At 64.8% G+C, this 56675-nt stretch carries 48 protein-coding genes and 2 tRNA genes; 31 read left to right on the top strand and 19 right to left on the bottom strand.

The features are described 5' to 3' along the window. Window positions 1-285 precede the first annotated feature (285 nt). Together P0D68_RS34885 and P0D68_RS34880 are read left to right on the top strand one after the other, a co-directional pair. A complete protein-coding gene (locus tag P0D68_RS34885) occupies window positions 286-1062 on the top strand; it encodes an SDR family oxidoreductase (protein WP_091792678.1) in 777 nt (258 codons plus the stop codon). 185 nt (window positions 1063-1247) lie between these two features. Next, complete coding sequence (locus P0D68_RS34880) at window positions 1248-1679, top strand: acyl-CoA thioesterase (RefSeq protein WP_091792679.1); 432 nt, start codon at window positions 1248-1250, stop codon at window positions 1677-1679. 45 nt (window positions 1680-1724) lie between these two features. Here P0D68_RS34880 and P0D68_RS34875 read toward each other — a convergent pair whose 3' ends face one another. Beyond that, on the bottom strand, window positions 1725-2270 hold the full coding sequence (locus P0D68_RS34875) for a LuxR C-terminal-related transcriptional regulator (protein ID WP_408185789.1): 546 nt from the start codon (window positions 2268-2270) through the stop codon (window positions 1725-1727). 244 nt (window positions 2271-2514) lie between these two features. Between P0D68_RS34875 and P0D68_RS34870 the strand changes: the two genes are divergently transcribed. The 15 genes from P0D68_RS34870 (at window position 2515) to P0D68_RS34800 (ending at window position 16426) form a co-directional block, all read left to right on the top strand. Continuing rightward, complete coding sequence (locus P0D68_RS34870) at window positions 2515-3219, top strand: CoA transferase subunit A (protein WP_028200192.1); 705 nt, start codon at window positions 2515-2517, stop codon at window positions 3217-3219. A gap of 2 nt (window positions 3220-3221) precedes the next feature. Further along, entirely contained in the window at window positions 3222-3863 is a 642-nt protein-coding gene (locus P0D68_RS34865; protein WP_007181111.1) for a CoA transferase subunit B, read from the top strand. A gap of 279 nt (window positions 3864-4142) precedes the next feature. After that, complete coding sequence (locus tag P0D68_RS34860) at window positions 4143-5057, top strand: alpha/beta fold hydrolase (protein WP_408300442.1); 915 nt, start codon at window positions 4143-4145, stop codon at window positions 5055-5057. Window positions 5058-5141: 84 nt separating this feature from the next. Next, entirely contained in the window at window positions 5142-5495 is a 354-nt protein-coding gene (locus P0D68_RS34855) for a RidA family protein (RefSeq protein WP_091792683.1), read from the top strand. A 57-nt stretch (window positions 5496-5552) separates the two neighbouring features. After that, complete coding sequence (locus P0D68_RS34850) at window positions 5553-7796, top strand: RelA/SpoT family protein (RefSeq protein ID WP_408185791.1); 2244 nt, start codon at window positions 5553-5555, stop codon at window positions 7794-7796. 131 nt (window positions 7797-7927) lie between these two features. Further along, window positions 7928-8004: transfer RNA gene (locus P0D68_RS34845), tRNA-Val, on the top strand. A gap of 253 nt (window positions 8005-8257) precedes the next feature. Further along, complete coding sequence (gene thrS / locus P0D68_RS34840; protein WP_408468823.1) at window positions 8258-10165, top strand: threonine--tRNA ligase; 1908 nt, start codon at window positions 8258-8260, stop codon at window positions 10163-10165. Between the two features lie 49 nt (window positions 10166-10214). Then, window positions 10215-10739: a translation initiation factor IF-3 gene (gene infC / locus P0D68_RS34835; protein ID WP_074263967.1), complete on the top strand. Its 525-nt coding sequence runs from the start codon at window positions 10215-10217 to the stop codon at window positions 10737-10739. Between the two features lie 252 nt (window positions 10740-10991). Further along, complete coding sequence (gene rpmI / locus P0D68_RS34830) at window positions 10992-11189, top strand: 50S ribosomal protein L35 (protein WP_006052501.1); 198 nt, start codon at window positions 10992-10994, stop codon at window positions 11187-11189. A 29-nt stretch (window positions 11190-11218) separates the two neighbouring features. Then, window positions 11219-11578 carry a 50S ribosomal protein L20 gene (gene rplT / locus P0D68_RS34825; RefSeq protein WP_006052502.1) on the top strand — a complete coding sequence of 120 codons (360 nt, stop codon included), beginning with the start codon at window positions 11219-11221 and terminating at the stop codon, window positions 11576-11578. A 157-nt stretch (window positions 11579-11735) separates the two neighbouring features. Then, window positions 11736-12749, top strand: coding sequence for a phenylalanine--tRNA ligase subunit alpha (gene pheS, locus P0D68_RS34820; protein ID WP_007181117.1), 1014 nt, complete (start codon window positions 11736-11738; stop codon window positions 12747-12749). A 155-nt stretch (window positions 12750-12904) separates the two neighbouring features. After that, the gene (gene pheT, locus P0D68_RS34815; RefSeq protein ID WP_408185792.1) at window positions 12905-15340 is read left to right on the top strand and encodes a phenylalanine--tRNA ligase subunit beta; all 2436 of its coding nucleotides are present in this window, start codon (window positions 12905-12907) and stop codon (window positions 15338-15340) included. Window positions 15341-15409: 69 nt separating this feature from the next. After that, window positions 15410-15820, top strand: coding sequence for an integration host factor subunit alpha (locus tag P0D68_RS34810; RefSeq protein WP_091792687.1), 411 nt, complete (start codon window positions 15410-15412; stop codon window positions 15818-15820). 46 nt (window positions 15821-15866) lie between these two features. Further along, window positions 15867-16286: a MerR family transcriptional regulator gene (locus tag P0D68_RS34805; RefSeq protein ID WP_091792688.1), complete on the top strand. Its 420-nt coding sequence runs from the start codon at window positions 15867-15869 to the stop codon at window positions 16284-16286. Between the two features lie 63 nt (window positions 16287-16349). After that, window positions 16350-16426 (top strand) — tRNA-Pro (locus P0D68_RS34800). Window positions 16427-16566: 140 nt separating this feature from the next. Here the strand turns inward: P0D68_RS34800 and P0D68_RS34795 are convergent. The 3 genes from P0D68_RS34795 to P0D68_RS34785 all read right to left on the bottom strand — a co-directional run bounded on the left by P0D68_RS34795 (window position 16567) and on the right by P0D68_RS34785 (window position 23875). Further along, window positions 16567-19851: an autotransporter gene (locus P0D68_RS34795; protein ID WP_408300448.1), complete on the bottom strand. Its 3285-nt coding sequence runs from the start codon at window positions 19849-19851 to the stop codon at window positions 16567-16569. 81 nt (window positions 19852-19932) lie between these two features. Beyond that, window positions 19933-23214, bottom strand: a complete 3282-nt coding sequence (locus tag P0D68_RS34790; protein WP_408468822.1) for an ATP-binding protein — start codon at window positions 23212-23214, stop codon at window positions 19933-19935. Window positions 23215-23251: 37 nt separating this feature from the next. Continuing rightward, a complete protein-coding gene (locus P0D68_RS34785; protein ID WP_408300452.1) occupies window positions 23252-23875 on the bottom strand; it encodes a GNAT family N-acetyltransferase in 624 nt (207 codons plus the stop codon). A gap of 244 nt (window positions 23876-24119) precedes the next feature. Between P0D68_RS34785 and P0D68_RS34780 the strand changes: the two genes are divergently transcribed. Beyond that, window positions 24120-24602, top strand: coding sequence for a hypothetical protein (locus tag P0D68_RS34780; RefSeq protein ID WP_408300454.1), 483 nt, complete (start codon window positions 24120-24122; stop codon window positions 24600-24602). A gap of 7 nt (window positions 24603-24609) precedes the next feature. On the opposite strand, the gene P0D68_RS34775 is transcribed toward P0D68_RS34780, so the two are convergent. The 11 genes from P0D68_RS34775 to sctU form a co-directional block, all read right to left on the bottom strand. Continuing rightward, window positions 24610-25065, bottom strand: a complete 456-nt coding sequence (locus P0D68_RS34775; RefSeq protein ID WP_091792693.1) for a CesT family type III secretion system chaperone — start codon at window positions 25063-25065, stop codon at window positions 24610-24612. A gap of 174 nt (window positions 25066-25239) precedes the next feature. Then, complete coding sequence (locus P0D68_RS34770) at window positions 25240-25407, bottom strand: hypothetical protein (protein WP_177204927.1); 168 nt, start codon at window positions 25405-25407, stop codon at window positions 25240-25242. Window positions 25408-25568: 161 nt separating this feature from the next. Further along, window positions 25569-25817: a type III secretion protein gene (locus P0D68_RS34765; protein ID WP_408300456.1), complete on the bottom strand. Its 249-nt coding sequence runs from the start codon at window positions 25815-25817 to the stop codon at window positions 25569-25571. A gap of 41 nt (window positions 25818-25858) precedes the next feature. Beyond that, window positions 25859-27121: a type III secretion protein gene (locus P0D68_RS34760; protein WP_408300458.1), complete on the bottom strand. Its 1263-nt coding sequence runs from the start codon at window positions 27119-27121 to the stop codon at window positions 25859-25861. 153 nt (window positions 27122-27274) lie between these two features. Beyond that, on the bottom strand, window positions 27275-28378 hold the full coding sequence (locus P0D68_RS34755) for a hypothetical protein (protein WP_408300460.1): 1104 nt from the start codon (window positions 28376-28378) through the stop codon (window positions 27275-27277). Window positions 28379-28416: 38 nt separating this feature from the next. Further along, complete coding sequence (sctS, locus tag P0D68_RS34750) at window positions 28417-28680, bottom strand: type III secretion system export apparatus subunit SctS (protein ID WP_091792697.1); 264 nt, start codon at window positions 28678-28680, stop codon at window positions 28417-28419. A 59-nt stretch (window positions 28681-28739) separates the two neighbouring features. Continuing rightward, window positions 28740-29390, bottom strand: coding sequence for a type III secretion system export apparatus subunit SctR (gene sctR / locus P0D68_RS34745; RefSeq protein ID WP_091792698.1), 651 nt, complete (start codon window positions 29388-29390; stop codon window positions 28740-28742). Continuing rightward, complete coding sequence (sctQ, locus tag P0D68_RS34740) at window positions 29374-30615, bottom strand: type III secretion system cytoplasmic ring protein SctQ (RefSeq protein ID WP_408300463.1); 1242 nt, start codon at window positions 30613-30615, stop codon at window positions 29374-29376. The genes sctR and sctQ overlap by 17 nt, the downstream gene beginning before the upstream one ends. A gap of 260 nt (window positions 30616-30875) precedes the next feature. After that, window positions 30876-31604 (bottom strand): type III secretion system protein SctP, encoded by a 729-nt coding sequence (sctP, locus tag P0D68_RS34735; RefSeq protein WP_408300465.1) that lies wholly within the window; start codon window positions 31602-31604, stop codon window positions 30876-30878. A gap of 10 nt (window positions 31605-31614) precedes the next feature. Then, window positions 31615-33720 (bottom strand): type III secretion system export apparatus subunit SctV, encoded by a 2106-nt coding sequence (gene sctV / locus P0D68_RS34730; RefSeq protein ID WP_408300467.1) that lies wholly within the window; start codon window positions 33718-33720, stop codon window positions 31615-31617. 11 nt (window positions 33721-33731) lie between these two features. Beyond that, complete coding sequence (sctU, locus tag P0D68_RS34725; protein WP_091792702.1) at window positions 33732-34862, bottom strand: type III secretion system export apparatus subunit SctU; 1131 nt, start codon at window positions 34860-34862, stop codon at window positions 33732-33734. A 303-nt stretch (window positions 34863-35165) separates the two neighbouring features. On the opposite strand from sctU, the gene P0D68_RS34720 reads away from it, so the two are divergent. The 10 genes from P0D68_RS34720 (at window position 35166) to sctC (ending at window position 45064) form a co-directional block, all read left to right on the top strand. Then, on the top strand, window positions 35166-35768 hold the full coding sequence (locus P0D68_RS34720; RefSeq protein WP_408185806.1) for an HrpB1 family type III secretion system apparatus protein: 603 nt from the start codon (window positions 35166-35168) through the stop codon (window positions 35766-35768). Window positions 35769-35819: 51 nt separating this feature from the next. Further along, window positions 35820-36218, top strand: a complete 399-nt coding sequence (locus P0D68_RS34715) for a type III secretion protein HrpB2 (RefSeq protein WP_408185807.1) — start codon at window positions 35820-35822, stop codon at window positions 36216-36218. Between the two features lie 77 nt (window positions 36219-36295). Continuing rightward, window positions 36296-37162: a type III secretion system inner membrane ring lipoprotein SctJ gene (gene sctJ / locus P0D68_RS34710; protein WP_408185842.1), complete on the top strand. Its 867-nt coding sequence runs from the start codon at window positions 36296-36298 to the stop codon at window positions 37160-37162. Between the two features lie 18 nt (window positions 37163-37180). Then, a complete protein-coding gene (locus tag P0D68_RS34705) occupies window positions 37181-37966 on the top strand; it encodes a type III secretion protein HrpB4 (protein ID WP_408300470.1) in 786 nt (261 codons plus the stop codon). Beyond that, complete coding sequence (gene sctL, locus P0D68_RS34700) at window positions 37951-38772, top strand: type III secretion system stator protein SctL (RefSeq protein ID WP_091792706.1); 822 nt, start codon at window positions 37951-37953, stop codon at window positions 38770-38772. The genes P0D68_RS34705 and sctL overlap by 16 nt, the downstream gene beginning before the upstream one ends. Next, window positions 38769-40118: a type III secretion system ATPase SctN gene (gene sctN / locus P0D68_RS34695; protein WP_408185809.1), complete on the top strand. Its 1350-nt coding sequence runs from the start codon at window positions 38769-38771 to the stop codon at window positions 40116-40118. The genes sctL and sctN overlap by 4 nt, the downstream gene beginning before the upstream one ends. Then, window positions 40118-40645, top strand: a complete 528-nt coding sequence (locus tag P0D68_RS34690; protein ID WP_408468821.1) for a type III secretion protein HrpB7 — start codon at window positions 40118-40120, stop codon at window positions 40643-40645. The genes sctN and P0D68_RS34690 overlap by 1 nt, the downstream gene beginning before the upstream one ends. Then, entirely contained in the window at window positions 40642-41532 is an 891-nt protein-coding gene (sctT, locus tag P0D68_RS34685; RefSeq protein WP_408300475.1) for a type III secretion system export apparatus subunit SctT, read from the top strand. Before P0D68_RS34690 ends, sctT begins: the two co-directional genes overlap by 4 nt. A gap of 188 nt (window positions 41533-41720) precedes the next feature. Beyond that, window positions 41721-43196 (top strand): helix-turn-helix transcriptional regulator, encoded by a 1476-nt coding sequence (locus P0D68_RS34680; protein WP_408185811.1) that lies wholly within the window; start codon window positions 41721-41723, stop codon window positions 43194-43196. Window positions 43197-43282: 86 nt separating this feature from the next. After that, the gene (gene sctC, locus P0D68_RS34675) at window positions 43283-45064 is read left to right on the top strand and encodes a type III secretion system outer membrane ring subunit SctC (RefSeq protein WP_408300478.1); all 1782 of its coding nucleotides are present in this window, start codon (window positions 43283-43285) and stop codon (window positions 45062-45064) included. Window positions 45065-45186: 122 nt separating this feature from the next. Here sctC and P0D68_RS34670 read toward each other — a convergent pair whose 3' ends face one another. After that, a complete protein-coding gene (locus P0D68_RS34670) occupies window positions 45187-46245 on the bottom strand; it encodes a response regulator transcription factor (protein WP_408300480.1) in 1059 nt (352 codons plus the stop codon). Window positions 46246-46740: 495 nt separating this feature from the next. On the opposite strand from P0D68_RS34670, the gene P0D68_RS34665 reads away from it, so the two are divergent. From P0D68_RS34665 to P0D68_RS34655, 3 genes are read left to right on the top strand one after another with little or no spacing between them, the layout of a single operon-like run. After that, complete coding sequence (locus P0D68_RS34665) at window positions 46741-47838, top strand: aromatic ring-hydroxylating dioxygenase subunit alpha (RefSeq protein ID WP_408300482.1); 1098 nt, start codon at window positions 46741-46743, stop codon at window positions 47836-47838. Continuing rightward, window positions 47838-49850: a thiamine pyrophosphate-binding protein gene (locus P0D68_RS34660; RefSeq protein WP_408300484.1), complete on the top strand. Its 2013-nt coding sequence runs from the start codon at window positions 47838-47840 to the stop codon at window positions 49848-49850. Before P0D68_RS34665 ends, P0D68_RS34660 begins: the two co-directional genes overlap by 1 nt. Beyond that, window positions 49847-51268, top strand: a complete 1422-nt coding sequence (locus P0D68_RS34655) for a polysaccharide pyruvyl transferase family protein (RefSeq protein WP_408300486.1) — start codon at window positions 49847-49849, stop codon at window positions 51266-51268. Before P0D68_RS34660 ends, P0D68_RS34655 begins: the two co-directional genes overlap by 4 nt. Here the strand turns inward: P0D68_RS34655 and P0D68_RS34650 are convergent. The 3 genes from P0D68_RS34650 to P0D68_RS34640 form a co-directional block, all read right to left on the bottom strand. Beyond that, window positions 51259-54477, bottom strand: coding sequence for a hypothetical protein (locus tag P0D68_RS34650; protein ID WP_408300488.1), 3219 nt, complete (start codon window positions 54475-54477; stop codon window positions 51259-51261). The genes P0D68_RS34655 and P0D68_RS34650 overlap by 10 nt on opposite strands. Window positions 54478-54670: 193 nt before the next feature. Beyond that, window positions 54671-55762 carry an LLM class flavin-dependent oxidoreductase gene (locus P0D68_RS34645; protein WP_408300490.1) on the bottom strand — a complete coding sequence of 364 codons (1092 nt, stop codon included), beginning with the start codon at window positions 55760-55762 and terminating at the stop codon, window positions 54671-54673. A gap of 72 nt (window positions 55763-55834) precedes the next feature. Next, window positions 55835-56458, bottom strand: coding sequence for a DUF3455 domain-containing protein (locus tag P0D68_RS34640; protein ID WP_408300492.1), 624 nt, complete (start codon window positions 56456-56458; stop codon window positions 55835-55837). Between the last annotated feature and the right edge of the window lie 217 nt (window positions 56459-56675).

The following is a 56675-nucleotide window of genomic DNA, read 5'->3' as shown; positions in this document are numbered from 1 at the left end:
CGCGGACAGGCCGGCCGGGCCGCCGCCGACGATCACGACGTCGTATTCCATCGACTCGCGCGGGCCGTACTGCTCAATGAGACTTGCGGGGGTCATTGATGCTCCTCTTACCGTTAGAATGCTTTTTTCGGGTTCGTATTGTGGGCGATGCACTCCCGCACTGCAACCAGATGAGCAGACATTAGCACGATCGTTCTATTTACGTGATACGGTATCGGCCTGCTTTTGACGGTCTTACCGCACCTGTCAACCGCATCTGTAATAACAACCGAACAAGGAACGACAATGGGCCGTTCGATTAATCTGGAAGGCAAGGTTGCGCTGATCACCGGCGCCTCGAGCGGGTTGGGAAAGCGCTTTGCTCAAGTGTTGTCGCAAGCGGGCGCCAAGGTCGTGCTGGCGAGCCGGCGAACCGAGCGTCTGAAGGAATTGCGCGCCGAGATCGAGGCGTCCGGCGGCGCGGCCCACGTCGTGTCGCTCGACGTGACCGATTATCAGAGCATCAAGTCGGCCGTCGCGCATGCGGAAACCGAGGCTGGCACGATCGACATCCTGGTGAACAATTCGGGCGTGTCCACCACGCAAAAGCTCTCCGAGGTCACGCCCGCCGACTTCGAGTACGTGTTCGATACCAACACACGCGGCGCGTTTTTCGTCGCGCAGGAAGTCGCCAAACGCATGATCATGCGCGGCAACAGCGCGCAGAAGCCGTCGTACCGGATCATCAATATCGCGTCTATGGCGGGCTTGCGCGTATTGCCGCAGATCGGCCTGTACGCGATCAGCAAGGCGGCCGTCGTGCATATGACCAAAGCCATGGCGCTGGAGTGGGGCAAGCACGGCATCAACGTGAACGCGATCTGTCCCGGCTATATCGACACCGAGATCAACCACCATCACTGGTCGACGGAGCAAGGGCAAAAGCTCGTGTCGATGCTGCCGCGCCATCGCGTCGGCAAGCCGGACGACCTGGACGGGCTCCTGCTGCTGCTGGCGGCCGACGAATCGCAGTTCATCAATGGCTCGGTGATTGCGGCCGATGACGGATTCGGGCTCTCCTGAGCGCAAACCGGCGCTGCCGGCCCCCGTATGTCGAGCCGCGCGGGCCGGATTAGCGCCCGTTCGAAGAAACTGTTTTACGCGCTCTGGCCTTGGCGCCTCATGAGCGCGCACGCTATGTTGCTGTTTCTCTCTGTGCCGGCCTGCGTACCGGCTTCAACCTCGTTTCAACCCGATAAAGAAGTGCGATGAGCGATTTTCACGCTGTTTTTGAGATGTCGATGCCGATCCGCTGGGGCGACATGGACGCCTTCGGCCATGTGAACAACACGGTCTATTTCCGCTACATGGAGCAGGTGCGGATTTCCTGGTTCGAGCAGTTGGGTCTGGCCGGCAGCAATGCCGACGGACAGGGGCCGGTGATCGTCAATGCATCGATGGAGTTTCTCAAGCAACTGCATTATCCGGGCGACGTGATCGGCCGGATGACGGTGGCCACGCCCGGCCGCAGCAGTTTCGACACGGGGTTTGAACTCGTGCGAGCGGATGACCCGAACACCGTGTATGCCCGCGGCGCAGCGCGCTGCGTATGGATCGATTATGCGGCCGGCAAGTCGGTGCCCGTGCCTGATCTGCTGCGCGCGACCATCGAGCGCGCTGTTTTGGTCAAGGCGGCCTGAGCGGCGATAGCGCGAATCCCGGCGCGCATCCGTCAGCGCCTCTTTTCAATGTCCGAGCAGGCGCTGCAATAGCTCCGTCGCGTTACCCGTATCGTATTTACGCATCAGCCGCGCCCGGTAGACATCCACCGTGCGCGGGCTGATATCCAGCACGCGGCCGATCTGCTTGCTGGTTTTCCCCGTCACCAGCTGCGCGGCGATTTCGCGCTCGCGCGGTGTCAGTTCGACCGCCACGCGCCGCGTCGCGCTCAAGTCCTCGAAGGTCCAGACACCCGCGGCGTGCGCGTCGGCGCGTTCCTGCGCGCGGCCCGTCACGTGGCACCAGAACAGTTCGCCGTTGGCCCGCTTCATGATGCGGTCGTCCGCGTAACTGCCTTGTGCAGTCATGATCGGCGGAATCCGCGCGCCGATCCGCTCGAATTCATCTGTGGACGGATACAGCACCTGGAACGACTGGCCGAGCAGCGACTCGCGCGTGCAGCCGAAAATCGACGCGAGTTCGTCATTGCAGTCTTCGATAGTCCGTTCGCGCGACAGCACGAGTCCGATCGGAGCGAGGTGGAACGCGGTTTGGTAATCCAGTGCGGGCATGGGCTGGCGGCAAGTACTTATGTATTTTTGCGTATTGTGCCGCATGGCGCGCGCAGCGTACTCTTTCGACCACACGATAACGCGGCCAAGCCGTCCGCGGCGGGCGTTTGCGCGGCGCGCAGGGAAACCTGACCGCACAGGCCGCCGGGGATGACTAGAATGACGTGTCGGGCTCGAGCCCGCGGAACGTCATACGGGCTGTAAAGATCCGGATTCGGGTTTCCATAAAGGAAGGGACAAACTGATGAACAAAGTCTATCCAGGCGCCGCCGAGGCGCTGAAAGACATCGTCAAGGACGGGCAGACGTTTGCCGTCGGCGGCTTTGGGCTGTGCGGCATTCCTGAGGCGCTGATCGGCGCGCTGCGCGATTCGAAGGTGCAGGGCATCACCTGCATCAGCAACAACGCGGGCGTCGACGGTTTCGGCCTCGGTCTGCTGCTCGAAACGCGTCAGGTCAAGAAGATGATCTCGTCGTATGTCGGCGAGAACAAGGAGTTCGAACGCCAGTATCTGGCCGGCGAACTCGAGCTCGAATTCACGCCGCAAGGCACGCTCGCCGAGAAGCTGCGCGCGGGCGGTTCGGGCATTCCGGCGTTCTTCACCAATACCGGCTACGGCACGCTGATCGCCGAAGGCAAGGAAACCCGCCAGTTCGGCGAAAACCACTACGTGCTAGAACACTCGCTGACGGCCGACGTCGCGCTGGTCAAGGCGTGGAAAGCCGACAAGTCGGGCAACCTGATCTACCGCCGCACCGCGCGCAACTTCAACCCGATGTGCGCGATGGCCGGCAAGATCACCGTCGCGGAAGTCGAAGAAATCGTCGAAGTGGGCGAACTCGATCCGGACGCGATCCATACGCCAGGCATCTTCGTGCAGCGCATCGTGCTCAATGCGCATCCGGAAAAACGCATCGAACAACGCGTCGTCCGCGCGAAAGGAGACTGATCATGGCATGGACTCGTGACGAAATGGCCGCGCGCGCGGCGAAGGAATTGCAGGACGGCTTCTATGTGAACCTCGGCATCGGCTTGCCGACGCTGGTGGCCAATCACGTGCCGGCGGGCGTCGAAGTGTGGCTGCAGTCGGAAAACGGCCTGCTCGGCATCGGCCCGTCGCCGACCGAAGAGGAAGTGGACGCCGACCTCATCAACGCCGGCAAGCAGACGGTGACCACGCTGCCGGGCTCGTCGATTTTCTCGTCGGCGGATTCGTTCGCGATGATTCGCGGCGGCCACATCAACCTGGCGATTCTGGGCGCGATGCAGATCAGCAAGAAGGGCGATCTGGCCAACTGGATGATCCCGGGCAAGATGATCAAGGGCATGGGCGGCGCGATGGATCTGGTCGCGGGCGTCAAGCGCGTGGTCGTGCTGATGGAGCACGTCGCGAAGGGCGACCAGCACAAGATTCTCGAAGAATGCACGCTGCCGCTCACGGGCGTGGGTGTGGTCGATCAGATCATCACCGACCTCGGCGTGATCGAAATCACGGAAGACGGTCTGAAGGTGACGGAGCTGGCGCCGGGCGTGAGCGTCGAGGAAATCAAGGCGAAGACGGGTGCGCCGCTCGATGTAAGCGCGGTGAGCTGAAAGGCTGGCTGTTGTCAGGCCCTCTGAAGCGGTCTGCAGCTGTTGGATAGGCCGTTGGGCTTGCCCTCGCGGCAGGAGGCGGCAAGGTGGTTCCCAGGCGGGCGAGGCGTGAGTCTCGCCCGCTTTTGTTTGTCTGGCCCGTAGCCGCTCTGAGTTGTCCTATGCCGTCCGGCCGACTCTTGCCGCGCGGCAAAGCGGTTTACAATCGTTTGAAGATTGGATGCTTATCGATCCTGCTACGCCCAGGCCGAACCCGCAGCGCTTTTGCAAGGAACCCAGATGACCGCAACCACGTCCGTTTCCACCGCCGGGCGGCCCGCGCCGCGTCAACGCTATGTGCAGTGCGCGAGCGCCGGCGGCTTGCACCGCATCGCCTATACGGAGTGGGGCGACCCGGCCAATCCGCGGGTGCTGCTGTGCGTACACGGCCTGACCCGTTCAGGGCGCGATTTCGACCGCCTGGCCGAAGAGTTTGCCGGCACTTACCGCGTGGTTTGTCCGGATGTCGCCGGGCGGGGCTTGTCATCGTGGCTCGCCAACCCCAACTTCTATGTCGTGCCGCAATACGTCGCCGACATGGTCACGTTGATCGCGCGCCTGAATGTCGAAACGGTCGATTGGTTCGGCACCTCGATGGGCGGCCTGATCGGACTCGCGCTGGCCGGCCTGCCGGAAACGCCGATTCGCAAGATGCTGTTGAACGACGTCGGTCCGCATCTGGAGCCAGCTGCGGTGAAGCGCATCGGCGACTATCTCGGCAAGCCCGTGCTGTTCGAAACGCTGCAGCAAGGCATCGACTACGCCGCGTTGCTCGCGCAGACTTTCGGCCCGCTCACGCCGGAAGAATGGCGCGAGATCAACACGCCGCTTCTGCACGAACAGGACGGCAAGTGGCTGTTCCGTTACGACCCGCGTATCGCGCAGCCCTTCACCGCGACCACCGAGGAAGCCGCCAAACTCGGCGAGGCCGCGCTCTGGCATTCGCTGGCCGCTTTCCAGGGGCCCGTGCTGGTGGTGCGCGGCGAGCAATCTGATTTGCTCTCGCGTGAAACCGTCGCGAAGATGGTCGAGACCGGACGCGCCGTATCGAGCGCGGAGATTGCGGGCGTCGGGCATGCGCCGGCGTTCCTGTCGGCCGATCAGATCGACATTGCGAGGCAGTTCTTTATCGGACCGGCCGCTGACGCGTCATAATATGCAGTTCCGCCCGGCGCTCCCAGACGGGGCGCGATGCGGAACGCATCTCCGATCAACTTTCAACCAACTTCAGGATCCTACATGGCAGTCATTCGTCACCACGTCGGCAAGCGCCTCTCGGAAATCGCCGTTCACAACGGTACGGTGTACCTCGCGGGTCAGATCGCCGAAGACGCGGATCAGGACATCACGGGCCAGACGCGCGAAGTGCTTGGCCACATCGACCGTTTGCTGGGCGAAGTGAACAGCGACAAGTCGCATTTGCTGTCGGTGCAGATCTTCATCTCGGACATGGCGCATTTTGCCGGCATGAACGCCGTGTGGGACGAGTGGGTCGCACAAGGCGCCACGCCGCCGCGCGCTACGGTCGAAGCGAAGCTCGCCAATCCGAAGTGCCTCGTCGAAGTCGTCGCGGTTGCTGCGCAGCGTAGCTAATCCGCTATGTGTTGTTGAAATTCCGTTGATTCGTTTGGCCCGGTGGGCCATCGCACCATGAATACCGAAATCGTTACGAGCACACCGAACCCTCTCCCTTCTTTCGACGAGGCGATGGCGTTCGTGCGTGAACATGCGGGCGAGGTGCGGCTCTCATCGGGCGAAATGCTGGCGGATCACGCGGCGGGTACGGCGTCGATCATGCGCAAGCTCAATGTCGATCCGCCGGCGGTGCTGGCGGCGGCTCTGTTTGCGCTGACGCCGCATCTGCAAGACCCGGAGCGCGTGATCGCCGACAACTTCGGCGAAGAAGTCGCGCAACTGGTCGGCGACGTGCGCAAGCTGCTGCGCCTTGGCACGGTGAGCTTGCGCGCCGCTCAGAATGCCATGCCCGAAGCCGGGCGCGACGCCCAGGCCGCACGGCGCGCGCAGGTCGAGGCGCTGCGCAAGATGCTGCTCGCGTTCGCGCAGGATATTCGGGTGGTGCTGATCCGGCTTGCATCGCGCCTGCAATCGTTGCGCTATTACGCGGCGGCGAAGATCACCCCCTCGCCGGACGTGGCGCGCGAGACGCTCGATATCTATGCGCCGCTCGCCAACCGTCTGGGCATCTGGCAACTGAAGTGGGAGCTCGAGGACCTCGCGCTGCGCTTCGAAGAGCCGGTTACCTATAAGCGCATCGCCAAGCTGCTCGACGAAAAACGCGTCGAACGCGAAAGCTATGTCGCGCAGGCTATCGAACGCCTGCAAAGGGAATTGGCCGCCGCGCATATTCGCGCAGAGGTGAGCGGCAGGCCGAAACACATCTACAGCATCTGGCGCAAGATGCGCGGCAAGGAACTGGACTTCGCCGAGCTGTACGACGTGCGCGCATTTCGCGTGATCGTGCCGGACATCAAGGATTGCTACACGGTGCTCGGCATCGTGCACAACCTGTGGCAACCGGTGCCCAAAGAGTTCGACGATTACATCTCGCGGCCGAAGCCGAACGGCTACAAGTCGCTGCACACGGTCGTGATCGGCGACGACGGTCGCGCGTTCGAAGTGCAGATACGTACGCAGGAAATGCATCAGTTCGCCGAATACGGCGTGGCCGCGCACTGGCGTTACAAGGAAGCGGGCACGCGCGGATACGCCGGCCAGTTCGCCGCCAACGAGAAGTACGACGAGAAGATTGCATGGCTGCGCCAATTGCTCGCGTGGAAAGACGAAGTCTCCGAGGGCGAGCACGGCGAGAAGCGCGCGGCGCAGCCGTGGGAGCAACTGCGTCAGGCCACGCTCGACGACGACCACATCTACGTGCTGACGCCTCAGGCGCGGGTGATTCCGTTGCCGCACGGCGCAACGCCCGTCGACTTCGCGTATCACCTGCATAGCGAACTGGGGCATCGCTGCCGTGGCGCACGCGTGGATGGCGCGATGGTGCCGCTCAACACGCCCCTGCAGAACGGTCAGACGGTCGAGATCGTTGCGGTCAAGGAGGGCGGTCCGTCGCGCGACTGGCTGAACCCGCAACTCGGCTATCTGCAAAGTCCGCGCGCGCGGCAAAAAGTGCGTGCGTGGTTCAACGCGGTGGAAGTCCAGGAGCACATCGCGAGCGGCCGGGCGATGGTCGAAAAGACCTTGCAGCGCGAGGGCAAAACGTCGGTCAATCTCGATCAGCTCGCGGCCAAGCTTGGTTTCAAGACCACCGACGACCTGTTCTCGGTGGTGGGCAAAGAAGAATTCAGTTTGCGGCTCGTCGAGCAGGCGCTGCACGATGCGCCTCCGCCGGAACCCGTGGTCGAGGCGCCCGAGCAATTCGAAAAGCGCAGTAGTGGCGCGAGCGTGGCGCGCGGCGCGTCCACCGGCGTGCTGGTGGTCGGTGTCGACGCGTTGCTCACGCAACTCGCGCGCTGTTGCCGGCCGGCTCCGCCCGACGATATCTGCGGCTTCGTCACGCGCGGCAAGGGCATGTCGATTCACCGCAGCGATTGCGCGACGTTCCTGCGCATGGCCGAGCGCGCGCCCGAGCGGGTGTTGCAAACGGCGTGGTCGGCCGAGGTGATGAGTGGGCGCGGCCAGTCGGTCTATCCGGTCGATCTTTCGATCGACGCGACGGATCGGCAGGGCTTGCTGCGCGATATTTCCGAAGTGTTCGCGCGCGAAAAGATGAACGTGATCGGCGTGAAGACGCAGACGCGCCGTAACGCTGCGTTCATGCAATTCACCGTCGAGGTGTCGAGCGCCGCACAGATTCAGCGCGCCTGTACGCTGCTCGGTGAAGTGACGGGTGTGGTGCGCGCATCGCGCAAGAGTTGATACATGTTCGAGACGGTGCATCTTGGAGGGGGTATTCCGTGGGCGCGCACGAATTCGCGAGTCAATATTTAAAGTCGGCGCATAAAAGTACTTGCCAAGCGGTGTGGGGCTCCATATAATCTCGTTTCTTCAGGCTCGTAGCTCAGCTGGTTAGAGCACCACCTTGACATGGTGGGGGTCGTTGGTTCGAGTCCAATCGAGCCTACCAACGAAAGAGAAATTCCGGTTTTGCCGGGGTTTCGCAAGCTGCAGTAAGCGCCTTTGGCGCAAAAGGCGAATACGGTTATGACACCGCGAACGTTGACCGAAACCACTTCGGAGCGACGCTAGTCGAGGACCACTTTCGCCAATGTAGTTTGTAGGAAATGTGAATGCGGCCCCTCGAAAGCGGGGCCGCATTTTTTTTGGGCTTTTTCACCTGGTTGTATGTGCCGCCGCCGGTCGGCACCACGGAGAACGCAATGGTTTCGATACGTCTGCCTGACGGTTCTGTTCGACAGTACGAGCATCCGGTGACCGTCGCCGAAGTGGCCGCCTCGATCGGCCCCGGCCTCGCGAAGGCCGCGCTCGGCGGCAAGATCGACGGTGAGTTGGTCGATACGTCCGCGCTGATCGATCACGACGTGGCGCTCGCCATCGTCACCGAGAAAGACGCAGACGGACTCGATATCATCCGTCACTCCGCGGCGCATTTGCTCGCGTACGCGGTGAAGGATCTGTACCCGGAAGCGCAGGTCACGATCGGTCCGGTGATCGACAACGGCTTTTACTACGACTTCGCGTACAACCGCCCCTTCACGCCGGAAGATCTCGAGAAGATCGAAAAGCGCATGCAGGAACTCGCGAAGAAAGACGAGCCGGTTTCGCGCCGCGCGGTGTCGCGCGACGAAGCGGTGGACTACTTCAAGAGCATCGGCGAAAAGTACAAGGCTGAGATCATCGAATCGATTCCCGCTACCGACGAAATCAAGCTGTACTCGCATGGCGGCTTCACGGATCTGTGCCGCGGCCCGCACGTGCCGTCCACCGGCAAGTTGAAAGTTTTCAAGCTGATGAAGGTGGCGGGCGCCTACTGGCGCGGCGATTCGAAGAACGAACAGTTGCAGCGGATCTACGGTACGGCCTGGACGAAGAAGGAAGATCAGGAAGCGTATCTGCACATGCTCGAAGAGGCGGAAAAGCGCGACCACCGCAAGCTCGGCAAACAACTCGATCTGTTCCACATGCAGGACGAGTCGCCGGGCATGGTGTTCTGGCATCCGCGCGGCTGGACGTTGTGGCAGCAGGTCGAGCAGTACATGCGCCGTCGCGTGAACGACGCGGGCTACCTCGAAATCAAGACGCCGATGATCATGGACCGCTCGCTCTGGGAGGCGTCGGGCCACTGGCAGAACTATCGTGAAAACATGTTCACGACGGAATCTGAGAAGCGTGACTACGCAATCAAGCCGATGAACTGCCCGGGTCACGTGCAGGTGTTCAACCACGGTCTGCGTTCGTATCGCGATCTGCCGCTGCGTTACGCGGAATTCGGCTCGTGCCATCGCAATGAATCGTCGGGTGCGCTGCATGGTCTGATGCGCGTGCGCGGTTTCGTGCAGGACGACGCACACATTTTCTGTACCGAAGACCAGTTCATCAGCGAATCGATCGCGTTCAATACGCTGGCAATGAGCGTCTACAAAGACTTTGGCTTCGACAATGTCGAGATCAAGTTGTCGCTGCGCCCGGACGCGCGCGCTGGCACGGACGAGACATGGGATCGTGCGGAGCAGGGTTTGCGCGAAGCGCTGACGGCCTGCGGCGTAACGTGGGAAGAATTGCCCGGCGAGGGCGCGTTCTACGGCCCGAAGGTCGAATATCACATCAAGGACGCGCTCGGCCGTTCGTGGCAATGCGGCACGCTGCAGCTCGATATGGTTCTGCCGGAGCGTCTGGGTGCGGAATACGTTGCCGAAGACAACAGCCGCCGCCGTCCGATCATGCTGCACCGGGCAATCGTCGGATCAATGGAGCGTTTCCTCGGTATCCTGATCGAGCACCATGCTGGGGCAATGCCTGCCTGGCTTGCGCCAATGCAGGTCGTGGTGATGAATATCGCCGAAAGTCAGACCGAATATGCGCAAGCTCTAGCCCAATCGTTGCAAAAACAAGGGGTTAGAGTGGAGGCCGATTTGCGCAACGAGAAGATTAGCTATAAAATACGCGAGCACACGCTGGAAAAGGTGCCGTACCTGCTTGTGGTCGGCGACAAAGAGCGTGAAGCCCAAACGGTAGCCGTGCGTGCCCGTGGTGGTGTCGATATGGGCGTGATGCCCCTCGACACCTTCATTGAGCGTCTGCGCCAGGACGTGCAGTCGTTCAACTGAGCCACTTGGCAGCCCGGCTCGTTTTTTTAATTTTTAGAGGAAACGTAACATCGCTACTGATAAGTCTGCGCACCGCATCAACGGTGAAATTACGGCACCCGAGGTGCGTCTGGTCGGCGTCGAGAACGAACCGCTCGGCATCGTGAAACTCGCCGATGCGTTCCGCATGTCGGAACAGCAAGACGTGGATCTGGTCGAAATCGCTCCGCAAGCGGTCCCGCCGGTTTGCCGCTTGATGGACTACGGCAAGTTCAAGTACTCGGAAGCGAAGAAGCAACACGAGGCCAAGCTGAAGCAGAAGATCGTCCAGGTCAAGGAAGTTAAATTCCGCCCGGGCACGGACGACGGCGATTACAACGTCAAGCTGCGCAACCTCATCCGCTTCCTCGACGACGGCGACAAGACGAAAATCACGTTGCGTTTCCGTGGCCGCGAAATGGCTCACCAGGAAATCGGTATGCGCATGCTCGAGCGCCTGCGCACGGACCTCGACGAAGTCGGTCAGGTCGAGCAGATGCCGAAAATGGAAGGGCGCCAGATGATCATGGTGCTCGCTCCGAAGAAAAAGAAGTAACCGGCTGAAGCAGCGGCACGCCATGTGGCGTGCGCTTCGGTTGTGAAAGATTTAAACGGTGCGGCACCGGGTGTCCGGTGCGGTATCGGCAGGTTTCGGAACGGCGCGTGTGCAAATCAATGCACGCCGCTTCCTGAAAAGCGGCTGCCGGCTGTTCAGGCGGTCTGCATACCAAGTGGAGTGGGTTTCGAAGGGCGGGTAATGGCCAACTGGCCGACCGCACACCCATATCCATCTAATAATGGAGTTGTCATGCCGAAGATGAAGACCAAGAAGAGTGCTGCAAAGCGCTTCGTGGTGCGTCCGGGCGGTACCGTCAAGCGCGGTCAAGCCTTCAAGCGCCACATTCTTACCAAGAAGACCACCAAGAACAAACGCCATCTGCGCGGTTCGACGGCAGTTCATGATTCCGATCTGAACTCCGTGCGCGCAATGCTGCCGTTCGCTTAACCCTTAACCGAAACTCATAGGAGCGAAACATGCCTCGAGTAAAACGTGGGGTTACCGCACGGGCCCGTCACAAGAAGATCATCAAGCTGGCCAAGGGTTACCGCGGCCGTCGCAATAACGTCTATCGCATCGCCAAGCAGGCGGTCATGCGCGCAGGCCAATACGCCTACCGCGATCGCCGCAACAAGAAGCGTGTGTTCCGTGCATTGTGGATCACGCGTATCAACGCGGCGGTGCGTCAGCACGACATGACGTACAGCGTGTTCATCAACGGCCTGAAGAAGGCTTCGATCGAACTCGACCGCAAGGTGCTGGCCGACATGGCTGTGTTCGACAAGGCTGCTTTTGCTGCGATCGTTCAGCAGGTGAAAGCCGCCGTTGCAGCCTGATTGCGCTTTGGGCAATTAAACTGCGTGGTTCGTTGCAGCGAACATCCGGTAGTCTCGGTGACGCTGCAGCAAAAACGGGGCTCCTCACCGAGCCCCGTTTTTGTTGGTAGAACCGGATTTGCTTCGATAGAACACTGACGTTGAAATGATGGGATCAATGGATCTGGACCAGATTGTCGCCGACGCGCAAAAAGCCTTCGCAGAAGCCTCCGACGTCACCACCCTCGAGAACGAGAAAGCCCGCTTTCTCGGCAAATCGGGTGCGCTGACCGAGCTATTGAAGGGCCTTGGCAAACTCGATCCCGAAACGCGCAAGACCGAAGGCGCACGGATCAACCTCGTCAAGCAACAAGTGGAAGCCGCGTTGACGGCCCGCCGTCAGGCGCTGGCCGACGCGCTGCTGAATCAGCGCCTTGCCGCTGAAGCCATCGACGTCACGCTGCCGGGCCGCGGCACCGGCGCAGGCAGTCTGCACCCGGTGATGCGCACGTGGGAGCGCGTCGAACAGATTTTCCGTACTATTGGCTTCGACGTGGCCGACGGCCCCGAAATCGAAACCGACTGGTACAACTTCACCTCGCTGAACAGCCCGGAAAATCATCCGGCGCGTTCCATGCAGGACACCTTCTACGTCGACGGCAAAGATGCCGACGGCCGCCAACTGCTGTTGCGCACGCACACCAGCCCGATGCAGGTTCGCTACGCGCGCACCAACACGCCGCCTATCAAGGTGATCGTGCCGGGCCGCACGTACCGTGTGGACAGCGACGCAACGCATTCGCCCATGTTCAACCAGGTCGAAGGCCTGTGGATCGACGAGAACATCAGCTTCGCGGATCTGAAGGGTGTCTACACCGACTTTCTCAAAAAATTCTTCGAGCGCGACGATATTCTCGTGCGTTTCCGTCCGTCGTATTTCCCGTTCACCGAACCGTCGGCCGAGATCGACATGTTGTTCGAAACGGGCAAGAACGCCGGCAAGTGGCTCGAAATTTCGGGCTCGGGCCAGGTTCACCCCACGGTGATCCGCAACATGGGCCTCGACCCGGAGCGTTACATCGGCTTTGCTTTCGGAAGCGGCCTCGAGCGGCTCACCATGTTGCGTTACGGCGTGCAAGACCTGCGTCTGTTCTTCGAAAACGACCTGCGTTTCCTGCGGCAATTCGCCTGAACCGCTCGGTCGAACGCGACAAGCATAGAGCGCGGCAATGCACGCAGTGCAAGCCGCCACAGCGTCCCCGGCAGGGCCCGATGAATCTCAGAACACCGAGTCACGCCAGCTGCTGCCGGACGTGGACCTAACCTGATCAGAACGTACACAGAACCATGCAATTCCCGGAATCCTGGCTGAGAACCTTTGTCGATCCGCAACTGACGACCGACGAACTGTCGCACGCGTTGACGATGGCGGGTCTCGAAGTCGAAGACCTGCGGCCGGCAGCGCCGCCGACCTCGAAGATCGTCGTCGGCCGGGTGCTGGAAGTCGTCAAACACCCGGACGCGGACAAGCTCAACGTGTGTCAGGTCGACGCCGGCACGGGCGCGACGCTGAACATCGTGTGCGGTGCGCCGAATGTGGCGCCGGGCATCAAGGTGCCGGTCGCGCTGGTCGGCGCGCAACTGCCGCCCGCTGAAGAGGGCGGCGCGCCGTTCGCGATCAAGCTCTCGAAGCTGCGCGGCGTGGAAAGCCAGGGCATGCTGTGCTCGGCACGCGAACTCAAGCTCTCGGAAGATCATAGCGGCCTGATGATCCTGCCGGAAGATACGCCGATCGGCCAGGACATCCGTGAAACCCTCAATCTCGACGACACCGTTTTTGAGATCAAGCTGACGCCGAACAAGGCGGATTGCCTCTCGGTATTCGGCGTGGCGCGCGAGACCTCGGCGATTACCGGTGCGCCGCTGCGCCCGCTCGTCATCAAACCGGTTGAAGTCAAGCTCAACGAGACGCTCCCCGTCAAAATCTCGGCGCCCGATCTGTGCGGCCGTTTCTCGGGGCGAGTCATTCGGGGCGTGAATGCCCGAGCCAAGTCGCCGCAATGGATGGTGGAGCGACTCGAGCGTTCGGGTCAGCGCAGCATTTCCGCACTCGTGGATATCTCGAACTACGTGATGCTCGAGTTGGGCCGTCCGTCGCATGTGTTCGACCTCGACAAGATCCACGGCGGCATGGATGTACGTTGGGGCCGCAAGGGCGAAACGCTCAAGCTGCTGAACGGCAACACGGTGGAGCTCGATGAAACCGTCGGCGTGATCGCGGACGAGCAGCACATCGAAAGTCTCGCGGGCATCATGGGCGGCGACAGCACCGCCGTCACGCTCGACACCACCAACATCTATCTCGAAGCCGCGTTCTGGTGGCCCGACAGCATTCGCGGTCGCTCGCGCAAATACAATTTCTCGACCGACGCCGGCCATCGCTTCGAGCGCGGCGTGGACTACGCGACTACCGTCGATCATATCGAACGCATCACGCAACTCATCCTCGACATCTGCGGCGGCGAAGCCGGCCCGGTCGATGATCAGATCGTCAACGTGCCGAAGCGCGAGCCCGTCACAATGCGCGTCTCGCGCGCGAATCGCATCATCGGCATCAAAATCGGCGCGGACGAAATCGCGCAGATTTTCACGCGCCTCGGCCTGTCGTTCGAGCAAGGTGAAGATACGTTCTCGGTGATGCCGCCGTCGTACCGTTTCGATATCGAGATCGAAGAAGACCTGATCGAAGAAGTCGCGCGTATTTACGGCTTCGAGAAAATTCCGGCGCGTCCGCCGGTCGCGACCAGCGAAATGCGCGCGACCAACGAAACGCAGCGGTCGATCCACGTGATCCGTCACGCGCTCGCCGCCCGCGATTACGCGGAGACGGTGAACTTCAGTTTCGTCGACGCCGAGTGGGAGCAGGACTTCGCCGGTAATGACAAGCCGGTACGTCTGCTGAATCCGATTGCAAGCCAGTTGTCGGTGATGCGCACTACGCTCTTCGGCAGCTTGATCCACGTGCTGCGCACGAACCTGAACCGTCGCGCGGCGGATCGCGTCCGCGTGTTCGAAGCCGGCCGCGTGTTCCTGCACGATCCGTCGATCAAGGCCGGTGAACTGACGGTTGAAGGCTTTGCACAGCCCAAGATGATCGGCGGCCTCGCGTACGGTCCTGCGCTCGACGAGCAGTGGGGCGCACCGACGCGCACGGTCGATTACTTCGACGTGAAGGGCGATCTGGAAGCCGTGCTGGCGCCGGCGGTCGCGCGTTTCGTCAAAGCGGAACATCCGGCATTGCATCCGGGACGCAGCGCGCGTATTGAATTGAATGGCCGCGCAGTCGGCTGGATTGGCGAATTGCATCCGCGCTGGATGCAGAAATATGATTTGCCGCATGCACCGATTCTGTTTGAAATCGAAGCAGAGGCGTTAATGCAGCGCGTATTGCCCACTCCGTCGGAAGTGTCTAAATTCCCGCCGGTGCGTCGTGATATTGCCGTGGTTGTCGATCAGAAAATCGAGGTTCAGGCACTGCTGGACGAGCTACAGAATGCTCAGTCCGAGCCCGCCTGCAAGACGGTTCAGAAGGTTGCGCTTTTCGACGAATTCCGTCCAAAATCAAACACTTCCGGTGGCTTGGCTGCTCACGAGAAAAGCCTTGCGTTCCGTGTGACCTTGCAAGATACTGGCGGAACCCTTCAGGATGAAACGGTCGATCTGGCTATTCAAACTCTGGTGGAACGTCTTGCTCGAGTATATGGCGCACGGTTGCGCGGATAACCCGCATTTAACAATTGCACGGCTGTTTCCGCATCCATTGTTTTCTGCTTGGCGCGTCATTTGATAGATATGAATGAAATGAACTCGAGTGATTTCGAAGCCCTTCTTACGGCGCAACGCAGCGCCATGATTCGCGATATTCCGACATCACCCGCCGTCGCTTCTGCTGAAACGCCGACACTCACCAAGGCGGAACTCGCGGAGTTGCTGTTCGACAATGTCGGGCTCAACAAGCGGGAAGCGAAAGACATGGTCGAAGCGTTTTTCGAGGTGATCCGTGATGCGTTGGAGAGCGGCGACAGCGTGAAGCTGTCGGGGTTCGGCAACTTTCAGTTGCGCGACAAACCTCAGCGTCCCGGCAGAAACCCGAAGACCGGCGAGGCGATCCCGATCGCCGCGCGCCGCGTTGTGACGTTCCATGCAAGTCAAAAGCTGAAAGCGCTGGTCGAGAACGGCGCTGAAGCGAGCTTCACGCGCTGATCGATTAGCGCGTTCCCGCGCAACCCACCACGACGGCTAACTGACGATGACAGCGACGATCGAAAAAGTCGTCTTGCCTCCGATTCCGGCGAAGCGCTACTTCACGATTGGTGAGGTCAGCGAACTATGCGGTGTAAAACCGCATGTGTTGCGCTACTGGGAACAGGAGTTCACGCAGTTGAGGCCGGTCAAGCGGCGGGGCAATCGCCGGTACTATCAGCATCATGAGGTGCTGTTGATCCGGCGGATTCGTGAGTTGTTGTACGAGCAGGGCTTTACGATCAACGGGGCGCGCAACCGGCTCGAGTCACATGGCGGTGGCGCGCACGCTGCGCCGGCCAGTGTATTCGAGGAAGGCGAGGGCGCAACGTTGCCCGCGGCAACCACGGGTGCTGCCACGGCCTCGGTGGATGTCGAGCAGTTGCGTAAAGAATTGCTGCACGTGATCGATTTGCTGAGCCACTAATCGCCTTTGTTAGCAGAAGGCGGTTCTAATCGAATGAAGTGTCTGTTATAATTTTGTGCTGTTCGGGGCGTAGCGCAGCCTGGTAGCGTACCTGCATGGGGTGCAGGTGGTCGGAGGTTCAAATCCTCTCGCCCCGACCAAAGATCAAAGCCGCAGTGCCGTCAGGCACTGCGGCTTTTTCATTGGCCGGCGCCTAAAAAAGTCAAACGACCAGTCAAACGATCCCCAGGCGACTCCGCGCCGCATGAGCTCGCGCAACGTAAAGCAAGCCATCGGCACCTCAACTATCCAGCCGATCCACCAGTGCAAACGGAATACTCTCAGCAAACAACTCACGGTCTCCCGTCGCGCTCGTTTGCGTATTCAACTGCAGCGCGAAATTCAAACCGGGACTTCGCGTGCTGGTGGTGCGCTCCTTGACCTTAAGCTCAATGGGCATCCACGAAGCTGGCTCGTTCAGAATGCCGTTCACCTTTTCATCGATCTCCGCACGTCCTGCAACCGCCTCGCCCGGCGGCAATTGCTTCGACATCGCCGCCAGCATGTCGAGTTGTTTCGCCGCGCTACGCCGCAATCGGTAGCGGTGAAAGTAAGTCTGGTTCGGTCGCCGGTTCGCCTTCACATCGCCAAGATGCCGGTCGAGCCGTTGTTCCGCCAGCGTGCGCGCCGGCGGTTGCTGCGGCTCGGGTCTGCCGTTCAATCGCGCCTCCTGTCGTTCGCCTTCCTGTTCGGCGTTCACCTGCTCGGTGAACAGATCGACCCACTGGTCACGGCTAGCATCGAGCGCACGCGTATAGGTTTCGGCGCTCGAATATTCGGTGTCCAGTAAGCACGCGCGATGCATCAGCGAACCGTCTTCGCGAACCAGTTGCACTTTGGCGAGCCGGCTGTCGTCGTTGAACGTCATGGTCGCGGACGGCGCGTCGAGCGAGACGATGCCGACGCCCACGCTCGACTCTTTCGCGCCGACGGGCTGCGTCGCGCTGACGGTCCCGCTCAGCCGTCCGATCAGACGCGAGCCGGCGCCGACGCGATGTTGCTCGACCTGCACGCGCCCGCTTCGCTCGTTCGAATCGAGCGTCTGTCGTGCGGTTTTCTCGTAACCGATACCGACGTTGGCGCCGGCGCGAAACGGCGAACCGGTCTTCGGCACGCTGACGGAGAGGCCAAGATCGGCGGACGCGCCACGTTTGACGGTGCGCGCCACCGTGTCGGTCCAACTGATCGACACATCGGGATCATCGAAATAGCGTTCGGCGAGCCGGGCCCAGGTGCCGCGCGAGCCACCCGAGTTGGCGCCGTGCGCCTGGGTCGCTTCGTCGAAGACATGATCGATGATGCCTTCGAGTTTTTCGCGCATTGCATTGTCATCGTAGCCGGTGCCGTTCGGATTGACGCGACGTGCGACACGCAGCGACACGCCGCTCGGCTCAGACAATTCCTGCGAGTGCAGCACGGCCTGGGTGGTCAGTCCGGCGCGCAACTGGGTCAAGCCGACGTCCATGTCGTAGCCCACCAGCACGCCGACCCCGGCATGCCGCAGCTGCGTTTTCGCCGTGCCGACGAACATCTCGACGCCGTGCGTGCCACGGCTCAACTCGACCACCGCTTCACGGCTCTTCGACGCGCGCAGATCGACACGTGGTGCGATCGGCACGCCGCCGGTGTGCAGCACCTTGCTGAGATTCGCCGACAACCCGCGCGTGCTCACACCGATACGGCGGCCGTCGGTGAGACGCAGACGCGAGCTCGATTGCAGATCGTGCGCCACGTCCTTCAGCGTTTGCCGGACCGCGGCGACGCTGTCCGCATCGGCGGCCGGCGCAGGCGGCCGCGCCTGGTCCTTCAGCTTCGATACGTGGGCCCAGAACGGCGAATCGGCAGGCACCTTCGCGACCTTGCCCCACGCGGCGAGCCGCTCCAGAGTGAACGGTTGTTTCGCGATCGACCGGAACGGCTTGCTGCGCGCCAGCGTATGCGGATCGGCGTTGGCCCAGCGCGTCGTCTCGCTTTGCAGGCGCGCGAGCGTGGCGGGCGAGCCGACGTCGCGGGCTTGCAATTCGGCGCACAGCTGTTGCGCGCGTTCGGTGACCTCGTGCAACTGATCGGCGTCGAGCTTTCCATTCGGAAAGCCGCCCGCTTCGAGCCAGACATGCAGCGCCGCGAGTTCGGCAATCGACTGTTCCGGGCGCGCGTGCGAAAGCGCGGCCGCGGCGCGCATCTCGGGCCGCTCGCACAGCGGCGGCAAAGACTCACGCAAGGCCTCTTCGAACTTGCCCTGCTCGGTGCCGATGGTCTTGCGCGGCACGCCTTGCGTGCCGAAGCGCAGTGCCGACAATGGCGAGTTGCGTTTGCCGGCGAGCCGCGGCAAGAACGTCTTCCAACGGTTGTCGCCGACGCGGTCGATCGTCTTCGCTGAGAATTTGTTCAGACGTTCGCGCGCCTGTGACAGCTCGCTGCCGCGTCCGTCTTCCCGAAAATTCTGACGCCATGCGAAGAACGCGCCTTTCTGGTCCGCGCTCAGCGCGCCGCGGCCGTGCGTGGCCAGTGTGGACGCTGCGTCGTAAGCCTGCCACGCGAGCGGGGTGTCATGCGTCAGCGTGCCGGCCACGGGCGCCGCGCGCGCGGCGACCGCGGCGGGTGCGGGGTCCTGCGCCGGGCCTGCGCCGTATAGAGGCGGATCGAGCGCGTCGGCGGCTTGCAGCATCATCCGCTGGGCGAGTTGTGTCGATCCATCGCCGGGCTGCGCCTGTCCGTGATGGCGCAACTGGTTCAGCGCGTCGAAACCGGCGTCGGTGCGCGCCAGCGTGCGCGCGACTCGCCATGCGCCGGCTTCGGCCGGCGTGGTCGAGCGGGCCGTGTGCATCTGCGCGAAGTCGAGCTGTTCGAGTGCATCGAGCACCGCGTTGGCGCTGTGCGCATCACCGATCTGCGCGCCGTGTAACGCTTGCGCGAGCAATGCGCCGCGTTGCGTCTGTGTGGCGGCATGCGGGCCGCTCAACGCGGCCAGCCGATGCGCAAGCTCGCCCTGCGCGAGCAGGTCGTGGTCAGGGCCCGGCAATTGACGGCCCACGTAGTCGCTCAGCGCGGCCGCGCCGGCCATCGCGTCGAGCGGGATCGTGGCTGCGGCGTTTGCGTTGGCATGCTCCGCAGCGAGGCTCGCCGCCGGGGAGGACGAAGAGCGCGCGGTCTTGCCAAGCGCCTGGCGCATTTCCCGTTCGCTCCTGGCCAGCGGAGTCCCGGCCGCGTTCGACGTCACCACCGGTTTGGCCGAATAGCGCGCGCCATTCGCGGTGAAATCGGCCGGCGCAAATGGCTTGCCGTGCTGGCTCGATTGCGAGAGCGCCGTGCTGATATCGAACTTGCTCGCGCGCAGCCGCGCGCCGGCACGCGAGAGCTTGTTGCTGAACCTGCCCAGCAGCGTTTCGTCGACTAGCGGCCGCCCCTGAGGCGCACCCATGTCTGGCAAGGCGGATGCGCCGCCATGCTGATGAACGGGCGCTTCAGTCGCTTCGGCATCGGGCGAGGGGATCGAGTGCGGCGGTACTGCGTGGATGTCGGACATGGCGCGTGAGGTTCAACGAGCGGCAATTGAACTCACGGTACGAAGCGCATGTGACACCCCCAGGCAGGGTGCGAAGCGAAGTCATCTTGCGCGAAGCAGCCCCTCGGACGCGGATGCATCGAGCGCTTCGAGATCGACGGTGATGCGCAGTTCGAGCCGTCGTGCGCCGTGGTGCCGGGCGCGCCGCAGCGCGTCTTCGAGCAGCGGCCTGACCACCCGTGGATTTTCGCCGCCGCGCAGACGCACCATCGCAATCAGACGCAGCAGTTCCGGCACGTACCAGAGCTCGCCGGTGCGCTCGCTGCGGCTGACCGCTTCACCGAGCGTCGCGCCGAGGGATGCCGCCAATTCAGGTTCGTCTTGCAGCGCGATGCGCGGCAGCAGTGTGGCGATAAAGGCGATGTCGGGCACATAGATGCGTTCGCGCGCAATCCGCTTCATCGCGCCGGTAATCAGCCGCCGCGAGGCGTCCTGATCGCCGCGCCGGGCGTCGAGCCAAAGTTGAAAGTCGAGGCCGAGACGCAGCCAGCGTTTGACGCCGGCTGCTCGCGCTCGCGTCACCAGCGCCGCCGCGCAGGACTCGGTGAGCGCAATGTCGTCGTCGAGTGCGGCAAGCGCGCAGGCGAGCGCGAGCGCGATGCAGCCCGCGAGCGGTTCGCTCTCGTCGGCGGGATCGCGGATCGTGACGCGCAGGGGCGCTGCCATATGCGGTTGACCGACCAGCCACAGCGCGACGGCGTGAATCGCCCGCGCCACGAGATGCAGCGACAGCCCATAACTGGTGGCCACCGCATTGGCCTCGCGGCTGACGTCTTCGTCGATCTCGGCGGCGGCTTCGTCGTTGAGCCCGACAATCGGCGCGAGCAGACGGATCGCGGTATCGAACTCACCCGCATATGCCTTGACGATGCCTTCGATGCGCTGCGCGTTGATGCTCACCGCCTGGCTGTGTGTCACCGGCGCAATTTCGCTGAATTCGCCGGAGAGGCGCCGGCAATGTTCGACTTCGCCGGCGTCGAGCGCGCACATCACGAGGCAGAACAGCGCACGCAGGCGGTACGGCGTGTCGGCGCAGATATTGGCGAGCTCGTAGGTGCGCTGCCAACTCTCGACGATCTCGTTCGACGCGCTGCGCTTGAGCATCAGCGCGCGCGCGAGCACGGCGCGCAGGCGCATCTCATCGCGGATACGGCGCATCGACACACTGTCCACGCGCGCCAGCACCGCGCGCACCCAGCCGATATATTCGTCGACGAGCGCGAGCGCGCCCCACATCGGCGCCGTGTTGTCGAGCAACTCGATGCACAGTTCCACCTTGTCGACCGAGACGGCCCATTCGAGCGCCGCGCGCAGCGCGTCGATATCGTGGCGGCTATGCGCGCTGGCCACCGCGACACCCGCGCCGAAGCGGCGCGCCATGTCACGGGCGACGAACTGCGCGTGGTGCAGATCGGCCTCGGCGCTTTCGCGGTTCCGCTCGAGAGCGTCGAGCGCGAAGCGGCGCACGGCGGGCGGCAGGCGCAGCCGCAAGGCACCGTCGCAGTCGACCGTATTCACGAGACCCGCATCCATCAGTGTGTGAAGCTGACGTTCCAGCAGGCGCGGCTCGGGAGGCCCGAAGCCGTAGTCGCTGCCGAACGCGCCGAGCATTTCGCAGGCGGCGTCGTGCGAGAACGCGGTGGCGAAAATACCGAGCCGGCGCAGCATGGTGCGGGTCGGGGCGTCGAGCGCGGCATACGACAGGTCGAGCATGACGTGAACGATCGCTGCGCGCGGCAGCACGATGCGGCGGCCGCCGCTGCGATGCGTCATCACCGTATCGAGTTCGCGCGCGAACGCCATGATCGCGTCTTCCGGCGGCACGCCTGCGCGCACCTGTCCGGCGATCGTCGCCGCAGCGAGTTCGAGCGCGAACGGCACGCCATCGACCCGCCGGCAAATCAGCGCGGCCGCCGCCAAGGTGGCCGGCGCGATGCTGTCCGCTTCGGGCAGCGGTGCATGCAAAGCGGCCGGCTTCAGACAGTGCGCGAGCCGCGTGAAGAGCAAACGCAGCGCGTCGTAGTCGAGCGTGGCGGGCGTGCCGTCGATCTGCTCGGGCGGCGCGCGCAACGCGGCCACCGGCACGGCCGTTTCGCCGCCGATGAAAAGCGGCGACTCGCAGGTGGCGATCACATGCAAGCCGCCTGTGTTTGCCACCAGAGTATCGATGAGCTCGGCCGCCGCTTCGCTCAGATGGTCGCAGTGATCGACGATCAGGAGCATGCGGCGTTCACCGATCTGTGCGGCCAGGTTGGCCGGCATCGACAACTCGCTATCCGGCTCCAGGCCGACGGCCGCACCGATCGCGTTCGCAATGCGGTCGGGCTGTGCGAGCGAGGCAAGCGCCGCACAAAAATCACCGTCCGGAAAATGTGGCGCGAGGCGGCTCGCCGCTTCGATCGCGAGGCGCGTTTTGCCGACGCCGGACGCCCCGGTCAGCGTGACGATGCGGCGCGTGGGCACCAGTGCGAGCAATTCGGACAACTCGGCATGACGGCCGATAAACGGCGACGGGTCGATGATCTGCGAGCGCAGCGACGTGACGGCGCTGGTCGGCAGCAACGCCGGAAATGCGGAAGCCGGCGGTGCGGCCGCGGCGGCCAGGCTCGATGCGGCGGTGACCGGCGTGAGCCGCGCGGAGGTAGCGGCTTTGGCATAGCCGGGACGCGCGGAGGCAGAACTGGCGCCACGCCACGTCGCGCTATAGGACGCCACGTGCTGCGAACCGAACGTGAGTTCCGCCGAGATCGGCGGGCTGGCCGCGGCGGTCGCCGCGAACGCGGTGGCGAGCGACGCGGCAATGCTGCCGGCATTCGCCACCGGAAGGTCGAGTCCGGCGTCGGGCGTTTCGAGTACGCGGATTTCACCCGCAAAGCGGTAACCGCGGCCGGCCACGGTCACGATCAGATCGCGGTCGTCGTCGAGCGCGCGGCGGATCGCGGAGATTTGCGCCTGCACCGTGTTCGCGTCGACATTGCTGCCCGGCCAGACGATTTCGCGCAACTCGGCGGTCGACACCACGCGGCCGCGCGCCTCGAGCAGGGCAGCGAGCATCGCGAACGGGCGCGCGCCGAGTTCGATGACGGCGCCGTCCGAAATCAGCAGGCCCACTTCGCGCGCGAGCCAGAATCGCGAAAAGGCGATCACCTGACCGGTGAGTCGCGGTAGCGACATGATGGGTCTCCGGCGTAGTTGTGTTTCGGTCCACCGGCGAGGGGTACTCGCGAGGCACGCATAACGAAAGACCGCGGTGCGGTATTCGTCAGACCTTTGTATTATCGCTCGGGAAGTGAACAATTGCTTGTGTAGCGGACACTTCTTCATTCCGGCTCGGGCTGCACGTCGGCGCGGATCGACTCCGTCAGGCGTCCGCGAGATCCCACTGCATCGTGTTGCGCAGCCACGCGACGCCTTCGCTGGGTGGCTCCGGCGGCACCGCTGCGGGGCGCGTCAAGGCGTAAAGATAGCTGTGAGCGGCGGCGAGGCCGCGGTTCGGCCGCGGCTCGTGATTGGTCAATATCGCTTCCTGAACGAAACCGAGGCGCTCCATCGAGCTATGCGCGGCGCCATCCACGGCGCAGCACGCGAAGACGCGGTACACGCCGGGTTGTTCGATCAGCCAGTCGATCAGTTCCTGCAACGCGAGTATGCCTGCCCGGCGGCGTCGGGCGCCGCCATGCCGGCTGATGATCACACCGATCTCCACGCGCGGCAGCGTCGGCTTCAATTCGATCAGCGCGGTCAGCCGACCGGTTTCCTTGCATTCGAGCGCGTAGCGGATCAGGCTGCCGTCCTCCCAGCCGCGTAGCGCCTCGTCGACAAATTCGACGGTCTGCGCCACGCCGGTATGGCGCAGCACCGGCAGGTCGCGCATCGTGCCGGCGTCGCCGAGCATCTGGTCGAACATGGCGGGGGCATCGGCGAGGGTGAGCGGGCGTAGCCGCAGATAAGGCGTTTCCATGCTGTCGAGCGGGATGAAGCGCATGAGTCGGACTCCGAATGAGCGACGAACCCGCGCAGTGTGCGGCCGGCGTGTGACTTGCGCACGACGGGCCGCGAACCGGCGTAAGGGGGGGCGAAGCTGTCTCCGGCTTCGCTTCGGTACACACCGGTTCGCACTGTGGCCGCGAGTGTCGTACGCCGGCTGTAAGGTCGAACAGAATGCCTGTTCGACGTCCCGTCCCGCGCTTCGTCACTGCAGCGCGCATTGCTATCAGGAGCCTCGCACCATGCCGGATTCCCCGTCGATTTCACGCTCGAGCAGCACGCTGCCGCTCTCCAATGTTGGCACCCAGTCGTCGCCTGACAGCGGCGGCCGCCCACCTGTCGATGGGCAGGCGCATGCCAGTCAGCAGGCGGATGCGAGTCTCAGCCAGTTGGCCGCGAACGGCAGCGGCGCGGCAAGCGGCAAGCGCAAGGGCGCTTCTTTCGCGGCGAACAGCTCTTCAGCGGCGACCCGGCCTGCGGTGCCTCAGCAAGGTGTCGGCGCGATGCCGGGCGTCGGGCCGGGCAGCCCCGGCCGCTTTGGCGCGTTGGCGCAGGGCGGGCTGGCGCAGGGCGCGGCGAATGTGGCGACCAACACCACCGGTCTGGCCTCGGCAGGGTTGAACGTGCTGGGCGGCGTGATGCAACTGGAGCAGGCGGCGGTCAACCAGATCGCGGAGCTGTTGAAGCAGGGCGCGCGCAATATCGAAGAGGCGTCGAAGGGCTAAAGCGGGCTTAGGCCCGCAGCCAGAAAAACTCCCCGGAAGCGATGCCTTCAAACATCTCGTCGCTCGATTCGACGATGTTCTGCCGCCAGTAGCGGCCATGCTCCGCGTAGTGGGCGAGCAGATCGGCGAGCCCTTCGCCGTTCAGACCGTCGGCGAACGGCAAGCGCAGGACCAGCACCACGCCGCCTGTGTCCGTATCCAGTCCCAATTGCGCCTGGTCCTGCGCGTAGATCAGCAGGTTGGCTTCGAGCATGAGCCGGAAGATGACGAGCGTACGCCCGGCCGTCACCGTGCCGAAATGAAAATTCGCATACATCGCGTCGAGGTCGCGCTCGAAATAGTCGAGCCGCACGTCGAAGCCTTCGACCTCGATCGACCGTGTGCGCAGCACATGCTCCGCGTCGCCGAGACCGACGGTCGCGCACAGGTCCATGATCAGACTGGTGTAACGCTCGCTGCTCATCCTCGTACCTTGACTGGGCGATGCGCGCGGGGTCCGGCGCGCCGCGGACGTGAGCCGCGTGCCGCCTGCGGCGAATGCCGGGGACGTTGCAAATAGCACGGCCGTACCCCGCGCGAAGCGGGACCGGCCGTGTGCGGACCGCCGCCGACGGCGAGCGGCCCGCATCCGCGATGCCTAGCTGCCGCGCGAAGCATCCTTGACGTTGTTCGCGCCGCTCTTCGCGACGTTCGCCACCGATGCATACATGCTTTGCTCGACTTGCATCTGGGCGGACATCATCGTCATCTGGTCCATTTCCTGCGTGAGACCAGCCATCATTCCGCCTGCGCTTCCTACTGACATAAAAACCTCCAGTGACTATGGGTAGAGAGTGAGTGGCCTATATCGAGACCTGCCGCCGCGCCGGCTGCTCGTGAGAGCAGGCCGCCGCGGCAAGCGCGTTGCCCGCGGGGCCCGGTGCGTGGATGCGCACGAGGCTCGCGGTGTGCGGTCGCGTCGCCTGATCAGGCGTGCGCGCCGGCCTGTTTTTCCTGCAGCCGCACGATCACGCGCGACGCAGCGAGAAAGCCGCGATACAGCTTCGCCAGATTGTTGCGATCGAGGTCCGTTGCGCCCTGGGTTTCGCTGATGCGCTGCGCGGTTGCGTCGAGCGCCTGACGGATCGCTTCCACCTTCGGCGCGCCGTCCGGATCGGCGAGCGTCTTCTGCAAGTCGTTGAATTCGCTGGCGTGGGCTTCGAGTTGCTCGTACATGTCGATCTCCAGGTTGAACGGGGCGGTATGCGGATGTTGAATCAGCTGGACGGACCGCGCGGCTGCGCAGGTGGCAGCGTGGCGGGGTCGGGTAGCGGCACGACGCCGGCCGCGCTGCGGGCGACGGTGTCGTTGTCGACGACCGAGGGGTTGGCCGGGCTGATTCGATGCGGTGGGGTCGCCGCGGCCGCCGCATGCGCGGCTTGCGGGTTGCCGTTCGGGTCTGTATTGCCGTTGCCATTGCTATTGGCAAGCGCCGGGCCGCTTGCGCCCCCCGTAGCCGAAGCCGCGTTCGCCGCATCGCTTTCCGATGCCGGCGGATCGACCGCGTAGATATGCTTGACGCCGTCCGGCGTCTGCGCGTACCGGACGTCGTCGGAGGAAATCATTTCGGAGTACGACGCTGGGGTCGTATTGCCCGCGGCGACGTTAGCGTTCTCGGCGGCCTCGACCACCACGTTCTTCACGTTTGCGTCGAGATCCGCACGCACGCGCGCCAGCGCGGCGTCGAGATCGGCGCGGCTGCTGACGGCGCCGGTCACCGCGAAGTTGCCGTCGCCGAGATAGCGAACGTGAGCGCCGGCAACGCCGAGCGAATCCTCGATGCTGCGCGCGTCGTTCTGCGCGACGTCGTAATTGCGCGAGATGCCCGTCGTCGAAATGCGCGCGAGCAGGTTGCGTACGGCGTCGTCGTCCGCGGGGCTCGTGACCATGCCGGTCACCACCACGGTGCTGCCGACCGCGTGCGCCTGCAAACCGCTCACATGGGCCGCGGCCAATGCCTCGCTGACGCGCTGCGCGCGGTCGTCGGCATTGCGCGGCAGGGCGGCGCGGCTCATCTGCGTGGTGGTCAGCAGCGAACCGGCGATGATCACGATGCCGAGCACGAAGCACGCCACCACGGCGCCCACGTAACGGCGGCGTTTTTTGCGCTCCGCCGCGAAGCGCGCTTCGGCGGGGCGGGTCAGCAGCATCGACAGCAGATCGAGATCGGACGGCCACACGGCATCGTCCGCCCCGACGCACAGGATCATGTCGTCGAATTGCATCGGTACGAAGTCCACCAGCAGCACCACTTCTTCGGCGCCGGCCGGCTGCGCGTCCGCCGTGCCCGGCGCCTGCGCCAAGGCCACGCGTTGCGCGCTGACCACGCCGCTCGCGTCGACGTGCAGCAGCGCATCCGCGCCCCGCCAGTCGGTGAGGCGGATGTCGGCGTCGTCGTCGGCGCCGACACGGTGCGTGCCCGGCGTGAGCTGCAAATGCGCTCCCGCGTGAACGCCCGTCAGTATCCGCAGCAGTTTCATCGTGCTCGCACAAGGTGGGTGGGTGGACCGCCGGGGCGCGCGCGGCGCACGGCGCGAGCGGCCCGATCGACCTTAATGTAGCTGCCCGTCATGGCATGTCCCGCAGCGGATGCGAAGGCGCCGCATGGGATGCGAAGCCGCGCGGCAAACCGCCTAACGGCTGCCGCCGGGAAAGGCGCGGCGCGCGCCGGGTGGTGACGATGGCGAGGTCGAGGTCGAGGTCGAGGTCGAGGTCGAGGTCGAATACGGCTGCGCCGCGCCGGGCGCTGCCGCATGGCCGCTTGTTGCCGCGGCCGGCTGCGCCGTGCCGGAATCGAGCGCACCCGCGGAGGTTCCAGGCGTTTGCGCCGCCCCCGGCCCCGCCGACCGGCCGAGCGCGCCACCCCGCAGCGCGCACAACGTGTCGATCGAGCGGGCGAGTTGCGGCGCATTGGACGGTTTGTCGGCGTGCAGCCATAACAACGGAAACAGCAGGTTGAAACGCTGCACCCGTTCCGGCGCCGGCAGTTGGGTAACACTCTGGCGAGCACCCCCGGATACCGGGCCGCCGGCGCGCTCACGCAACGCGGCCACACCGCACCCGGCCCCCGGTTGTGACGCCGCAATGCTGCCGATTTTCTGCTGCACGCCAAGCAGGTCGATCGCCTGTTCCAGCACGCATGCGTCTAGCGGTATCTGTGGATTGCCGGCCAACTGCTCGCGCAGGTTCAACATATCGGTGCGCCATGCGTCGCGCACCGCCGCGGCGCGCGCGATTTCCTGGCCCGGCTGCGCGTACTGCGCAGCGATCGCGTCGAGCCGGCCGGGCGGCGGAGGCGGCACTGCGCCGCGGTCGCCGCGCGCCTTGATCGCGGGCGCCGCGCCGGCATCATGCTCGTCGCCGTGATCGCCTTGTGAATGATTTCCGCCGCCGCCACGCCCGCCGCCGTCGCGGTTGACCTTCTGGCCCTCGGCATGATGCGCTTCGGCGTCGTCCGGGCCGTCGTCGTCGAGCGCGGCGCTGTTGCCGCGCTGCTTCTTCGCGGCGCGCCGCTTGCGCGCCAGCTGATCCGCCATTCTCTTTGCGCGGACCGAGCTCACCGACGGACCACGCTGGGCGTCGCTGCCATAAGTGAAATTGGTGGTGCCGCGATAGAGCGCCGCGAACTGCGCACCGTTGCGCGCACCTTGCGCGTTGGCGGCTTTCTGCTGCGCCTGGGCGACGTGCTGCGCCTGGGCCGCGGCCGTCTCGCTGCCTTGATGAGAGATGCGGCTCATGTCGATCGCCTCGCGGGTGGCTCAGGCAGTGCGCCGCTTTACAGCGGCACGGCCGCCTGCATCATTTCGTTGGCGAAGTGCAGGATCGCCGCGCACGACAGCGGCGCGGCGACCACGATCGCCACCGTCACCGCGATCAGCTTGACCGCGTGCGACAGCGTCTGGTCCTGCATCGACGTGATCGCCTGCAGGAACGACACGCCTAGCCCGACCACCGCCGCGACGATCACCGCCGGCAGCGAAACGGTCAGGCACAGCAGCATGCCCTCGGTGGTGAACCGGATCAGCGAATCGATTTCCATATGAGTTTTCCTGCGTGTTTTCCGGCTGATTGTCCTGATGCGTGACTTCGGGAACCGCGCTACCTGTAGGACATCACGAGACCGTGGATCAGCGTCGACCAGCCGTCCATCACGACGAACAACAGCAGCTTGAACGGAATCGCGACGTTGGTCGGCGTGACCTGATTGAGGCCCATCGCGAGCAGCACGTTGGCGATGATCAGATCGATGACGATAAACGCGATGTACAGCAGAAAGCCGATCTTGAACGCGTCGGTCATTTCCGTCAGCGTGAAGGCGGGCGCGAGCACGATCAGATCGTCTTCCTTGATCTGCGCGGCTTCGTCCTTCGGCCACACCACGGAAGCGGAGCGCAGGAAAAAGCGTTTTTCGCGCTCGTTCGTGTGCTTGACGAGGAACGCGCGGAACGGCTCGCGTGCCGCGCCGAACGCCTGGATCAGCGCCTGCGAAGGTTGCGCCGCGAGCTGCTGGCCTTCGAGCGATTTTTCGGCGAGCATGCCTATCGGTGCCATCACGTAGATGGAGACCAGGATCGCAATGCCGTTGAGCACCATGTTCGGCGGCACTTGCTGCACGCCGAGCGCATTGCGCAGCAGCCCCAGCACCACGACGATCTTCGCGTAAGACGTGACGACCATGGCAACGAAGGGCAGCAGGCTGATCGCGACGACGACCAGCAGCAGCCCGGTGATATCACTGAATTGGACCATGCCTGTGCGCCATGCGAATGATGCGGATACCGAGATGCTCGCCGACCGTTACCAGCTCGCCATAGCCGATGGTCTGTCCGTGCGCGACGAGCCGCAACTGGGCGTCCGCCACGGGCACCGGCAGCTCGAGCACATAGCCGGGGCCGAGTGTCGACAATTGGGCGAGCGGTAGCGCCACCGTGTCGATCTCGAACTGCACCGGCAGCTCGAGTTCGCCGATCCGAATGGGATCGGCGGGGTCGTCGATGGCGAGCCCGGCGTCGGCGCTCGCCGGGTCCAGCTCTTCTGACATGTTCGGCTCCTTGACGATGACGAGCGACGGCCCGTCGATTTCCACAGCGGCACACAAACGGGTGAGCCCAGGGGTTCCCCACGCGGCGACGGCACGTGGCCGCGCATGGGAAGCAGATAAGTCGTTCGAGGCATCGAGCAGCGTTGCATCGAGCGAAGGGAAGGTGGCGCGCAGCAGCACGTCGCCCGGTTCCAGCGCGTTCAGCGTGTCGACGGGCAAGCGCTTGAGCCCGAGAATCAGGCAGCCGGGGACGGCGAGGTCGAAGGCGGTTCGGGTTGCCTGAGCGAAGGATGCGGAGGTTTCGACCGATGTGGATGACGCGCCCGGAACATCCGCGGCGGGCGCCTCGGCTGATGGCGCCAAAGCAGTGGGTTCGGTACGCAATAGGCGGTCGAGCAGGTCGTAGCACGCGGGATCGGCGCTGAGCGCGATCCGATGGCGGCGTTCATCGAGTGCGAACGAAAGCGCCACGACAGGCGAAACGTCTGAAGCCTCGCCCGTTGGCCTGCGCGTCGAAATCGCGTCGCTCAGGTGGCCACGGCGAACCGCTATGACGCGTGGATCCCTGAAGCCCGCGCGGATCAATCGCTCGAACAGCGGTTCCAGCACGACGCCGGCAACCGCGTGGCGCAACGCGACGTCGGTGGGCGGCTTCTCTGCAAGTGCGTCGCTGTCCGGCCACGCGGCGATGGCGAGCGCCGGACAGGCGTGCAGGTCGAGGGCCACGCGCACGGCGACGGCGGATATGGCGTTCTGAGGCGCGAACGTCAGTTCGATGACGCCGGGGTCCGCATAAGCCGCATCGACGCTGTGTGTATCGACCAAGGCCGCTTGCCATTCAGTGACGCCGAGCGCCGCATGTAGATATCCGGCGACGCGCGCATCGCAGAGCGTGCGTGTCACGCGAGCGGCGGCGGGCGTGACCGCAGGCAAACGCAGCGGCGCGATTGGCGCGACAGATGCGATTGGTGCGATCGGTGCGATCGAAGCGACCGGCGCTACAAAAGCGACCGATGCAACCGATGCAACCGATGCAACCGATGCAACCGATGCAACCGGCGCTCCGGTAACCCCCACGTCACCCGCAATACGTGCCATGTCCGCTCGCCGCGCACGCGCGGCATGCGGATCGGTCGCGGTTTCGTCTTCGGTTGTCGGCTCGTCGAGCGGATAGGCCATGCGTAGGGAATCTGTCACCAGACCGTGAGTTCGATTTCGCGGGCTTCACCCCACGCGCGCAGCAACGTGTCGAGTTCTCGTTCGAGCAGTGCGCTGTGTTCCAAGAGTAGTTGCCTCGTCGCCGTATCCGGCGTGTCGAACCGAAGCTGCAGACTGAAACGCGAAAGCGTCAGATACAGCGTGGTCTGCGGCAGCAGTGTCCGATCGAGCGGCAGCTGCACTTCCCAGTTGCCGGCTTCGGCAATCGAAGGATCGCCGCAGAACGCGCCGATCTCCCGCGCAAGCGAGCCGAGCAGTTGCACGAAGCGCTGCTGCTGCCGGTAGACGGCGGTCACGACCGGCGCCGCGGCATCGGTGACGCGCGCGCCGATCGCCAGACGCTCGGGCGAGGGCATGCCAGCCGCGCCTGAAGAATCCGCGTGAGCGCCGCAGGCGACGTTCGCGGAAGCGTCCGCGCCCGCATCGCCGCCGCTGTGCGCGAACGGGCGCGGTGCGGGCGGCGCAGTCGCCTGCGCGCCGACTTCCAGGGCGTCGTCGTCACCGCCTTGCGAGCCTGCATGCGCATCGGTATTCGCATTGCCGGTGAGCCGCTGCAATGCACGCCGCCGTCCGAGCAGCGACGCATAGTCGAAACCCCGTCCACCCAGCCGACGCGATCCCATGGATGCGTCGGTTTCATCGGGCGTCTCACTGTCCGCCTCGCCGGGAATCACGCGCACGTGGCGCGAAACGATATGCGTCATTGCGACGGCCTCAGATCGACACGCGGCCGAGCGGCCGCAATTCGACGTGCTCGCCGAGTTCCTGATACGAATACACCGCGAGCCAGCCGAGCCGCGCCTCGATCATGCGCCGCACGTAACGGCGAATATCCATCGACGTCACCAGCGCCACCCCTTCGCGCGGCGCGGCGCCCACGAAGGACTGGATCTTGTCGATCAGCAAGGTGGCTTCGTCGGGCGGCAAGGCGAGGAAATTGCCGGTCGGCGTCTGCTTGATCGACTGACGGATATGCTGCTCCACCGGCATGTCGAACAGCACCGCCGACAAGGTTCGCGCGCCGCTCGCGGCACGATGCGCGAGAAAGCGCGAGAGATCGCCGCGCACGTATTCTGTGAGCATCAGCATGTCCTTCTCTTTCGGTCCCCACGCGATCAGACTCTCCATGATCGTGCGGACATTGCGGATCGAGATCTGCTCTTCGAGCAGGCGGCGCAGCACGTCGGCGATCCGTTGCGGCGGCAGCACCTTCTGCACTTCGGCAACGAGGCCCGGATAGTCGCCCGCCAGCTGATCGAGAATCCACTGCACTTCCTGAATGCCGAGAAAGAGCGGCGCGTGGCGCCGCATCAGCGCCACCGACGCATGCGCGAGAGCCTGTTCCGCACGCCATACCGGTGTTTTGGGCGGCACCGCGCGCTCTTCGAGCCAGCGCGTCGGCGTGCCGCTCGTGTCGAGCGGCGGTCCCGGTTCGCTTTGAGCGATGAGCGCGTCCATGGCCCGGCTTTCTTCGCTCGTGAGCGTGACTGGTGCGGCCGAATGCGCGAGCAGGCTGGCTTCGGGCAACATCACTTTGCCGGCGGGGAGTTCGAGCGTGAGTTGCGGCACATCGTGCACGAGGATCTGGCAGGTGGAGGGCGGCAGCGCGGCATAGGTCCACATGGTAATGCCTGGAAACGGCAGGCCGAGTTCTTCCTGCAAGCGCGCGCGTTCGGTTTCGAACGACTTGTCGAGTGCCGGCATGGTCAGCCGGGCGACCAGGTCCGGCGCGATGCGAACGCCGAGCGGGCAGGTGAACTGCGGTGCGCGCGCGAGAATCGCGGGCACGTCGATCTTCGAACCCGAGCGTTGCATGGCGTGCAGCGATTCGCGTTCGTGGTTCTGCTGCTGCGGCTTCTTTGCGTTCAGACGCCATGCGGTAAAGGCGAGTGTGCCCGCGAGCAGCAGGAAGAGCGCGGCGGGAAAGCCGGGCACCGCGGCAAAGCCCAGCAGCAGTACGGCGGCGAAATACAGCGCGCGCGAACTGGAACCGAGCTGGCGGCCGATCTCGTCGCCGAGCGAGCCGGGCTTGAGCTGCCGTTCATCCGCGACGCGCGTGATCATCACGCCGGCCGCCACCGACAACAACAGCGACGGAATCTGCGACACCATTGCATCCCCGACCGAGAGAATCGAAAAGCGATTCGCCGCTTCGCCCGCGCTCATGTTGTGATAGGCCACACCTACCGCGATCCCCGCGACGATATTGATCATCGTGATGATCAATCCGGCGATCGCATCGCCTTTGACGAACTTCATCGCCCCGTCCATGCCGCCGTGCAACTGGCTTTCGACGGCGAGCGTCGCGCGTTTGCGGCGCGCTTCTTCCGCGGTCAGCAGATTGGCGCGCAGGTCGGCGTCGATACTCATCTGCTTGCCCGGCAGCGCGTCGAGCGTGAAGCGCGCGCCGACTTCGGCGACCCGCTCCGAACCCTTCGCGATCACGATGAATTGCACCGTGGTGATGATGACGAACACCACCAGCCCGACCACCAGATTGCCGCCCACCACCAGTTCGCCGAAGCTCTCGATGATATGGCCGGCCTCCGCATGCAACAGAATCGACTTGGTCGACGCGATGTTCAGCGACAGCCGGTACAGCGTGGTGAACAGCAGCAGCGAAGGAAATGCCGAGAGCGACACCACGTCCGGCACATACATGGTCACCATCAGCAAGGTCACGCTGATCGTGATATTCACGCCGAGCAGAATGTCGATCAGCGTCGGCGGCAGGGGCAGGATCATCAGCGAAATGATCGCGACGATCAGCGCCACGATGCCGATTTCACCGCCGGCAGGAAGTTTCAGCGTCTTCAGCATGGTGGGTCTCGTCAGTGGAGGGCGGGCGGCGGACCGGGCAGGTGCGTTGCGGAGGGATCGGCAGGCGCTGCGGCGTCAACGGCCGGCTCGCCCGACGCGCGGCGCGCGCCGATCGCATCGACCCAGCGCAGAATCGCCGCGACCGTCTCGAACAATTCTTCGGGAATCGGCTGATCGACGCCGACCTTGTACAGCGCCCGCGCAACAGGCGGATTGCCGATGATCGGCACGCCCGCGTCGCGAGCCGCACGGCGCAACTCGGCGGCGTGCTCGTCCATGCCTTTGGCGATCACGCGCGGCAGCGGATGTTCGTCGGGCGCGTAGCGCACGGCCACCGAATAGTGAGTGGGATTGACCACCATCATGTTGGCCATGCCGACTTTCGATTGCGGCGGCGCATTCAGCATTTCGCGCGCGAGGCGCCGCCGTTCGCCCTTGATGCGCGGATCGCCTTCCTGATTCTTGTGCTCGCGTTTGACCTCGTCTTTCGACATCTTCATCTTCTTGAGGAACATGAAGCTTTGCAGCTTGACGTCGGCGGCGCCGACCAGCACGAATACGGCCGCGGCCACCATGAAGAGTTTGATCAGCAGGTCCCAGAACATGCGCGCGAGTTCCGGCAGGGGCTGATACAGCGAGCCGACGATCAGTGGAAAAAGCCACTTGATGGTTTGCCACATCACGCAGAACACGATCACCGCCTTGACGATCATCTTCGCGCACTCGATCAGCGTGCGAACCGAGAAAATCCGCTTGAGGCCCGCCATCGGGCTGACGGCCTTCGGATCGGGCGTGATCGGTTTGGTGGCGATCTGCATGCCGACCTGGCCGATCGAACCGGCGATCGCGGCGAGCGCCGCAATGCAGATGCACGGCACGATCGCCGACAGCGCGAGGCCGCCGATCCTGTAGAACTGCGTCTGCAGATTGGTCAGAGAATGATCGCCGTTCACGAAGCCCGTGGCGATCAGCACCGCTTCGCGCATCGCATCGCTGAAGTGGCTCGCGCCGGCCATCAGCAACAACACGACCGCCGACATCGAGATCGAATCGGTCAAGTCGCTGCTGCGGGACACCTGACCGTCCTTGCGCGCGTCCCGCAGCTTTTTCTGGGTTGGCTCTTCGGTCTTTTCGTCGCTCATGTCGGCTCGGGCGCAATGGGAAGAAGGGCGTGGGCGGGCGGGGCAGGCGGCGGGTTCACGCATCGAGCGCGAGGCAGGCGCCGCTTATTCCGCCTGACGATAGCGCCCGCTGTCTTCGCGCGAGCCCGTCGAAGCGAAGCGGGCGCGCGCATTACGAAGCGGGCGTTCGGCTTCGCATCGCATGCGCTCACTTCGCATCCAGCGGCTTGCCGCCGCGTGCCGGTTGCTATGTTTGCGTCATCCCTTCCGACCGGCTGCAAACGGCCCGGTCGGCCTCAACGCTTCTGTCAGGAGCCCCTCGCCATGACCGTCAGCACGCCGGAATATCTGAACTGCAGCCCCGATGTCGTCGGCGGCCTGATCGAAACCGTGTCGACCGCGTTGCTCAGCAATTTCCCGAAGGTGTCGGCCGACCCGTACGACATCGAACTCGTGCTCGACGCGCTGCGTGTGCTGCGTCCGCGGGTTGCCGAGATCGACACGCTCGACGGCATTTTGCATATGGTGCGCGGCCACTGGGACGACGCTATCCACGTGCTGCGCCAGGTCGGCGAGAACGCGCCGCGCTTCGGCTACGCCAAGGCGCTGCTCGCGTTCTGTCTCTCCGCGAAGGGCGACCCCGACTGGAAGCAATGCGCGAGCGAAGCCATGGAAAACAATCCGACACGCGACACGCAATCGCTGGTTCGCGCGCTCGAAGCGCGCGAAGACCTGCTTAACGCAATGAAGGTGAAGCGCGCCGGCGGCCAGTTCGTCACGCCGAAATCCGTGGAGGCGCTGGCGGAGTTCGACGCGCAAACGACCGGGCATGTCGAGTCCGAAGTCCAGCCGGGCGCTCAGTCCGCGCCGGTCTCGCCCGCGCCGGTCACTGCCGATTACGCGCACCAGTCCTTCCTGCGCGCCTGATTTTCGCCGCCAAGCCGCGACTGGTTTTTCCACCTGTTTCCGGAGCCGCACATGACTGTCAATGCCACCACGACCGCCTTGCAGGCCTCGCTCGAGCAGATGTCGCAAGGCGCGGGCGCCGCGCCGGCCGCGCAGAGCACGCCCGAACTGGCCGACAAGTTCCAGTCGCTGATGCAGAAGGCGCCGATGAGCGCGCCCGCCACGCCGCAGCAGGACGGCACCGCGGTCGCCTCGAAGCTGGTGGCGTCGCAGGACGCCGAGTTGCAGCACACCGTCAACGATGCGCTGCAACTCGCCCAGCAGGCGCCGACCATGACCATGAACGAGATGAGCGCCGGCACGATCCGCATGACGCTCGAACTCGCCAGCACGCAACTCGACCTGGAAGCGAAGATGGGCGTGGTGGATTCGTCGAAGTCGGCGATCGAAACGCTGATGAAGAACCAGTAGCGCACCTGCGCACGCCACCCCGCCGGTGGCGCAGCGCCTGCGCGAACCCTGAGCACTCGATGCGAGACGCCGCCACCATGTTCGACCGCCTGCCGATTCGCCGCCGCGCCACACCGTTCGTCTGCGTGCTCGCGTTATGCGTGCTGCTGAGCGGCTGCAAGAAAGAGCTGTACGGCAACCTGTCCGAGCAGGACGTCAACGAGATGGTGGTCGCGCTGCTGGAGCGCGGCGTGGATGCGTCGAAAGATACGTCGGATGCGGGCAAGACCTGGTCGCTCGACGTCGACGACGCGCAGATGGTGCGTGCGATGGAAGTGCTGCGCGCGCGCGGTCTGCCGCACAACAAGTTCGACGATCTCGGCGCGCTGTTCAAGAAAGACGGTCTGGTGTCGACGCCGACCGAGGAGCGCGTGCGCTTTATCTACGGCACCTCGCAGGAGCTGTCGTCGACCTTGTCGAAGATCGACGGCGTGCTGGTCGCACGCGTGCAGATCGTGTTGCCGAACAACGACCCGCTGGCGCAGACCATCAAGCCTTCGTCGGCGGCGGTGTTCATCAAATATCGGCGTGACTCGGACATTGGCGCGCTGGTGCCGCAGATCAAGACGCTCGTCATGCATAGCGTGGAAGGGCTCACCTACGATCAGGTCAGCGTGACGGCGGTCGCGGCGGACCCGGTCGAATACTCGCAACTGCCGCAGAGCAATGGCATGCCCGCGTGGCTGATGGGTGTGCTCGCCGGCGTGGTCGTGCTCGTCGCGACCGCGCTGCTGGTGCTCGCGCGCCGTGGCGTACTGGCGGGGCGGCCGGGCGGTAGGACGGGCGGCGAAACGGGCGGCAAAACGGGCGGTGCTGCGACGGGGGGGCATGCAACGGGCGAGCCCGCGAGCGGCCGCATGGCTGGATTGCTCGCGCGTTTGCGCCGTCTGCGCCCCGCGAACTGATCCGGCGAAGCGGCTGCGATGAACGCCCCGACCGATTTGCCTTTCATGCGGGTGGCCGCGGCGCTCGACTGCTATCGCCGCAACCTTGCGAGCGTGGCGCGCTGGGCCGATCCGTCCTGGAGCGCCGCCTTGCTCGGCGCCAATGCGGTGCAGTTGCAACACTGGCAGGGCGCGCTCGAGCGTGCCGGCGCAGCAGCCGTCGAAGCCTGTTCCCATGCCCTCGCCGATGCCGCCGGCGTCAGGCCGCCTGCGTTCGCCTCGCTGACTCATGCCGCGCTGAAGCCCTCGCCTGCGGGCACGGCTCAGCCCAATGCGGTGCTGCTCGACGTGCTGCCGGTCGGTCACGCACTCCGGGTTCTGCGCATGCGCGCATTGTCGTTCCGGCGCGCCGAGGTCCGCCGTTTGATCGACAAGCGCACGCGATCGCAACTCTCGGAATGGACGGGTGTGGGCATCGACCGCCTCACTCAGGACGCCCATCTCGCCGATGCGCCCGATATCGCACGATTGGCCGCGCGGGCGGCGATGCCGCCGTTGACGGCACTGGATGCCGGCACGCTGGCGGCGGAAGGCTGTGCGTTGCTCCTGCGTGACCTGGGCCGGGTCAACGCAGCAAACGGTGCAGGCAGTGCGAACGACAGCATGCGTGTGGCGTTTCCCTTGCTGAGGCTCGCGTTGCCGCGCGCGCTGCTCACGCCGGCATGGCTCGCGTGCGTGCCCGACGAGCTCGACGCGCCCGGTTCCGCAAGGTTATTCGCGCGTCTATCCGATCTGCTACCGGAGTTTGCATGGCTATTTGGTTGAAGCACGCGCGCTCCGCCCTGGGCGATATCGACGTCTGTGGTTCGTCAGCCCGGGTCGGCGCGGCCGCCGATGTGATTCCCCGTGCGACCTTCGGCGAACTGGTCTCGATCGATGCGGCGTATGCGGCGCTCGCCGCCGATCGCGATGCGCTGCTTGCGAGCGCGCGCGAGGAGGCGGCGAGCATCGTCGACGCGGGGCATGCGCGGGCCGCAGCCATCGCCGAACAGGCGCAGCGCGAATACGACACCGCCAGCGAGCAGGGCTATCGCGACGGCTGCGACCGCGCGCTCGCCGACTGGATGCAGCGTCTCGCCGACGTCGCGGACGCGCAGAGCCAGTTGCAGATCCGCATGCGCGAGCGGCTCGCGCAGATCGTCGCGTCGGCGGTCGAGCAGATCGTGCGCGTGGAGCGGCACGAGGCATTGTTCGAGCGCGCGCTCGCCACCGTCGACCGCATCGTGGAAGGCGCGACCTACCTGCGTGTCGCGGTCCACCCCGACGACTATGCCGAGGCCAAGGCCACCTTCGACCGGCTTGCCTCGCGCTGGCGCGATCTCGGTCAGCCCATACCGCTTTCGGTGATGGCGGACAAGCGGCTCGAGCCCGGCAGTTGCGTGTGCGAGTCCGACTTCGGCACCGTCGACGCGAGCCTCGATACGCAATTGCGCGCCATGCGCAGCGCCGTGTCGCGTGCGCTGAAACGCTCGGTCGAAGAAGCCGATGCGCAAGGTGAAGAGCGGGCGCGCGTCGATGCGGATAACGACGCCGACGACTACGAGAGTCGCGCTGACGGGGAAGCGGCATGAGCACGCCGTGGTTCACCCGGACGATCGATTTCGACCGGCTTACCGACGAGATCGAACGCGAGATTCTTGCTGTTCCGGGCGTGACGCGCACCGGCAAAGTACTGGAGGTGATCGGCACGCTGATCAAGGTGGCCGGTCTCGATCTGTCGCTCGGCGAGTTGTGCGAATTGCGCGCGCCGAACGGCACGTTGCTTCAGCATGCCGAGGTGATCGGCTTCACACGCGAGGTCGCGCTGCTCTCGCCGTTCTCGCGCCTCGAAAACATTTCGCGCTCAACTCAGGTAATCGGTCTCGGCCGCTCGCTCGCGGTGAAAGTCGGCGACATGTTGCTCGGCCGCGTGATCGACAGTCTCGGCGAACCCGTGGATGGCGGCCCCCCGATTCATTCCGACACGCTGCGGCCGATTTTCGCGGCGCCCCCCGATCCGATGAGCCGCCGCATGATCGAGGCGCCGTTGCCGACCGGCGTGCGCGCCGTCGACGCGATGATGACGCTCGCCGAGGGCCAGCGTATGGGCATTTTCGCGCCGGCCGGCGTCGGCAAGAGCACCTTGCTCGGCATGTTCGCGCGCGGCGCTTCGTGCGACGTCAACGTGATCGCGCTGATCGGCGAGCGCGGTCGCGAAGTGCGCGAGTTCGTCGAGCTGATTCTCGGACCCGAGGGCATGGCGCGCTCGGTCGTGGTATGCGCGACCTCGGATCGTTCGTCGATGGAGCGCGCCAAAGCAGCCTACGTCGCGACCGCGATTGCCGAGTACTTTCGTGACCGCGGTCAGCGCGTGCTGCTGATGATGGATTCGCTGACGCGCTTCGCGCGCGCCGGCCGCGAGATCGGTCTCGCGGCCGGCGAGCCGCCCGCAAGACGCGGCTTCCCGCCGTCCATCTTCGCCGAATTGCCGCGCTTGCTGGAACGCGCGGGGATGGGCGAGACCGGCTCGATCACCGCGCTCTACACGGTGCTCGCCGAAGACGACAGCGGCAGCGATCCGATCGCCGAAGAAGTGCGCGGCATTCTCGACGGCCATATGATTCTGTCGCGCGAGATCGCGGCGAAGAACCAGTACCCCGCGATCGACGTGCTCGGCAGTTTGTCGCGCGTCATGCCGCAGGTCGTGCCGGACGGCTACGTGCAGGCTGCGGCACGGATTCGCGAACTGATGGCGAAGCATCGCGAGGTGGAGATGCTGTTGCAGATCGGCGAGTATCAGCCCGGCTCCAATCCGCTCGCCGACGAAGCCATCGGCAAGGCCGATGCGATCAGGGCGTTTCTGTCGCAGCGCACCGACGACTACGCCGCGCCGGGCGACACCGAAGCGCTGCTGTACGAATTGAGCGGGCTCGGCTGATGGCCGCAGGATCGATGGGCATGCAGCAGCGGCGCATCGTCGCGCTCGAGCGATCGTGCACGCGGCGCCGGCGTCTGGACGAAACCTTGCGCGCGACGCTTGCGGCGCAGCGCAATGTGCAACTTCAACTCGAAGCCGCGCGTGATGCCAAGGCCGAGCGACACGCGCACGAGGCCGGCGTGCTGCAGTTCTACCAGCATCGCATGGACGGCATGATGACGGGCAGCGAGCCGTTCTCGCTCGACGATCTGAACAACTGCCGTTTGTATATCGGCGTGGTGAGCGACCGGTTGCGCCTACTCGAAACGGAACTCGCGCAGGCCGAAGCCGCGGTAAAGAGCAATAGCGCCGCGATCGCGCAGACGCAACGCGACATCGCGCTGAATCAAGGCCGCATCGATTTATGCGGCGAGCGGATTCGCGAGATTCGCCGCGTTCAGGACAATGCCGCCAGCGACGCGAGCGACGAGGAGGCTGAAGAAACCGCGCTGGCGCGACGTTTTCAGGCGCGCGGAGCGCACCCATGAACGACATCTTTTCCGCGCTGCCGCAACTCGGCACGCTGCTCGTCGGCTACATCACGTTGATCGGCGTGTGCTCGCTGCGCCTGTTCATCGTGATGTTCATCTTCCCGCCGACCGCGGACGGTTTGCTGCAAGGCGTGGTGCGCAATGCCGTGGTCGTGCTGTTCAGCGCCTATGTCGCTTACGGTCAGCCCGTCGCGTTCATGCAATCGCTGCACGGCGTCATGCTGCTGGAAGTGGGGTTGCGTGAAGCGCTGATCGGACTCGTGATCGGCTTTGCGGCCTCGGTCGTGTTCTGGGTCGCGGAGGGCGCGGGCACCTATATCGACGACCTGACCGGCTATAACAACGTGCAGATCACCAATCCCACCCGTCAGGAGCAATCGACGCCGACCGCCACGCTGCTCGGACAGATCGCCGCCGTCGCGTTCTGGGCGCTCGGCGGCATGACCTTTCTGCTCGGCACGCTGTACGAGTCGTATCACTGGTGGCCGATCGTGTCGGCGGGGCCGAACGTATCGAACATACTCGAATCGTTCGTGCTCACGCAGACCGACACGCTGATGCAAACCATTGCCAAGCTCGCCGCGCCGATGATGTTCATTCTGCTGCTGGTCGATTTCGCCTTCGGCTTTGCCGCGAAGTCCGCCTCGAAGCTCGATCTGATGACACTCAGTCAGCCGGTCAAGGGCGCGGTGACGGTGTTGATGCTGGCGCTATTCGTCGGCATCTTTGTCGACCAGGTGCGCGATCAGGTGACCTTGCGCGGTCTCGAAGCGCAGTTTCGCGTACTGAACGAAATGACGAAAACGCCGGCCCCTTCGGCGACACCGAACGCACCGAACGCATCGGGCACGCCGAACCTTGCGACGCCGTCAGGTAAGCCTTGAGCTTGTGTTGAGAATACGTGGCGAAACGGGGCTGCGCGGCCGCATCGATGCAAAACTCAAACCTTCTCAAATGCGCCGCAAATATCAGATTAATTGAAACTTCGCTTCAGGCGGCTCGCTACATTGACTCCACTCGACGCATCGCGCATGTCGCTTGCGACGCGTTCCCGCACTCAGAGGAGTCGTCCATGTTCTCGATGCTTTACTTCCCCGTGGTATCCGCGCTCGCGACGCCCGCACCGTCTGCTCACCCGGCATTGTCCAGCCGTTTTCTCGAGACGTTGCTCGACGGCAAGCTGAACGCCGCGAGCCAGCTCGCGAGTCGCTGGGCCGACGAAGCGGGTCACGCCGAATTCGCCCCGCATGCGCTGCAACTGCACGCCGACATGCAACTGATGCTCGGCATCGAAGTCGAGGCCGAGGAGAACTACCGTCGTTCGCAAAAGCTGAGTCGCTCGTCCAAGCATGCCATTCGTACCGCGTCGTGCCGCAACGCCGCCTGGCAGGCGTTTTTCCGGCATCGCCTCGGCACAGCGCTGGCGTGCTTTTCACGTGTGGCCGATGAGCCCGGCATCGAACCGGCGCGCGCCGTGGAAGCGCACTTCGGCATTGTCTGCGTGCTCTACGAACTGGGCCGCACGAGCGAAGCCGCCGACGCCATCGACGATCTCGTTGAACGGGTGGAGCGCGATCTCGACGATGCAGCGGGTCATTGGCACGCGTTGCTCGGCACGCTGCGCTTCGACCTCGCCGTGCAGATGGAAGTGCGTAACGCGACGGCGTTGCGCGATCATGTCTACTGGCAATCGGGCTTGTCGAGCGAACGCGTGCCGCGGCCGGGCCGGGGTGCCGATGCAAGCGTGGACAGTCTCGCGCGCGCGGTGTTCGGCGTACGCTCGCCGCTGCTGCGCGCGCGCATCGACTACCTGCAGCAACTGCGTCTGGCCGCCTGCGCGGATCGTGACGCGATCGGCGCATTGCAGCAGCATCTGCACTGGTCGCGCGAGCAGGGAATCGGCGACTATCAGCGCACGCTGCGCCTTGAAATCGCGCTGGCGACGCTGGCGGGCGCGGCGCCTCATCTGGCCTGCTCGATTCTCGAACCGCTGCATCAGATCGGCCGCAACGGCACCACCGGCCACCGTCAACTCGAATATCTCTACTGCAGCGCCAAAACGCGCCAGGCCGAAGGCCGCGCGCAGGAGTCGCTGCAACTCTATAGCCGCTATGCGCTCGTGGCCATGCAATGCCTGCGCGAAGATTCGCAAACGCGCGCGCCGTTCCTGCAGCGCGGCGCGAAGGCCTCGCCCCAGCTCGACGATGTCGGCGCGCGTCTGCCGGCCAAGTATCGCCGCGCATACAGCTACGTGCTCGACAACCTCGACCGGCGTGATCTGTCGGTTCGGGAAGTAGCGGCCGAGATCGGCGTGACCGAGCGCGCGTTGCAAAGCGCGTTCAAGAATTTCCTCGGCCTGTCGCCGACCGAACTGATCCGGCGTCAACGCATGGAGCGGATTCGCGCGGAACTCACCGACCGGTCGTATTCGAGCGATCGCGGCGTGTTGGGCGCCGCGAGTAAATGGGGCGTGCAAAACCGCTCGACGCTCGTCAACGGTTATCGCAAGCAGTTTCATGAAGCGCCGTCCGAGACGCTCGAGCGATAGCGCCGTCGCGCTTGCGGCTCGGGTTGCTGCTCCGGTTGCGCTGCGGCGCTCGCGGTTTTTTCCATCACCCTCACACAGTCGACTCCATGAAATCGAAGACGCTGTTCTGCGCCGCGTGGCTCGCGGCGTCCCTCACGTTGAGCACGCTGCAACCCGCCAGTGCGGCGCCCGTGCGGTGGCGCGGTACGACGGTGCATATCGCCGTCGAAGGCAAGGATCTCAAAGACGTGCTGCGCGATTTCACCGCGAGCCAGGGCGTGGCCGCGTCGATCGCGGGCAATGTTCAGGGCGCGGTGACGGGCCGCTTCGACATGTCGCCGCAGCGCTTTCTCGACACGCTGGCGTCGACGTTCGGTTTCGTCTGGTTCTATGACGGCAGCGTGCTGTCGATCAGCAGCGCCAACGACGTCACCCACCAGGTGATCAAGCTCGATCACGCATCCGCTTCCGATCTGCGAGCAGCGTTGCATACCATGAGTGTCGACGACGCGCGCTTCCCGGTCGTCTACGACGAGAGCGCGGGCACGGCGATCGTCAACGGTCCGCCGCAGTATGTGCAGATGGTGAGCGAGATCGCAAAACGCCTCGACGACAATGCGAGCCGCCGCAGCGGCTCGGTGATTCGCGTGTTCAAGCTCAAGCACGCATGGGCCGCCGATCACAAGGTGCAGATCGACGGCAACACGATCACCGTGCCGGGTGTGGCCACCGTGCTGTCGAACATGTATCACGCCAGGCAGGAGAAGGGCGGCGGTCAGTCGCAGACCTCGGTAGCGCCGAACATGCAGCGCGTGCCGGCCATGAACGACGTGGGCGGAGGCAATAGCGGCGGCGGCCAGCTGAACCCGCCGTTGCCGCCCAATATGGCCGACGGCCAGGGTGGGGCGCTCGGCGGGCTGGTCGGTAATGCGCAGCCGTCCAACTACGGCAGCACCGGCAACGTCGGCTACGCGAATGCGCCTGGTGCTTCGCAGGCGAGCCCGCCGAGCGGCGGCGATCTGACCTTGCCGATCATGCAGCCCGATCCGACCACCAACTCGGTGCTGATCCGCGATACGCCGCAGCGCATCGACCAGTACGCTTCGCTGATCGATCAGCTCGACACGCGGCCCAAGCTGATCGAGATCGAAGCGCACATCATAGAAATCGACGACGACGTGCTCGCGCAAATCGGCGTGGACTGGCGCGCGCATAACAGTCATCTCGACTTCCAGACCGGTACCGGAACGTATCAGCAGAACAGCTACGCGAACGGCTCGATCAACCCGAACTTCGGCACCACGACACTCGCCGACGGCACCACGGTGGTCTCAGCGACACCGGTCGGCGCCTCGATTACCGCCGTGCTCGGCGATGCGGGGCGTTATCTGATGGCGCGCGTCAACGCGTTGCAGACCACCTCGAAGGCAAAGATCGATGCGTCGCCGAAGGTCGCCACGCTCGACAACGTCGAAGCCGTAATGGACAACAAGACCAAGTTCTTCGTGCGTGTGTCCGGTTATACGTCGGCGGATCTGTACAGCGTGTCGACCGGCGTCTCGCTGCGTGTGCTGCCGATGGTCGTGCAGGAGGACGGCCAGATGCGCATCAAGCTCGAAGTGCATATCGAAGACGGTCAGCTCACCGGCCAGCAGGTCGACAACATTCCGGTCATCACCAGCAGCGAGATCAATACGCAGGCCTTTGTCGGCCAGGGCGAGAGCCTGTTGATCGCCGGCTATAGCGTGGACAACAACTCGAACGGCGTGACCGGCGTGCCGGGCTTATCGAAGATTCCGCTGATCGGCGCACTGTTCCGCTACAACAACGATGAGCGCTCGCATATGGAACGCGTCTTTCTGTTGTCGCCGCGAGTGCTGGATCTGTAAACGGAAGGCCGCTGCTGAACGCGGGGGCACGTGCGGCGTCAAGTTCGACGTCGTAGGTGCCCCCACTTGCGATTGACACACCCGCTTTCCTCAGCGGTGGTGTGCGTCGCGTTGCCTGTGCATTAGCGCCGCCGCCCGTTGCTGCCCAGCAGCGCGGCGGGAATCGGGAACGACGTCAAGGCCGACGAAGCCTCGCTTACCGACGATTCGGCACCGCGCGTGCCGATGCCCACAACCGGGTTCACGATATGCGCGGTGCCGCTGTGCCACATGGCGGCATACTGAGCCCACGGTTGCGCGCTGCGAGCGGCTTCACTGTCTTTTTCGTGGACATCGAGCGTTCGGGAAACGCGCGCGGTTTGCCGGATGCCTTGTCTGTTCGCTTCGTCGCGAGCGATATCGACGACTTCTGTGATCGCCTCGATCGCATCGACGGCCCGCTCGGCCTCGCTGATCACCGGCATGATGGCATCGGCATCCTGCTTGCCGTCGCACAACTCGACGCGATATCCGTGTGCATACATCGTGCGTAGCTGAACGCCTGACGCGCCGTTCAGCCCCAGCTTCTTGCGCAGTTTGTAGATGTGCTGTTCGAGCGTGCGTCCGACGATATCTTCCGTACTGCTCCAGATCGCACCGGCAATCTGCCGGCGGCTCACGTATTCACCCGCGCGCGAGAACAGCAGCCAGGCGATGGCGAACTCGCGAACCGTCAGGCGGATTTCGCGTTCGTCCACCAGCACCGTGCCGGTACGCCGGTCCAGCCGGTAAGGGCCGAGTTCGGCCCGATCTTCGGATTGCAACGGCGGCGGCGACTGAAAGCGGCGCAATGCCTGGTAGGTGCGTACTTCGAGTTCTCCCTGGTCGATCGGTGAGAGCACGACGTCGTCGGCGCCGACTTCGAAAGCGCGCTCGATGCTGTCGCGATCGGCAAACGCGCCGATCACGATCAACGGCGCGCGGCGGTCGCCATAGCAGGCTCGCCGTGCGAAGACCGCGCGCGTCGCGTCGATTCCCGTTGCCGCGTCCACAAGAATGGCGTGATAGTCCTCCCGATAGATCGCCCGTGAGAGCGCGACGTCATCGAGGAAGCGGCAGCATTCGATCGTATCGTCGCGAAAGCATTGGCAAATCAGATTGAACAGGCTGCTGCTGGTAGTCATCACGGCGAATTTCAACATGCCCTCCGGGGATTGATGCATAAGTTTGCTTCCCAAACCGCGTTGCTTGTCCCGAAAATTACGGTCCTTAAAATATCAGGGCTGTAACGAATTGTTTCGCCCTAACATGCACTGAAGCAGCATGAAAGATTCGAAATTTGTTTCGCATCGTTTCAATCCGGTCAATAACCGGACAGATCGCGGCTATTAGCCGGGAGATGCATGGCTAAATGCGAATTCGGCATCAATTACCTTATCGTTTGCCTTAACGGGTAAAAGAGACCCGGGCCGCCGGGAATCGCATGCGAAGCAAGGTTCGCAGCACCTTTCAGGTTCGCAAGCCGTATTTATCTTTGTTGAGCATCTCGAATGCGCATTTTGTGAATGCGGCTTCGCATTTGCCTGAGCTTTGTTGAATCTGTGGGATGACCGGGCTAATTACACTCGCATGAGGCGGCCGCCCAATGCGGCACCGCGCCGTGTTTTTCCTCTGCCGATTCCATTGCGAGTGGTCTCATGTCCTTTCTGTTAAACGCCTGGCATGTCGCCGCTTTTGCGCACGAGGTTCGCGCCGACCTGCCGCTCACGCGCACGCTGCTCGGGCGGCCGGTCGTGCTGTATCGCGATGCCGGACAGCGTGCCATCGCGCTCGACGATCGCTGCGCGCATCGCTTCGCGCCGCTCTCGAAAGGCCGTATCGTCGACGGCGTGCTCGAATGTCCGTATCACGGTCTGCGCTTTAACGCGAGCGGGCAGTGCGTGCACAATCCGCACGGCGACGGCCGCGTGCCGGCGGGCGCGAAGGTGCGTGCGTACCCGTCGATCGAACGTTACGGCGCCATCTGGTTCTGGCCGGGCGACCCCGCCCGCGCCGACGCGGCGTTGGTGCCGTCGTTTCCTTTCGTGGATCCCGCGACCAACGTCACGCACGACGGTTATCTGCATACGCGCGCCCACTATCAACTGAGCGCCGATAACCTGCTCGATCTGAGCCACTTCCAGTTCCTCCATCCCGATACGCTCGGCAGCGAGGCAATTGCACGCGGCGACGTGCAGTCGGGCAGTCTCGGAGATACGGTCTGGGTTCGCCGCAGCACTTACGACGAAGCGCTGCAGCCGTTCGTCGCGCAAGGCTTCGGGATTCCACCCGGCACGCGGGTGGATCGCTGGATGGATGTGCGCTGGACGCCTCCCGGATTGCTCTCCATCGTGGTCGGCGTAACGGCGGCGGGCATGCCGCGCGAAGCGGGGCTGATCGCGCCGTCCGCGCATTGGCTGACGCCGGAAACCGAGTGCACGACACACTATTTCTTCGCGTTCGGTCTGCCCAGTGAGATGGGCGACGCGGCGCGCGGGCTGGTGCGCTATGCCGTCGAAGGTCTGATGAAGCCGTTCGAGTGCGAAGACTTGCCGATGCTCGAAGCGCAGCAGAAGAATCTCGGCGACAACGACTTCTGGGCGATGCAGCCGGCGCTGCTGCCCATCGACGCTGGCGCGATTCGCGCACGACGCGTGATGGAGCGGCTGATTGCGGCGGAGCAAGGGGCGAACGCTGCGCAGCCGCGCACGATCGCGATTACGCCGGTGGCGGACACTTCGCAAGCGTTGGCGTGATGAGCGCCGTTCCCGCCACCGCGGCGCGCGGTGAATCACTCAACACGGTATGGGTGGAGTTCATCGTCGAGATGTTGAGCGCGGCCGGTGTGCGTCATGCGGTGTTGTGTCCCGGTGGCCGCGCGAGCGCGATGTGTCTTGCCCTCGACGCGCATCCACGAATCGCCGTCGAGATGATCAGTACGGACGAGCGCAGCGGCGCGTTCGTCGCACTTGGGATCGCGAAAGCGAGCGGCGCACCGGTCGCGATCGTCACGACGTCCGGCTCGGCGGTTGCCAATGTCTTGCCGGCCTTGACCGAAGCGGACGCCTGCGGTGTGGCGCTTGTCGTACTGACGTGCGATCGGCCGCGTGGGCTGCGCGGCGCTGGCTTTGGACAGACGGCGGACCATCTCGGTGCGACCCGCGCGTTCGTGCGCGCACAGGCGGACCTGGCCGATCCCGAGGACTCCGCACGAGCCGTGGAGCGAGCGCGCGGCGAGATCGCGGTCGTGCTGGCCGCCATGTTCGAGGGCGTGCCCGATCTCGGCGACAGCCTGTCACGCGCCGACGCGCATCCATCGTCGATGCGGCCAACGCGTGGTCCAGTGCATCTGAACGTTCCGCTGGCCGGTGTCTACGACGCACTCGAAACGCAGCCGGTGTCGCTCGGGACGGTCCGCGCGGCACGAGCCGCACGGACCGAGGCCGACAGCGGCGCATGTGCGCCCACTGCTTCGCAAGATCGCAGCGCGTCTCTATACGCCGACTCCCGCTTATCCGACAGGTCTGCCACGCTGATCGTCGAACGCGTCATGGCGCGTGTGCTCGCGAGGCGCGGCAGCCGACCGCTCAGTGACGGTCTCGACGGGTTGATCGTGGTCGGCCCGGAACCGGGCGTGCCACCCGAGGCGATCTTCGCGCTGGCCGCGGCGAGTGGTTTTCCCGTGCTTGCCGATGCGGGCAGCGGGCTGCGCTCGGGGCCGTTTGCATTGGCGCCGCAAGCGGCTGCGCACGGCGCGGCGGGCGCATTGATCGTCAACGCATTCGATGTGTTCGGCGGCGCGGCGCGGCTCGCGTCGGCGCGCGCGGAACTGATCGTGCGCTTCGGCCTCGCGCCGGTCATGCCGGTGCTGCACGCGTACCTCGAAACGCATGCCGACGTGCCCACCATCAAGATCGCGCCTTGTCGTGTCGCGCATGACTATCTGCACCCGGCGCTGGATCCGCGCGATGTGGTGGTCGCCGCTTCGCCAGCGACACTGGATGAGATGGCTGCGGCGTTGTGCGAGGCCGTGCCCGTGCCGTTACATCGGACTGCCAGTACCAGTGCCAGTGCCAGTCCCAACACAGCGGCGAAGCCTGCCGCGCCCGTCGCCTTTTCCTGGCGTGACCGCTGGGCGAGCGTTGCCGCCTACGGTGCACGCGAACGGCGCGCGTGCGTTGCGGCGCTCCCCTGGGGTGAAGTGTCGGCGGTTCATCGCGTGCTGGCTGTGCCCGGCTTTGCCTTCGTCCATCTCGGCAATTCCATGTCGATGCGTCACGCCGATATCGGCTACGACGTGCGTGCCGCGCGCCAGACTATCTATGTGAACCGCGGCGTGAGCGGCATTGACGGCACGCTGGCGACGTTCATCGGCGAAGCGCTCGCGCGCCGCGATGCGGGTCTGTTGCTGCTCGGCGATCAGGCGTTGATTCACGATCTCTCCTCGCTGGCGAGCGCGCAACGTGTGAGTACGCCGGCCTGCCTATGCGTGCTCGACAACGGCGGAGGCGCGATCTTCGACTTCTTGCCGATCTCGCGAGCACCGGCTTATCGGCGCACGATCCGCAATCCTTACCAGCTCAATATCGGCGCACTGGCGCAGGCGTTCGGGCTGGCGCATCGCCGTGTCGAGACGCGAGACACGCTGGACGAGGCGCTCGCAGAGGCGCGTGATCACGCCGGCGTGACGATCGTCGAAGTGGCGGTCGATCCGTACTCCGGTGCGCTGCAAATGCAGCAACTTGCTCAAGCGTTAGGTGCGGCATGATGGATTGGGACCTTGCCGACAGCCCATTGCAGCGGTCGCTCGCCGCGCTGAACCGATATGCGGACGCTCCCGCGCCAGACGAGGTATTTCTCGACGACATGGGGCGACGCATCGACGCGGCGCGGCGTGCGCCCGTGCGCAGCGATCCCGGCGAAAATCGGAACGCGCCGCGCAACACATCGCGCGACACGCCGCGCGTGCTGTTGCTCGGCTACAGCGGCGCGGGCAATACCGGTGCCGATCTACGCACGATCGAGACGATCGCGCAGTTGCGTCGTCTGCTCGCGCCGCGCGAGCCCCGTATCACGCTGTTCGCGCTGGGCGACTGCTTCGATCATCCGCTGCTTGCCGGCACGCCGCGTCTCATGCCCGCGCTGCCGTATCTGCCCGATGCGCTCGACGCCGCCGTGCGCGACGCCGATCTCGTGCTGAACGTGGAGGGTTCGACCTACACGTCGAAGTTTTCCGACTCGTTGGCGGGCGTGCTGATCGGCGGAATCGCGCTCGCGCATGCGCACGGGCGGGCGGCGATTGCGTACGGTGTCGATAGCGGCACGATGAGCGCAGCGCTCACGCGCTTTGTCGAACGCCACGCGCAGGCCGGAGAAGTCATTTGCCGCAACGACGCGGCGCGCGCGCAACTCGCGTCGCTCGGTGTGAGCGCGCAAGCGGGCGCCGATACCGCGTGGACCTATCGGGCACACTCCGCAGTGCGCGGTGGGGCTCACGATGGGCCGCACGGCCCACGGCGCGCGGTGCTCTGTCCCAACAATCCGTTCTGGTGGCCGGTGCACGCCGACGCGGCGCGAGCGCGTGAGCTCGACGCGCGTGGCGAAGTATCGCCGCTGCGCTATGGGCCGTTGCATTTCCACTGCTGGGACGCGTCGCGCGCCGAGGCCTATCACGCCTATCTGGATCGATTCGCGCGGATTGCTGTCGGCTTGAGGGAGCAGGGGTACACGCCGGTGCTGGTGGGCATGGAGCAACTCGATCGCGGCGCCTGCGCCGATCTGGCGGCCCGTGTGCCGTTCCCGATCGAGATCGTCGCGCGCGGCCCGCAGACGCTCGACGAAGTGGCCGCCACGGTCGCGCATGCCGCATGTGTGGTGACGACACGCTATCACGCGGCAGTGCTCGCGATCTCGCATGGCGTGCCGGTGTTCGGGCTGTCGATGGACGCGCGCATCGAGCGCTTGCTGAGCGAGGCGGGTTGCGCGCGATGGAGCGCGGCCTGCGATGACGTCGGCGGCGCGCAGGCCGCGCTCGCGGCCATTGCATCGCTGCGGGATGAAGGTGTGCGCGGCGCGTTGCTGGGCGCATACGGCGACTATGCGCGCCTGCAACGCGCCCGCTTCGACGGGATGGGTGAGCGGGTGCGTGCCGTGCTCGAAGGCGCGGCGCGCCTCGATCAAACCTGAGCCGACAGATAGCTCAGTTCCCGCTGCGCACTAACCTGCTTGACCGCCTGCGCGGTGCCGACATACGAAAGCCCCGACGTGCGCGAGGCCGAATTCGACTCGTAGCTGTACAGCACGTGATTCGTCCAGCTTGCCGGCGACTCGAGCAGACGCGCGATCTCGCCGCGAATCCGCAGCATCTCCCTCTGCTCGTCGGCGCTCGGCGTGCGGCCGCCCTGCTCGTACATGCGCAGCGTGCCGCGATACGCGTTGATCTCGGCGGCCGCCTGCGGCACGATGCGCTGCCGCTCGCCGTAGTACTGATTGCCGCGAGTCGCGTTGAGCTTGACCTTGGTCTGGTACAGGTTCAACGCCGCCTGGTCGCCGTTCATCGAATGAGTCCATTCATCATTGCGACTGTCGATGTATTGCAGGTAGTTGCCGACGCTCGTGAACTCGGTATCGCGATAGGTGCGCTCGGGCACGATGTCGCCGCTTTCTTCATAGAGCCGCAGCGTCGAACCGGTGCCGGTCTGCATCAGGGTCGTGCCGAAGCCCACCAGCGGCGCGCTCGAAAACGACAGTGAGTTGAACGGCCCGACGTTGCCGATCGGCGCGGGCGGCGGGCTCGCCACCAGCGTGGCGCTGCCGTTGACCGCGAAGCGATGCCCGCTGCTCGATTTGTCGACGTTGCGCGCGCCGCTCTGATCCGTCGCATGTGCCTTGCTCGAACTGAGCACGGCCTCGGCCGTGACGAGCGGCCCGAACTTGACGTTGGCCGGGCTCACGTAACGCGCGCCACCCGTCACGGCAACCGAGCCGTAATTCGAACGGCTCTTGTTGTCGACCCAGCCGATCGACACGTCAGGATCGGCAAAGAACTTGTCCGCCATGCCGTTCCACATTTCGTCCTTGGTGCGCGGCAGTTGTCCTCCGGGACCGGCTCCGCCGAGCGTGCGCACCACGTCGGTCATCTTGCCGCGCCACGCCTCGGGGTCGTTGCTGCCGGTCTGGTCGAACGGCGTGCGGATCACCACGCCGCGGGGATTGCTGGTGTCGCGTCCGCCGATCACGGACCCGTAGCCGCTTGCCATCGCCTTGCCGCCGGCGAGCGACCAGCCGATGAAGCCGCCCACACCCAGGTGGGCGGACTTGCGGTTGTCGGTGCCGATGAACATCTCGCCGTGATGCGAGGTGGAGCCGACTTCGAGTAGCGCGTGACGGCCTTTCAGATAGCGCACGTCCGGCGCCACCGACGCGCTCGGCGCGCCGACGAGCCCGAGCGCGGTCGCGATATTCTCGGAGATGTTCGCGTCCAGCCCATACACGCCGCCGCTCGACATCTGCACGCTCCACGTTTTCGGCACGTTTTCGACCAGATGGCACAACGAATCGATATTGCCTTGCGGCGTGGCCGGCGTCGCCACTGGATCCTGGCGGATCGCCTGCATACGGTCGAGATTTTCGCCGAGCGTGCGGCCGGTCGCGCCGATCGGCGCATTCATGTCCGCGCCCGATTCGGTGGCCCAGGCGCGCAGCGTCTCGGCGTTCATGTTCGGCAGATCGCGGAACGCCGGGCTGTCGCGCACCGTGTTCCTGTCGACGTTCAGCGCGCCGGCAACGTCGCGCGCAATCTGGTTTCGCTGCAGACGGCCGAATTTGGTGTCGTCGCGCAACCAGCCCTTGGTGCCGATGCTCGCCTTCCAGTTGCGCAGCGCGGCGGCGCGCACGGCGGCGTTCATCGTCGCATTGTTCGGCGCTTCGCCGCGCCGCCGTTGCTGCCCGTTCACCACCTGCGTATTTAGCGCATCGACCACCGTATCGATGGATTGCAGCGTGCTGAAGTCCTTGTCCGGATGGTCCATCAGTCCGCCGGCAGTACCCATGCCGAGCGCCGAGATCGGGTCCTTCTCGTGGCCGAAGCTCTGCTTGACGCCGCTGCGAAAGCGCTGCGCCGTGCGGTTCATCCACGAACCGGTGCGTGCCGAGGTGGCATTGCGCTGCGCGTGCTTGACCACCGAGAACATCCGGTTCTGCACCTGGCCGACATCGGCTTCGGCGATCCCGTTGCGATGCGCCAGGTACGCCGAACGCAAACGCGTGTCCGGTTGCGCGCGCGGATTGTCGAGCAGCGCGTTGCCGCACAGCATCGCCTTGGCGGTCTGCGTATGCGGCGCCAGCGCGAGGCTGATCGCGGCTTGCTGCTGGCTTTGCGCGACCTGGGTGTTGGGGTCGCGTTCGGCGGCCGGCAGCATGGCGTTGGCCGCTTCGCCGAGTTCACGCAGCGAGCCGGGTTTTTCCATGCCGTTCGGCCATGCCGACAACAGTGTGTCCGCGGCGCGCCAGGTTTGCCAGTCGGCTTGCGCGTGGACCTTGCGGTCGCGCTCGGTGGGCGCCTGGAGATTGCCGCCCAGCGGCGGCGCCGCCTCGACGTCGCGCAGCGCGTGGAAAGCGGCTTGCGAGCGCGCCATCGCGCAGCGGGTGGCAAACGCATCGCGCGCCTGCTGCGCGTTGGGATGCGCGATCGTGCCTTGCAGCACGCCGAGCACGTCGTTCGCGCGCTGCACGTTGCCGCCCGTCGCTTCCGCCAGCGCGTGACCGAGAAAGCGCGCCTTGGCGAGCGGCGGATCGCCGCGCCGCGCTTGTGGAATCGCTTCGCGGATGTCGTGCAGCAGCGCGTTGCGGTCGGTTTCGAACTGGGTGCCCGGTTCGGCCGGAAAGCTCGCGGCAAGATGCGCGTCGGCCGCGGCCTCGTTGCGCAGTTCGGTGCTCGCTTGCGACGCGGCGCGTTCGTTCTTGCCGACCGCGCTCTTCACATTGGTGTTGTTGTGCGATTTGACGCCAAGCGGAGTGCTCGCGTTGGGCTTCGGCGTGTGCATCTGCTTCGCGCTCGGCTCGATCTCCGGCGCGGGCCGCGACGCCCGCACCGTCGTGCGCGTATGAAACGGCGTATAGGCGCGGCTCGCGCCGCTGCCGGTCAGGTCGTTGAAGGGCGAGCCTTGCGGCATCGGGTCACTGCGCGTCTGCCCCGTTGCAAGCGGCGTCTGCACCGGCGCGCTGGGCAGATGGTTGCGCAATGCGCGCAGCTTGTCGAGCGGGCCGCCGACCACGCGCGTTTCGGGCAGGGGCGTATTGGCCTGCGGCTGATTCGGCTGTGGGGCCGCGGGTTGCTGCTGTTGCTGAACCGGCGGCGCGCCGCGTGAGAAAGGGTTGCGAATCCCGAATGGCACGAGCGGTCTCCCAGGTGAGGACGGTCGCATCGGCTGATTGCCGACGATGACGAATTTTCATCGCCACGTCACACGGCGGTGCTGCAAGTCCGAAGTTTGGAACGAGGATGCGAACGTGTCGGCGGCGAATGGGGCGCGCGGGCAAGCGTGTCATGCGTGCTGAATGGGTTCAGCGCCTTATTCACCACGCGCTTCACCACGTTAGCGTGGCTTCCCATTGCGGGCGCGCCGCCGCTGCTCGCTGCGCGCCCGCTCCAGGCGCATCGCCGGCGAATGCGGGCATCACGTCGCGTGCGAAGCGGCGCATCGATTCCATCGCCATGTCGTGCGGCATCGAACCGAACCAGAAACTTGCGCTGAAGTAGTCGCAACCGAGCCCGCCTTGAATGCGGCGCAACTGGCGGATACATTCGTCGGCGGTGCCGATCACGAGGAAATCGTTGCGCAGCACGTCGTCGGAGGGTTCGTCGGGCAGGGGCTGCGCCGGCACCATGCCGTCCACCACGTCACCCATATCGTGACGCAGGCGCAGCGTCGCGCGTCCGTTCCAGCGGGCATGCTCGACGGCCTCGCGGGCCTGCGCTTCGTTTTGTGCGACGAACACCGGCCGCTGTGTGCCGATGCGTACTGTCGAGAGCGCGGTGGCGAGGTCCGGATAGTGGCGCCGTACGTCGGTCAGCTTCGAAATGGGTTCGAGCACGCCGGTGAAGAGGTTTGCGCGTCGCCGCACGGCCTGTTCGACCGACTCGCGCCGGCTTGAATTGACGACCAGCCACACCGGCATCGCGCGTTGCAGCGGTTGCGGCACGAGGCCGGTGCGGGGAATGCTGAAGTGTTCGCCGTGATGCGAGAACAGAGGTTCGCGTAGGGCCTGCAATAGCACGTCGATCGCTTCGTCGTCGCGGGCCGAGGTGGCGCCTTTGACAAGTTGGAAGCGCTCGTACTGGTAGCGCTGATAGCCGCTGCCGAGGCCGGCCTCGACGCGTCCGCCGCTCAGCACGTCGAGCGTGGCGAGTTCTTCCGCGATCACGAGCGGATGATGCAGCGGCACCGGCACGATCGCCGGGCCGAGACGCAGATGGCGGGTGCGCGCGGCGATATGGGACAGCAGCATCAGCGGCCGCGACGAGTGCGAATAGTTGGTGAAGTGATGTTCGGCAAGCCACAGGTGGCTGAAACCGAGCGTATCGGCGGCTTCGGCCATGGCGATCGCGCGCTGGTACATCTCGGCGGCGGGCTTTGGCTCGGGCGCGGGCAGCGTCATGAACAGACCAAATTGCATCATCGACTCCCATGTACAGCAGTCGGCCGGCGTCAGCGCCTGAGCAGCGCTACCGCGGTCCCATTCAACGGGGGGTTACCGCGAGGCCTGATTCGCAGGCAGTGCAGCAGGCGCGTGGCCCCTCGCGCGGTAGAACATATACGTCGCGCCGTACGGCACGAGCAGATGCGCGCCTTCGAGTTCGCACAACGGTTGTGGCGGCAAACCGCCCGAGGTGTCGATGCGCTGGATCGAGCTGACGTCGGCGAAACGGCCTTCGCCGGGGCGTGGGGCGGCGACGAAGCGGGCCGTGTAGCGCACCCAGGTCAGCGCATTCGCACCAACCTGGCTTTCGGCGACGATATTGCCGATCACGTAGCTGCCGTCGTAGGAGAGGAAGTAACGGCCCGGCGCGACGGTGCCGACGCTCTTTCCTGCGGCGTCGACGAGAATTGCTTCGGAGCCCAGAGGATCCCAGGCCAGTTGCGTACCGTCGCGGGCGACGCCGGGCAGCGTGTCCGGCCGCGCGGTCACGCCGAAGGCGGGCGGGCTCGTCCTGATGCGCCGGCACACGTAGGTTTCGTCGCCGTGGGTGGTCATGACTTCCTGGAGTACTTCGTCCTGGCTGGCGCGCAATGCCGCGGGTAGGGATTCGTCGGAGGTCGGCGGCGGTTTGGGCGCCGTCGCGCAGCCGGTGAGGGCGAGCAGGCAGCAAGCCATGAGGCACAGCGTCGAGGGGCGCGGCGGCTGCACGGGGCGGGGCGGAAAACCGGTCATGGGAGCAAGGGGCGGGCGGGCAATATTGGCATCACACCTGATCCGGCGCGCTACTGCCTCGCTCGATACGAAAGACTGGATCGAAAACCGCACGCAGGTACGACGGGCACACATACTTGCCGGGCAGGACGGCAGGACGGCAGGACGGCAGGACGGCAGG

The sequence above is a fragment of the Paraburkholderia sp. RL17-380-BIE-A genome, from assembly GCF_046028085.1.
Taxonomy (GTDB): Bacteria; Pseudomonadota; Gammaproteobacteria; order Burkholderiales; family Burkholderiaceae; genus Paraburkholderia.
The sequence above is the reverse complement of the archived record's forward strand: the minus strand, read 5'-3'. Positions and strand labels throughout refer to the sequence as shown.

What these genes read in the sequence shown, in the direction of transcription:
- P0D68_RS34775 (WP_091792693.1), bottom strand. Translation starts at nt 25,065, where the DNA reads ATGAGCAGCGAGCGTTACACCAGTCTGATCATGGACCTGTGCGCGACC.
- sctL (WP_091792706.1), top strand. Translation starts at nt 37,951, where the DNA reads ATGGCTATTTGGTTGAAGCACGCGCGCTCCGCCCTGGGCGATATCGAC.
- P0D68_RS34645 (WP_408300490.1), bottom strand. Translation starts at nt 55,762, where the DNA reads ATGATGCAATTTGGTCTGTTCATGACGCTGCCCGCGCCCGAGCCAAAG.
- P0D68_RS34875 (WP_408185789.1), bottom strand. Translation starts at nt 2,270, where the DNA reads ATGCCCGCACTGGATTACCAAACCGCGTTCCACCTCGCTCCGATCGGA.
- P0D68_RS34860 (WP_408300442.1), top strand. Translation starts at nt 4,143, where the DNA reads ATGACCGCAACCACGTCCGTTTCCACCGCCGGGCGGCCCGCGCCGCGT.
- P0D68_RS34810 (WP_091792687.1), top strand. Translation starts at nt 15,410, where the DNA reads ATGAATGAAATGAACTCGAGTGATTTCGAAGCCCTTCTTACGGCGCAA.
- P0D68_RS34640 (WP_408300492.1), bottom strand. Translation starts at nt 56,458, where the DNA reads ATGGCTTGCTGCCTGCTCGCCCTCACCGGCTGCGCGACGGCGCCCAAA.
- P0D68_RS34755 (WP_408300460.1), bottom strand. Translation starts at nt 28,378, where the DNA reads ATGAGCCGCATCTCTCATCAAGGCAGCGAGACGGCCGCGGCCCAGGCG.
- P0D68_RS34785 (WP_408300452.1), bottom strand. Translation starts at nt 23,875, where the DNA reads ATGCGCTTCATCCCGCTCGACAGCATGGAAACGCCTTATCTGCGGCTA.
- sctC (WP_408300478.1), top strand. Translation starts at nt 43,283, where the DNA reads ATGAAATCGAAGACGCTGTTCTGCGCCGCGTGGCTCGCGGCGTCCCTC.
- sctR (WP_091792698.1), bottom strand. Translation starts at nt 29,390, where the DNA reads ATGGTCCAATTCAGTGATATCACCGGGCTGCTGCTGGTCGTCGTCGCG.
- P0D68_RS34795 (WP_408300448.1), bottom strand. Translation starts at nt 19,851, where the DNA reads ATGTCCGACATCCACGCAGTACCGCCGCACTCGATCCCCTCGCCCGAT.
- P0D68_RS34760 (WP_408300458.1), bottom strand. Translation starts at nt 27,121, where the DNA reads ATGAAACTGCTGCGGATACTGACGGGCGTTCACGCGGGAGCGCATTTG.
- sctJ (WP_408185842.1), top strand. Translation starts at nt 36,296, where the DNA reads ATGTTCGACCGCCTGCCGATTCGCCGCCGCGCCACACCGTTCGTCTGC.
- P0D68_RS34870 (WP_028200192.1), top strand. Translation starts at nt 2,515, where the DNA reads ATGAACAAAGTCTATCCAGGCGCCGCCGAGGCGCTGAAAGACATCGTC.
- P0D68_RS34655 (WP_408300486.1), top strand. Translation starts at nt 49,847, where the DNA reads ATGATGGATTGGGACCTTGCCGACAGCCCATTGCAGCGGTCGCTCGCC.
- sctU (WP_091792702.1), bottom strand. Translation starts at nt 34,862, where the DNA reads ATGAGCGACGAAAAGACCGAAGAGCCAACCCAGAAAAAGCTGCGGGAC.
- sctP (WP_408300465.1), bottom strand. Translation starts at nt 31,604, where the DNA reads ATGACGCATATCGTTTCGCGCCACGTGCGCGTGATTCCCGGCGAGGCG.
- P0D68_RS34670 (WP_408300480.1), bottom strand. Translation starts at nt 46,245, where the DNA reads ATGTTGAAATTCGCCGTGATGACTACCAGCAGCAGCCTGTTCAATCTG.
- P0D68_RS34690 (WP_408468821.1), top strand. Translation starts at nt 40,118, where the DNA reads ATGGCCGCAGGATCGATGGGCATGCAGCAGCGGCGCATCGTCGCGCTC.
- P0D68_RS34680 (WP_408185811.1), top strand. Translation starts at nt 41,721, where the DNA reads ATGTTCTCGATGCTTTACTTCCCCGTGGTATCCGCGCTCGCGACGCCC.
- P0D68_RS34715 (WP_408185807.1), top strand. Translation starts at nt 35,820, where the DNA reads ATGACTGTCAATGCCACCACGACCGCCTTGCAGGCCTCGCTCGAGCAG.
- P0D68_RS34850 (WP_408185791.1), top strand. Translation starts at nt 5,553, where the DNA reads ATGAATACCGAAATCGTTACGAGCACACCGAACCCTCTCCCTTCTTTC.
- rplT (WP_006052502.1), top strand. Translation starts at nt 11,219, where the DNA reads ATGCCTCGAGTAAAACGTGGGGTTACCGCACGGGCCCGTCACAAGAAG.
- P0D68_RS34880 (WP_091792679.1), top strand. Translation starts at nt 1,248, where the DNA reads ATGAGCGATTTTCACGCTGTTTTTGAGATGTCGATGCCGATCCGCTGG.
- P0D68_RS34855 (WP_091792683.1), top strand. Translation starts at nt 5,142, where the DNA reads ATGGCAGTCATTCGTCACCACGTCGGCAAGCGCCTCTCGGAAATCGCC.
- P0D68_RS34660 (WP_408300484.1), top strand. Translation starts at nt 47,838, where the DNA reads ATGAGCGCCGTTCCCGCCACCGCGGCGCGCGGTGAATCACTCAACACG.
- P0D68_RS34885 (WP_091792678.1), top strand. Translation starts at nt 286, where the DNA reads ATGGGCCGTTCGATTAATCTGGAAGGCAAGGTTGCGCTGATCACCGGC.
- sctS (WP_091792697.1), bottom strand. Translation starts at nt 28,680, where the DNA reads ATGGAAATCGATTCGCTGATCCGGTTCACCACCGAGGGCATGCTGCTG.
- P0D68_RS34770 (WP_177204927.1), bottom strand. Translation starts at nt 25,407, where the DNA reads ATGTCAGTAGGAAGCGCAGGCGGAATGATGGCTGGTCTCACGCAGGAA.
- P0D68_RS34765 (WP_408300456.1), bottom strand. Translation starts at nt 25,817, where the DNA reads ATGTACGAGCAACTCGAAGCCCACGCCAGCGAATTCAACGACTTGCAG.
- P0D68_RS34720 (WP_408185806.1), top strand. Translation starts at nt 35,166, where the DNA reads ATGACCGTCAGCACGCCGGAATATCTGAACTGCAGCCCCGATGTCGTC.
- P0D68_RS34665 (WP_408300482.1), top strand. Translation starts at nt 46,741, where the DNA reads ATGTCCTTTCTGTTAAACGCCTGGCATGTCGCCGCTTTTGCGCACGAG.
- P0D68_RS34780 (WP_408300454.1), top strand. Translation starts at nt 24,120, where the DNA reads ATGCCGGATTCCCCGTCGATTTCACGCTCGAGCAGCACGCTGCCGCTC.
- P0D68_RS34805 (WP_091792688.1), top strand. Translation starts at nt 15,867, where the DNA reads ATGACAGCGACGATCGAAAAAGTCGTCTTGCCTCCGATTCCGGCGAAG.
- thrS (WP_408468823.1), top strand. Translation starts at nt 8,258, where the DNA reads ATGGTTTCGATACGTCTGCCTGACGGTTCTGTTCGACAGTACGAGCAT.
- P0D68_RS34705 (WP_408300470.1), top strand. Translation starts at nt 37,181, where the DNA reads ATGAACGCCCCGACCGATTTGCCTTTCATGCGGGTGGCCGCGGCGCTC.
- P0D68_RS34790 (WP_408468822.1), bottom strand. Translation starts at nt 23,214, where the DNA reads ATGAAGAAGTGTCCGCTACACAAGCAATTGTTCACTTCCCGAGCGATA.
- P0D68_RS34865 (WP_007181111.1), top strand. Translation starts at nt 3,222, where the DNA reads ATGGCATGGACTCGTGACGAAATGGCCGCGCGCGCGGCGAAGGAATTG.
- pheT (WP_408185792.1), top strand. Translation starts at nt 12,905, where the DNA reads ATGCAATTCCCGGAATCCTGGCTGAGAACCTTTGTCGATCCGCAACTG.
- sctT (WP_408300475.1), top strand. Translation starts at nt 40,642, where the DNA reads ATGAACGACATCTTTTCCGCGCTGCCGCAACTCGGCACGCTGCTCGTC.
- rpmI (WP_006052501.1), top strand. Translation starts at nt 10,992, where the DNA reads ATGCCGAAGATGAAGACCAAGAAGAGTGCTGCAAAGCGCTTCGTGGTG.
- sctN (WP_408185809.1), top strand. Translation starts at nt 38,769, where the DNA reads ATGAGCACGCCGTGGTTCACCCGGACGATCGATTTCGACCGGCTTACC.
- sctV (WP_408300467.1), bottom strand. Translation starts at nt 33,720, where the DNA reads ATGCTGAAGACGCTGAAACTTCCTGCCGGCGGTGAAATCGGCATCGTG.
- pheS (WP_007181117.1), top strand. Translation starts at nt 11,736, where the DNA reads ATGGATCTGGACCAGATTGTCGCCGACGCGCAAAAAGCCTTCGCAGAA.